The organism is Citrobacter sp. Cf072 (assembly GCF_030334485.1).
GTDB lineage: Bacteria > Pseudomonadota > Gammaproteobacteria > Enterobacterales > Enterobacteriaceae > Citrobacter > Citrobacter freundii.
Genome location: NZ_JAOWDX010000046.1, coordinates 116854 through 174524, shown reverse-complemented (window position 1 = coordinate 174524; position 57671 = coordinate 116854). Strand labels below are relative to the sequence as shown.

Annotated in this window: 54 protein-coding genes and 1 riboswitch (2 of these 55 only partly in view); of the genes, 35 read left to right on the top strand and 19 right to left on the bottom strand. The window is 52.6% G+C overall.

Annotated features, from left to right (window positions below; all coding sequences use genetic code 11):
- From araC to OGX66_RS17985, 4 genes are all read left to right on the top strand, one after another.
- Positions 1-794, top strand: the 3' portion of a protein-coding gene (gene araC, locus OGX66_RS18000; RefSeq protein ID WP_003018834.1) for an arabinose operon transcriptional regulator AraC. It extends 52 nt beyond the left edge of the window; the window shows 794 of its 846 coding nt (coding positions 53-846); its start codon lies off the left edge, out of view; its stop codon occupies positions 792-794.
- A gap of 167 nt (positions 795-961) precedes the next feature.
- Positions 962-1807 carry a hypothetical protein gene (locus tag OGX66_RS17995; protein ID WP_088902748.1) on the top strand — a complete coding sequence of 282 codons (846 nt, stop codon included), beginning with the start codon at positions 962-964 and terminating at the stop codon, positions 1805-1807.
- Between the two features lie 8 nt (positions 1808-1815).
- A complete protein-coding gene (locus tag OGX66_RS17990; RefSeq protein ID WP_075204112.1) occupies positions 1816-2238 on the top strand; it encodes a hypothetical protein in 423 nt (140 codons plus the stop codon).
- Positions 2239-2403: 165 nt separating this feature from the next.
- Positions 2404-3171, top strand: a complete 768-nt coding sequence (locus OGX66_RS17985) for a DedA family protein (protein WP_003837398.1) — start codon at positions 2404-2406, stop codon at positions 3169-3171.
- Between the two features lie 44 nt (positions 3172-3215).
- Here the strand turns inward: OGX66_RS17985 and thiQ are convergent, their stop codons facing one another.
- From thiQ to sgrR, 4 genes are all read right to left on the bottom strand, one after another.
- A complete protein-coding gene (gene thiQ, locus OGX66_RS17980) occupies positions 3216-3914 on the bottom strand; it encodes a thiamine ABC transporter ATP-binding protein ThiQ (protein WP_032937527.1) in 699 nt (232 codons plus the stop codon).
- Complete coding sequence (thiP, locus tag OGX66_RS17975) at positions 3898-5508, bottom strand: thiamine/thiamine pyrophosphate ABC transporter permease ThiP (RefSeq protein ID WP_048216839.1); 1611 nt, start codon at positions 5506-5508, stop codon at positions 3898-3900. The genes thiQ and thiP overlap by 17 nt, the downstream gene beginning before the upstream one ends.
- Positions 5484-6467, bottom strand: a complete 984-nt coding sequence (gene thiB / locus OGX66_RS17970) for a thiamine ABC transporter substrate binding subunit (protein WP_032937529.1) — start codon at positions 6465-6467, stop codon at positions 5484-5486. The genes thiP and thiB overlap by 25 nt, the downstream gene beginning before the upstream one ends.
- A gap of 30 nt (positions 6468-6497) precedes the next feature.
- Positions 6498-6621: riboswitch (TPP riboswitch) on the bottom strand.
- 33 nt (positions 6622-6654) lie between these two features.
- Positions 6655-8310, bottom strand: coding sequence for an HTH-type transcriptional regulator SgrR (sgrR, locus tag OGX66_RS17965; protein WP_057101879.1), 1656 nt, complete (start codon positions 8308-8310; stop codon positions 6655-6657).
- Between the two features lie 99 nt (positions 8311-8409).
- Here sgrR and sgrT point away from each other — a divergent pair, with 99 nt between their 5' ends.
- From sgrT to idnR, 5 genes are all read left to right on the top strand, one after another.
- Positions 8410-8538: a glucose uptake inhibitor SgrT gene (gene sgrT / locus OGX66_RS17960; protein WP_003018817.1), complete on the top strand. Its 129-nt coding sequence runs from the start codon at positions 8410-8412 to the stop codon at positions 8536-8538.
- Between the two features lie 119 nt (positions 8539-8657).
- Positions 8658-9836: a sugar efflux transporter gene (locus OGX66_RS17955; protein ID WP_003837408.1), complete on the top strand. Its 1179-nt coding sequence runs from the start codon at positions 8658-8660 to the stop codon at positions 9834-9836.
- Between the two features lie 278 nt (positions 9837-10114).
- Positions 10115-10879 carry a gluconate 5-dehydrogenase gene (gene idnO / locus OGX66_RS17950; protein WP_048219720.1) on the top strand — a complete coding sequence of 255 codons (765 nt, stop codon included), beginning with the start codon at positions 10115-10117 and terminating at the stop codon, positions 10877-10879.
- A gap of 58 nt (positions 10880-10937) precedes the next feature.
- On the top strand, positions 10938-12221 hold the full coding sequence (locus OGX66_RS17945; RefSeq protein ID WP_088902747.1) for an MFS transporter: 1284 nt from the start codon (positions 10938-10940) through the stop codon (positions 12219-12221).
- Between the two features lie 82 nt (positions 12222-12303).
- Positions 12304-13296, top strand: coding sequence for a DNA-binding transcriptional regulator IdnR (idnR, locus tag OGX66_RS17940; protein WP_044699207.1), 993 nt, complete (start codon positions 12304-12306; stop codon positions 13294-13296).
- Between the two features lie 45 nt (positions 13297-13341).
- Here idnR and leuD read toward each other — a convergent pair whose 3' ends face one another.
- The 5 genes from leuD to leuL all read right to left on the bottom strand — a co-directional run bounded on the left by leuD (position 13342) and on the right by leuL (position 18201).
- On the bottom strand, positions 13342-13947 hold the full coding sequence (gene leuD, locus OGX66_RS17935; RefSeq protein WP_003837416.1) for a 3-isopropylmalate dehydratase small subunit: 606 nt from the start codon (positions 13945-13947) through the stop codon (positions 13342-13344).
- A gap of 10 nt (positions 13948-13957) precedes the next feature.
- A complete protein-coding gene (gene leuC, locus OGX66_RS17930) occupies positions 13958-15358 on the bottom strand; it encodes a 3-isopropylmalate dehydratase large subunit (RefSeq protein ID WP_086538719.1) in 1401 nt (466 codons plus the stop codon).
- A gap of 2 nt (positions 15359-15360) precedes the next feature.
- Positions 15361-16452, bottom strand: coding sequence for a 3-isopropylmalate dehydrogenase (leuB, locus tag OGX66_RS17925; protein WP_003837420.1), 1092 nt, complete (start codon positions 16450-16452; stop codon positions 15361-15363).
- The gene (gene leuA / locus OGX66_RS17920; protein WP_003837421.1) at positions 16452-18023 is read right to left on the bottom strand and encodes a 2-isopropylmalate synthase; all 1572 of its coding nucleotides are present in this window, start codon (positions 18021-18023) and stop codon (positions 16452-16454) included. Before leuA ends, leuB begins: the two co-directional genes overlap by 1 nt.
- Before the next feature lie 91 nt (positions 18024-18114).
- Positions 18115-18201 (bottom strand): leu operon leader peptide, encoded by an 87-nt coding sequence (gene leuL, locus OGX66_RS17915; protein ID WP_048998978.1) that lies wholly within the window; start codon positions 18199-18201, stop codon positions 18115-18117.
- Positions 18202-18854: 653 nt separating this feature from the next.
- Between leuL and leuO the strand changes: the two genes are divergently transcribed.
- The 23 genes from leuO (at position 18855) to mutT (ending at position 45983) form a co-directional block, all read left to right on the top strand.
- Positions 18855-19802, top strand: a complete 948-nt coding sequence (leuO, locus tag OGX66_RS17910; protein WP_003837423.1) for a transcriptional regulator LeuO — start codon at positions 18855-18857, stop codon at positions 19800-19802.
- A gap of 318 nt (positions 19803-20120) precedes the next feature.
- Positions 20121-21845 (top strand): acetolactate synthase 3 large subunit, encoded by a 1725-nt coding sequence (ilvI, locus tag OGX66_RS17905; RefSeq protein WP_003845729.1) that lies wholly within the window; start codon positions 20121-20123, stop codon positions 21843-21845.
- A gap of 2 nt (positions 21846-21847) precedes the next feature.
- Positions 21848-22339: an acetolactate synthase small subunit gene (ilvN, locus tag OGX66_RS17900; RefSeq protein ID WP_003829566.1), complete on the top strand. Its 492-nt coding sequence runs from the start codon at positions 21848-21850 to the stop codon at positions 22337-22339.
- A 180-nt stretch (positions 22340-22519) separates the two neighbouring features.
- A complete protein-coding gene (cra, locus tag OGX66_RS17895; RefSeq protein WP_003018794.1) occupies positions 22520-23524 on the top strand; it encodes a catabolite repressor/activator in 1005 nt (334 codons plus the stop codon).
- A 613-nt stretch (positions 23525-24137) separates the two neighbouring features.
- Complete coding sequence (gene mraZ, locus OGX66_RS17890; protein WP_003018792.1) at positions 24138-24596, top strand: division/cell wall cluster transcriptional repressor MraZ; 459 nt, start codon at positions 24138-24140, stop codon at positions 24594-24596.
- A gap of 1 nt (position 24597) precedes the next feature.
- On the top strand, positions 24598-25539 hold the full coding sequence (rsmH, locus tag OGX66_RS17885; protein ID WP_003018789.1) for a 16S rRNA (cytosine(1402)-N(4))-methyltransferase RsmH: 942 nt from the start codon (positions 24598-24600) through the stop codon (positions 25537-25539).
- A complete protein-coding gene (ftsL, locus tag OGX66_RS17880; protein WP_000625651.1) occupies positions 25536-25901 on the top strand; it encodes a cell division protein FtsL in 366 nt (121 codons plus the stop codon). Before rsmH ends, ftsL begins: the two co-directional genes overlap by 4 nt.
- Positions 25902-25916: 15 nt before the next feature.
- On the top strand, positions 25917-27683 hold the full coding sequence (ftsI, locus tag OGX66_RS17875) for a peptidoglycan glycosyltransferase FtsI (protein WP_003018783.1): 1767 nt from the start codon (positions 25917-25919) through the stop codon (positions 27681-27683).
- The gene (murE, locus tag OGX66_RS17870) at positions 27670-29157 is read left to right on the top strand and encodes a UDP-N-acetylmuramoyl-L-alanyl-D-glutamate--2,6-diaminopimelate ligase (protein ID WP_044712931.1); all 1488 of its coding nucleotides are present in this window, start codon (positions 27670-27672) and stop codon (positions 29155-29157) included. Before ftsI ends, murE begins: the two co-directional genes overlap by 14 nt.
- Complete coding sequence (murF, locus tag OGX66_RS17865; RefSeq protein ID WP_088902744.1) at positions 29154-30512, top strand: UDP-N-acetylmuramoyl-tripeptide--D-alanyl-D-alanine ligase; 1359 nt, start codon at positions 29154-29156, stop codon at positions 30510-30512. Before murE ends, murF begins: the two co-directional genes overlap by 4 nt.
- Positions 30506-31588: a phospho-N-acetylmuramoyl-pentapeptide-transferase gene (gene mraY / locus OGX66_RS17860; protein WP_286512020.1), complete on the top strand. Its 1083-nt coding sequence runs from the start codon at positions 30506-30508 to the stop codon at positions 31586-31588. The genes murF and mraY overlap by 7 nt, the downstream gene beginning before the upstream one ends.
- Positions 31589-31590: 2 nt before the next feature.
- Positions 31591-32907 (top strand): UDP-N-acetylmuramoyl-L-alanine--D-glutamate ligase, encoded by a 1317-nt coding sequence (gene murD / locus OGX66_RS17855; RefSeq protein ID WP_270927761.1) that lies wholly within the window; start codon positions 31591-31593, stop codon positions 32905-32907.
- Positions 32907-34151 carry a cell division protein FtsW gene (gene ftsW / locus OGX66_RS17850; protein ID WP_003018770.1) on the top strand — a complete coding sequence of 415 codons (1245 nt, stop codon included), beginning with the start codon at positions 32907-32909 and terminating at the stop codon, positions 34149-34151. Before murD ends, ftsW begins: the two co-directional genes overlap by 1 nt.
- Complete coding sequence (gene murG, locus OGX66_RS17845) at positions 34148-35215, top strand: undecaprenyldiphospho-muramoylpentapeptide beta-N-acetylglucosaminyltransferase (RefSeq protein ID WP_196614827.1); 1068 nt, start codon at positions 34148-34150, stop codon at positions 35213-35215. Before ftsW ends, murG begins: the two co-directional genes overlap by 4 nt.
- A 51-nt stretch (positions 35216-35266) precedes the next feature.
- Positions 35267-36742 carry a UDP-N-acetylmuramate--L-alanine ligase gene (gene murC / locus OGX66_RS17840; protein ID WP_270927765.1) on the top strand — a complete coding sequence of 492 codons (1476 nt, stop codon included), beginning with the start codon at positions 35267-35269 and terminating at the stop codon, positions 36740-36742.
- Entirely contained in the window at positions 36735-37655 is a 921-nt protein-coding gene (locus tag OGX66_RS17835; protein WP_003837439.1) for a D-alanine--D-alanine ligase, read from the top strand. Before murC ends, OGX66_RS17835 begins: the two co-directional genes overlap by 8 nt.
- A gap of 1 nt (position 37656) precedes the next feature.
- Entirely contained in the window at positions 37657-38490 is an 834-nt protein-coding gene (gene ftsQ, locus OGX66_RS17830) for a cell division protein FtsQ (protein ID WP_003845741.1), read from the top strand.
- Positions 38487-39749 carry a cell division protein FtsA gene (gene ftsA, locus OGX66_RS17825; protein WP_003018755.1) on the top strand — a complete coding sequence of 421 codons (1263 nt, stop codon included), beginning with the start codon at positions 38487-38489 and terminating at the stop codon, positions 39747-39749. The genes ftsQ and ftsA overlap by 4 nt, the downstream gene beginning before the upstream one ends.
- A gap of 62 nt (positions 39750-39811) precedes the next feature.
- A complete protein-coding gene (ftsZ, locus tag OGX66_RS17820) occupies positions 39812-40963 on the top strand; it encodes a cell division protein FtsZ (RefSeq protein WP_003018753.1) in 1152 nt (383 codons plus the stop codon).
- Positions 40964-41063: 100 nt separating this feature from the next.
- Entirely contained in the window at positions 41064-41981 is a 918-nt protein-coding gene (gene lpxC, locus OGX66_RS17815) for a UDP-3-O-acyl-N-acetylglucosamine deacetylase (protein ID WP_003018750.1), read from the top strand.
- A 283-nt stretch (positions 41982-42264) separates the two neighbouring features.
- Positions 42265-42771, top strand: a complete 507-nt coding sequence (secM, locus tag OGX66_RS17810) for a secA translation cis-regulator SecM (RefSeq protein ID WP_003018748.1) — start codon at positions 42265-42267, stop codon at positions 42769-42771.
- 60 nt (positions 42772-42831) lie between these two features.
- The gene (secA, locus tag OGX66_RS17805; RefSeq protein WP_286512014.1) at positions 42832-45537 is read left to right on the top strand and encodes a preprotein translocase subunit SecA; all 2706 of its coding nucleotides are present in this window, start codon (positions 42832-42834) and stop codon (positions 45535-45537) included.
- A gap of 56 nt (positions 45538-45593) precedes the next feature.
- Positions 45594-45983, top strand: a complete 390-nt coding sequence (gene mutT / locus OGX66_RS17800; RefSeq protein ID WP_003837443.1) for an 8-oxo-dGTP diphosphatase MutT — start codon at positions 45594-45596, stop codon at positions 45981-45983.
- Between the two features lie 88 nt (positions 45984-46071).
- On the opposite strand, the gene yacG is transcribed toward mutT, so the two are convergent.
- Genes yacG through coaE form a run of 3 tightly spaced genes read right to left on the bottom strand, consistent with a single transcriptional unit; the run spans position 46072 to position 47639 of the window.
- A complete protein-coding gene (yacG, locus tag OGX66_RS17795; protein WP_003018740.1) occupies positions 46072-46266 on the bottom strand; it encodes a DNA gyrase inhibitor YacG in 195 nt (64 codons plus the stop codon).
- A 9-nt stretch (positions 46267-46275) separates the two neighbouring features.
- Positions 46276-47019, bottom strand: a complete 744-nt coding sequence (gene zapD / locus OGX66_RS17790) for a cell division protein ZapD (protein WP_003837445.1) — start codon at positions 47017-47019, stop codon at positions 46276-46278.
- Positions 47019-47639, bottom strand: a complete 621-nt coding sequence (gene coaE, locus OGX66_RS17785) for a dephospho-CoA kinase (RefSeq protein WP_016149556.1) — start codon at positions 47637-47639, stop codon at positions 47019-47021. Before coaE ends, zapD begins: the two co-directional genes overlap by 1 nt.
- 225 nt (positions 47640-47864) lie before the next feature.
- Between coaE and OGX66_RS17780 the strand changes: the two genes are divergently transcribed.
- On the top strand, positions 47865-48908 hold the full coding sequence (locus OGX66_RS17780; protein ID WP_003018732.1) for a GMP reductase: 1044 nt from the start codon (positions 47865-47867) through the stop codon (positions 48906-48908).
- A gap of 56 nt (positions 48909-48964) precedes the next feature.
- Here the strand turns inward: OGX66_RS17780 and hofC are convergent, their stop codons facing one another.
- The 4 genes from hofC to nadC form a co-directional block, all read right to left on the bottom strand.
- Positions 48965-50167, bottom strand: a complete 1203-nt coding sequence (hofC, locus tag OGX66_RS17775) for a protein transport protein HofC (protein WP_088902743.1) — start codon at positions 50165-50167, stop codon at positions 48965-48967.
- Complete coding sequence (gene gspE / locus OGX66_RS17770) at positions 50157-51539, bottom strand: type II secretion system protein GspE (protein ID WP_130715175.1); 1383 nt, start codon at positions 51537-51539, stop codon at positions 50157-50159. The genes hofC and gspE overlap by 11 nt, the downstream gene beginning before the upstream one ends.
- A gap of 9 nt (positions 51540-51548) precedes the next feature.
- Positions 51549-51986 (bottom strand): prepilin peptidase-dependent pilin, encoded by a 438-nt coding sequence (ppdD, locus tag OGX66_RS17765; protein WP_003018724.1) that lies wholly within the window; start codon positions 51984-51986, stop codon positions 51549-51551.
- 243 nt (positions 51987-52229) lie between these two features.
- Positions 52230-53123, bottom strand: a complete 894-nt coding sequence (gene nadC, locus OGX66_RS17760) for a carboxylating nicotinate-nucleotide diphosphorylase (protein ID WP_003837454.1) — start codon at positions 53121-53123, stop codon at positions 52230-52232.
- An 87-nt stretch (positions 53124-53210) separates the two neighbouring features.
- On the opposite strand from nadC, the gene ampD reads away from it, so the two are divergent.
- A complete protein-coding gene (gene ampD, locus OGX66_RS17755) occupies positions 53211-53774 on the top strand; it encodes a 1,6-anhydro-N-acetylmuramyl-L-alanine amidase AmpD (RefSeq protein ID WP_286512011.1) in 564 nt (187 codons plus the stop codon).
- Complete coding sequence (gene ampE / locus OGX66_RS17750) at positions 53771-54625, top strand: beta-lactamase regulator AmpE (RefSeq protein WP_286512009.1); 855 nt, start codon at positions 53771-53773, stop codon at positions 54623-54625. The genes ampD and ampE overlap by 4 nt, the downstream gene beginning before the upstream one ends.
- Before the next feature lie 92 nt (positions 54626-54717).
- On the opposite strand, the gene OGX66_RS17745 is transcribed toward ampE, so the two are convergent.
- The 3 genes from OGX66_RS17745 to aroP all read right to left on the bottom strand — a co-directional run.
- The gene (locus OGX66_RS17745; protein WP_088902741.1) at positions 54718-55668 is read right to left on the bottom strand and encodes a glycoside hydrolase family 43 protein; all 951 of its coding nucleotides are present in this window, start codon (positions 55666-55668) and stop codon (positions 54718-54720) included.
- Complete coding sequence (locus tag OGX66_RS17740) at positions 55668-57074, bottom strand: glycoside-pentoside-hexuronide (GPH):cation symporter (RefSeq protein ID WP_003845756.1); 1407 nt, start codon at positions 57072-57074, stop codon at positions 55668-55670. Before OGX66_RS17740 ends, OGX66_RS17745 begins: the two co-directional genes overlap by 1 nt.
- A 157-nt stretch (positions 57075-57231) precedes the next feature.
- A protein-coding gene (gene aroP / locus OGX66_RS17735; protein WP_085951556.1) for an aromatic amino acid transporter AroP crosses the window boundary here: on the bottom strand, positions 57232-57671 show its end. 934 nt of this gene lie beyond the right edge of the window; 440 of the gene's 1374 nt are visible here — the last part of the coding sequence; its start codon lies beyond the right edge, outside the window — the gene reads right to left on this strand; it ends in the stop codon at positions 57232-57234.

The window sequence follows — 57671 nt, the reverse complement described above, 5'->3', positions numbered from 1 at the left end:
ATTTGGTGGCCGGATTAACCCCCATTGAGGCGAACGGATACCTGGATTTTTTTATCGACAGGCCGCTGGGTATGAAGGGTTATATCCTCAATCTCACCATCCGTGGCGAAGGGGTTATCAATAATCAGGGCAAGCAGTTTGTCTGCCGGCCTGGCGATATTCTGTTGTTTCCACCAGGAGAAATTCACCACTACGGACGCCACCCTGACGCCAGCGAGTGGTATCACCAGTGGGTTTACTTTCGCCCGCGCGCCTACTGGCAGGAGTGGCTGACCTGGCCAGCCATTTTTGCCCAGACCGGTTTTTTTCGCCCGGATGAAGCGCATCAGCCGCATTTTAACGAGCTGTTTGGGCAGATAATTAACGCCGGGCAGGGAGAAGGTCGTTATTCTGAACTGCTGGCGATTAATTTACTGGAACAGTTGTTGCTCCGACGTATGGAAGCCATCAATGAATCGCTACACCCGCCCATGGACAACCGCGTCCGCGATGCCTGCCAGTACATCAGCGATCACCTGGCGGACAGCAATTTTGATATCGCCAGCGTCGCGCAGCACGTCTGCCTGTCGCCTTCCCGTTTGTCGCATCTGTTCCGTCAGCAGTTAGGTATCAGCGTATTAAGCTGGCGCGAGGACCAGCGCATCAGCCAGGCGAAGCTATTACTGAGTACCACACGTATGCCCATTGCCACCGTAGGTCGCAATGTTGGCTTTGACGACCAGCTCTATTTCTCTCGTGTTTTCAAAAAATGTACCGGCGCCAGTCCGAGCGAGTTTCGCGCTGGATGTGAATAAATTTATTATGTAGCGCTGGGAGTATTCAACTTCTTTCAGCGCCTTAAAATTTGGCATCTAAAATAAGTTGTAATTTTGTGATGAATAGATATCTATAAAAAATAAGAAATTAGCATTTGTTTGATAAAATTATTCTTGCTATAAACCACCTGTCAAGGAGGTTTTAAATGAGTAAGCGATTTGATATTACTGATGGGACTTTTGCAACCACTAAAAAAAATGGTTTAATTTATACAGAAGAGCTGGGATGGATTGATTTAGGTCATGCTCAGGGTGATGATGCCAGATTCTTAAAGAAAAAACTTGAGCAAGAACAGTGGGCAAAATATTATAATGAGTTCAATGATTGGTACTTCCCGGTAAACTATTATCAAGAAATGGGAAAAGGGAAAAATTTATTTGGGGTAAACTTTACTTTTCATACTGGTGTACATACTCAAGTTATGGTTCGTGCTTGTCTTTCTCCAGTGCTTAAGGCACGAGTGGCTTTGACTATTATGTATGGGACGGCAAAACGATTCGAAGCATGGCAGAACTCTATCCTTTTCAACTGGTACACGGATAGTGGATTTAGTGTGGAGGATTTGGTTTCTGATTTAGTCGGCTTTTATCGTGTTTTTGGTACGGGACCAGACCCATTGTGGCGAGCAAAACCTGTATCCTATGAAACGGCCATACAGATATGGGATGCTCATGATCCAATCGGTACTTTTAAAAATAGAGATTTTTTTCCGTATTTATTTTCGACAAAACCACCATTCAGATATGGTGAGCCTATCAAAAAAAATCTCCCAGAGTGGTTGAGTTATATAAAACCATTAGATAATTCATTTTCAGGTTTATTGTACAATCAGTTTAATAATAATCCTGTTGGCGACTTTTTTAAGGAAAAAAATAGATTGAATCATGAGCTTTATGGTACGTTTTCAATTTCTGATACACTGGGTTATGCTGACTCGCCTTTTGATAGACCATCTTTTTTTCTGCTTCATCCTCATTCTCCACTTAAGTGAGTAGAGAGATGAGAAAATATGCTCTATTTATTTCTTCATTATTTCTGCTATCCCCTTTGGCGTTCTATGGTTGGTTTGTTTTGACATCGGGAGAACATCATTACAAGCGAGATGATATTTTCTCATACTGGCTATATACGCCTGATACGCTAAAAAGCATACCATTAATATCAGAAGATATTGATTATAACTATGATTATGATTTAGATGAACAGCGAACACTAGTCATAATAACATGGCATCATGTTAAGGATGTTGCTGAAAAAAAAACAGTCTTACGTGATTTTCTACAACAACTCGGTTCTTCAATAAAATATGATTGCTTATGGATTTATCACGATCCTAATGATTTCTCCAGTAATTATCACCGTTATTGCGTCTACCAAAAATCAGATATCCTCGAACTGGAGTTCGTTGAGAGGGTGAAGTGACGCAAAGTGTGTTCCTGAGCATCCTAATTACGCTGGATGTGAATAAAAAGTGAATGATGTATCCTGAAAGTTGTCATAACTCGCAATCTATTCAGACAATTGATGGCTTGACGAAGTTGAGAGGGGTTATCAAAATCCCTGCTTCGTAAATTTGACGGACACATTATGCAAGCATTGCTGGAACACTTTATTCTCCAGTCCGCCCTGTACTCTCTGATCGCCGTACTTCTGGTGGCTTTTTTGGAGTCGCTGGCGCTGGTTGGCCTGATTCTACCCGGGACCGTGATGATGGCGGGGCTGGGGGCGCTGATTGGCAGCGGCGAACTGAACTTCTGGCATGCCTGGCTTGCGGGCATTATAGGTTGCTTATTGGGGGACTGGATCTCTTTTTGGCTGGGCTGGCGCTTTAAAAAGCCATTGCACCGTTGGTCGTTCATGAAAAAGAACAAGGCGTTGCTGGATAAAACCGAGCACGCCCTGCATCAGCACAGCATGTTTACTATTCTGGTGGGGCGTTTTGTCGGACCGACGCGTCCGCTGGTGCCGATGGTAGCAGGCATGCTGGATCTGCCTGTCGCTAAATTTATCGTCCCGAATATTATCGGCTGCGTGCTGTGGCCACCGTTCTACTTCCTGCCGGGGATCCTGGCGGGAGCGGCAATTGATATTCCTTCTGATATGCAGAGCGGGGATTTCAAATGGTTGCTGCTGGCGACGGCGGTGTTGCTCTGGGTTGGCGGCTGGTTTTGCTGGCGGCTATGGCGCAGTGGCAAAGCGGCTGTCGATCGCTTAACGGCGTATTTCCCCCGCAGCCGTTTGCTGTATCTGGCGCCGTTGACGCTCGGGATCGGTGTGGTTGCGTTGGTGGCGTTACTGCGCCATCCGCTGATGCCGGTGTATATCGATATTCTGCGCAAAGTGGTGGGTTACTGACGATTCCTTTGCCGGATGGCGGCTTCGCCTTATCCGGCAACTCATTATGCTTTAATGCCCAATAGCGCCGAGGCGCTAGCGTTGCCGCTTAACAGATCGTCCGTATCGCCCTGCCAGGCGATGCGCCCGTCGGCGACCACAATCGAGCGGGGCGCAATTCGCGCCGCATCTTCTACGCTGTGGGAAACCATCAGTAACGTCAGTTGCTTCTCGCGACAGACTTCGGCCACCAGCGTTAGCATCTCCTGGCGCAGCGCGGGATCAAGTGCAGAGAACGGTTCATCAAGCAGTAAAATAGGTTGTTCCCGCACCAGACAACGCGCCAGCGCCACGCGCTGCCGCTGTCCGCCGGAAAGCTCACCGGGGAGGCGTTCCAGCAGAGAGTCGATCCCCATTTGCTGGGCGATGTGGAGTATTTTCTCCCGCTGCGATGCGTTAAGCTTCAATCCAGGATTCAGGCCCAGGCCGATATTTTGCTGTACGCTCAGATGGCTGAACAGGTTGTTTTCCTGAAACAGCATAGAAACAGGACGGCGCGAGGGTGGTGTCGTGGTGTGATCTTCACCGTCAATCACCATGTTACCGCTGGCAGGCGTGAGAAAGCCGGCAATCAGATTCAGCAGCGTACTTTTCCCGGCGCCGCTGGGCCCGAGTATCGCTATCTGCTCACCGCGCGCGACCGACAGCGTAAAGCGCATGGGCAGATGGTGATAAAGCCATGTGATATCAATCAGTTTTAACATTTCGACCCGGCAATTTCTCAATAACGGTAAACAGCGTAAAGCACAGGATCAGCAGTAATAACGCCGTAACTGCGCCATCCTGACTGCGATAAGAGCCAATCTGCTGATATAAATAAAACGGCAGGGTGCGGAAATCCTCATTACCAAATAACGCCACTACGCCAAAATCGCCAATCGACAGCACGCAGGCAAACGCCATCGCCTGTGCCAGCGGGCGCTTCAGGGCGCGCAGTTCAACCACTTTCAGGCGCGACCATCCCTCAATGCCCAACGATTGGCACAACATACTATAGCGCGCAGTGACGTCACGCATTGGGTTTTCCAGCACCTTCAATGCATAAGGGATCGCCATCAGCGCATTGGTAAAAATGACAATGCCGTCGGCAGATTCGGGAAGCCCAATAGTGTTATTGAGCAGCAGAAAGAAGCCGGTTGCCAGCACGATACCCGGCATGGCGAGGATCATCATGCCGCTCAGTTCCAGCATCTGACCTGCCAGCACCTGCTGTCGTGCACGAAGTTCACGACTGCTCCATAACAGCATCATGGTGAGTATGACGCATAACGCTCCTGCTGCTAATGCGATGCGCAGCGAGGTTCCCAGCGCCTGCCACAGCACTGGCTGCATCAGTACATCCAGAACATGGCGGTTTAAGCCATCGACAATCACCGCCAGCAGCGGCGGCAGCAACAGCAACAGGGCCAGAATAATCAGGATTGCGTCAGTCAGTCGGCTGTGCAGGCGATCGTCAGGATCGCGCCAGCCTTGTACCAGGGTAGCACCGGGAGCAATCGCGCGGCTCAGACGTTGACTGAGAAGCACAAGCGCCAAACAACAAACCATCTGGATCAACGCCAGCATGGCTGCGCGGGCAGGATCGTAATCAAAATTCAGCGCCTGATAGATAGCCAGCTCGATGGTCGTGGCCTGTGGCCCGCCGCCCAGCGACAGAACGGTGGCGAAGCTGGCGAAGCACAGCATAAAGATGAGTGCTGCGACGGGCAAGATCTGACGACGCAGCCACGGCCATTCAACAAAACGGAAGAAATGCCAGCCACGCATACCCAACTGAGCGGCTAACTGCCGCTGTTCGCCGGGAATACTCTCCAGCGATTGTAACAGCAGGCGGCTGGCCATCGGCAGATTGAAAAAGACGTGAGCCAGCAGAATGCCCTGCAAACCGTAAGGCGAAAAGGTCCATTCCAGCCCGAAGACATGCCAGAGTGAGGCCAGCCAGCCCTGACGACCATAGACGCTAAGAATACCGAAGACCGCGACCAGCACCGGCAGGATTAATGTCATGGCGCACAGGCGCAGCAGCGCCAGACGTCCTGGAAAACGGCGGCGATAGAGCGCTCTGGCAAGGAAAATCGCCGGGACAACCGACAGCACAGCGGATAGAAAAGCCTGCCAGAAAGAAAAGCGCACCACGTGCCACAGGTAGTCATCTTGCCACAGCGAGAACCACTCTCCCTGTGGGGCGTTAAACCACAGTGCCAGAAACGCGGCCAGGGCAACGGCCACCATCAGCGTGGCGGCGGTAAGCCCTGGAACCAGCCAGCCGGGGATTAACGGCTGACGGCGCGTTGCCATTCGCTAATCCATGCCTGACGTTGAGCCGCAACCTGCTGTGGCGTAAATTCCAGCGCGGTGGTCGGTTTATTCAGTTGCTCGAATCCTGACGGCAGGGCGACTTGCGTCACGGGATACATCCAGTTGCCGGTCGGAATCGCATTCTGGAATGCCGGAGACACCATGAACTTCAGGAATTTCTCGGCCAGTTCCGGCTGCTTGCTGGCCGCGGTGCGGGCGGCGACTTCCACCTGCAAATAGTGGCCTTCACTAAAATTAGCGGCGGCGTAGTTGTCTTTTTTCTCGGCGATGATGTGATAGGCCGGAGAGGTGGTGTAGCTGAGCACCAGATCGCTTTCACCTTTCAGGAACAGGCCGTAGGCTTCGCTCCAGCCCTTGGTGACGGTGACGGTTTTGGCTGCCAGTTTCTGCCACGCCTCTGGCGCTTTATCACCATAGACTTTCTGCATCCATAGCAGCAGACCCAGACCTGGCGTGCTGGTGCGTGGATCCTGATAAATGACGCGCCATTTTTGGTCGCTCTCTACCAGTTCTTTCAGGCTTTTGGGCGGATTCTTCAGCTTGTTCTTATCATAAACGAAGGCGAAATAACCGTAGTCAAACGGCACGAAGGTATCGTTTTTCCAGCCGCCGGGTACGTTAACGGTGTCGTTGGCTACACCACTTTTGGCAAACAGTTTGGTTTGTGTGGCGGCTTCCAGAAGGTTGTTATCCAGACCCAGCACGACGTCGGCTTTGCTGTTTTTTCCTTCCATGCGCAGGCGGTTAAGCAGCGAGACGCCATCTTCCAGCGCGACCAGTTTCAGCTCGCAATTGCAGTCAGCTTCAAAGGCTTTTTTGATTGTTGGGCCCGGGCCCCAGTCAGCTGCGAACGAGTCGTAGGTATAGACGGTCAGTACAGGTTTGGCGAAGACAGGCGCTGCGCACAGCAGTAAAAGCGGAAGACATTTTTTAAACACTTTGCACCTCAAGAGTTGGGTGGCAAAGGACTTGAGATAAGCCTCAAATCCCTTCGCCGGCATTATCCGGATCAGGTTCGACGGGTATCTCTCAGCCCATACGCAGATCGAATGATTTTGTGTATGTTTTTATTTAGCACCCCGTTGAGAACGGCGTTAGTGTAATGATTTTGTTGCTTAGCAGCAATTAAGGATCCGGCGGAGCAAACCACGCCGATTTAAAATCAAACCAGCCGAGGGTATTCATGCGCAGCCCGCGCATACTGCGCTGTCCCTGAATGATCAGCCAGTGGTGGATTAATGGCACAATGGCCTTTGTGGCGAGCAGCTGTTGGCACCATGCTGCCAGGCTCATTTCGCCCGTTCGCCAGCGAGCCGCATCGTTTTCCCAGTCCCGCGAGATACAGTTTTGCAGCAACGGGACTTCGCACAAATGGGCGAACAGTGAGAAGTCGAGCGGTAGGGTAAAGTTGGCGCTGTTGAGCCAGATATCGCTGACGATTTCACCTGCATGCCATTGATCGTAGTCGATCTCCTGAATATTCAACTGCACCTGATGCTGCGCGAGCAATGTTTTCATGATCTGCGCGATAATTCGGTGTTCGATGTGATCGCGATAGTAAGTGATAGTCAGCGTTTCCAGCCCGGCGGGTTTTTCACCATGGCCGGGTTTTGCGTGATGCCAGCGGGGGAGTAAACCATACGCGGGAAACCACAGTCGCTGGTACTGTTCGTCGGCGTGGCAGATTAAATTCGTTGGCGAGAGAATGCGGCTTACCCATTCGCGGACCTCCTGGTTAGCGCCACGGTGGCTACGCGCATCAAACAGCAGGTAGTAGCAACCTTCTTCGAGGCGGCTTTCGATCGCCTTTTCATCCTCTGTGGGACCTTTTAGCGTCAACCCGCCGCCAGGCTCTTCTCCGATGTCAGGTAATACCCAAACGTTAACTTCATCGATCAGGGCCCTGTAGCCAAAGTAATCATCAAATGCATGAATTTTCAGTTGGTTATTGGTGTTTCGTATTACCGCATACGGACCGGTACCAATCGGGTGACTGGAGAAGTTGTTTAGCGTTTCCCATTCTCGCGGCAGGATCATGGCGGGGACCTGCCCCAATAGCCAGGGAAGCCAGCGGTCTGGCTGGGCCAGATGGATATCCAGCGTCCAGGCCGTGGGAGAGACGATCTGCGTGATGTGTGAGTACAGCGGCAGGCTGTTAATGCGCATCAGTGAGGCGATAACATCTGCCATTTCCAGCTCGCGGCCATGATGAAAATGGATCCCCGGACGCAGGAAGAATCGCCAGTGTAAAGGTGAAATTTGCTGCCAGTGATGGGCAATGTCCGCTTCCAGTTCCCCATTTTCCTCATTTACCCGAATTAAGGCGCTGAAGATTTGCCGGGCGATATGGGTTTCGGAGCGGCGTAATGCCGTGCCGGGGAGCAGGTTGTGCATGGGGCGGTAATAGAGAACGCGCATGATATGCCGACCCTGGCGAAAGCTGCGACCCAGATGGGAGACCAGCATTTGCCGTACGGCCGTTTTGTCACCGACCAGTTGCACCAGTTGATCGATGCGATCCTGTTCCAGTAGGTCTTCCGCGCGCTGCTGCTGGAGCGCCAGCCCGGTATAGAGGAATGTCAGGCGCGAGCGTTTACCTCGTCCAACTTCAGCTTCCCACGTTAACCAGCCGCGATCCTGCATGGTATTAAGCAGCGTACGCATATGGCGGCGCGAGCAGCTCAGCAGATCCGCCAGCTCGTTGAGCGTCGTGTCTTGCGCTTTGCCGTCACAGCATTGCCACAGACGGATGAACTGTTGTTGCAAACGACCAGAAGACATAAAAGGGGAACTCCTGCGGAAAACTCAGCAATTTTATAATCCCTATATTAAGCCAATAATAGATTCCGATGAAGCGATGAGACAACGAAGGGGTCATCTATGCGTCAGTTCTGGTTGAAGTACTTTACCACGACGGAAAAATCGTCCTGGTTGGCTTGCCTGAGCGCACCGCAGCGCTTAAAGATGCTCGAAGAGCTGATGCAGTGGGAGATGACATCTGACTCCTGAATTGGAAATTGCAGACATCATGTGTGACTGAGTATTGGTGCAGGATACAGCCTCGTTCACCCGCCAGCAGGTATTATCTGCTGGCTTTTTTCGTTTCAGCTGCGCTTAAAAGGAAAGATATGCTCTGGATTATGACCATGGGACGGCGCCTCAACGGCGTTTACGCGGCATTTATGCTGGTCGCTTTTATGATGGGCGTGGCGGGGGCATTGCAGGCACCCACCCTGAGTCTGTTCCTGAGCCGTGAAGTCGGGGCGCAGCCATTTTGGGTCGGGCTGTTTTACACCGTCAATGCGATTGTCGGGATCGTCGTCAGCCTTGGCCTCGCGAAACGATCCGACAGCCAGGGCGATCGGCGCAAGCTGATCATGTTTTGCTGCCTGATGGCGATTGGCAATGCGCTGCTGTTTGCCTTTAATCGCCACTATCTAACGCTGATCACCTGCGGTGTGCTGCTGGCCTCGCTGGCGAACACCGCCATGCCGCAGCTGTTTGCGCTGGCGCGAGAATATGCTGATAACTCCGCGCGTGAAGTGGTGATGTTTAGCTCGGTGATGCGTGCGCAGCTTTCGTTGGCCTGGGTGATAGGACCGCCACTGGCATTCATGCTGGCGCTGAATTACGGCTTTACGGCGATGTTTTCCATTGCCGCAGGGATTTTTGCCATTAGCCTGGTGCTGATTGCGCTGATACTGCCGTCTGTCGCGCGGGTGGAGCAGCCTGTAGACGTGCCGCTGGAACAGACCGGCGGTTGGCAGGACAAAAATGTGCGTATGTTGTTTATTGCCTCCACGCTGATGTGGACCTGCAACACCATGTACATCATTGATATGCCACTGTGGATAAGTCTTGAACTTGGCTTGCCGGACAAGCTGGCCGGGATCCTGATGGGGACGGCGGCTGGGCTGGAAATTCCGGCGATGATTCTGGCAGGCTATTACGTGAAGCGCTTTGGTAAACGGCGAATGATGATCGCGGCCGTAGCGGCAGGCGTGCTGTTTTATATTGGTTTGATCTTCTTTCACAGCCGTATGGCGCTGCTGGTGCTGCAACTGTTTAACGCGGTATTTATCGGTATTATCGCCGGGATAGGCATGCTGTGGTTTCAGGATCTGATGCCGGGACGTGCGGGGTCAGCGACCACATTATTTACCAACAGTATTTCAACGGGAGTCATTCTGGCAGGGGTGATTCAGGGGGCAGTTGCGCAAAGCTATGGTCACTATGCCGTCTATTGGGTGATTGCGGTGATTTCGGTGGTTACGCTGTGGATGACCGGGCGGGTGAAGGACGTTTAGTCCGGCGCAGTCCTGGCGTCGTAGTGCCCGGCCTGGCGATATTTTGCATTAGTTTTTGTCGTTTTTGTCGGCCGGATAAGGCGTTTACGCCGCCATCCGGCAACCTGTCCCTACGGCCTGAACGCGTTACGCTTATCAGGCCTATCCTTCTTTTTTTATCTTGCACGTAAATGTAACGTTGATCACATAACGATCATTTTCCTCTTCCTTGATCTTCTTTTTTCTACTGTTACGCGTATACAGTTACGCGTAACAGTTATCAAAAAAGGAGTTTTTTCATGAAAAACCTATTCGACCTGACCGGTAAACGCGCGCTGATTACCGGTTCCGCTCAGGGCATTGGTAACCTGCTGGCCAGCGGTCTGGCGGCGCACGGTGCTGAGATTGTTATTAACGACATTACCCAACTGCGTGCTCAGGTGGCGGCGGACAAACTGGTGGCCGAAGGCTATCGCGCTGTTGGCTATGGATTTGATGTTACCAACGGGGAAGAGGTGGCGTGCGCCATCGCGCAAATTGAAAAGGAAGTTGGGGCCATTGATATTTTAATTAACAACGCCGGAATCCAGCGTCGTTATCCCTTCACCGAATTCCCGGAGGCTGAATGGGACAAAGTGATTGATGTAAACCAGAAATCGGTCTTTCTGGTATCACAGCAGGTTTCCCGCTACATGGTGCAACGCCGCCGCGGGAAGATTATTAATATCTGCTCAATGCAAAGCGAATTAGGTCGTAAAACCATTACCCCCTACGCGGCGTCAAAAGGCGCGGTCAAAATGTTAACCCGTGGCATGTGCGTGGAACTGGCGGAATACAATATTCAGGTCAACGGTATTGCTCCCGGCTATTTCGCTACCGACATGACCACCGCGCTGGTCAACGATGAAGCATTCTCCGCCTGGCTGTTCCAGCGCACGCCCGCTGCTCGCTGGGGTAACCCGGAAGAGTTGATCGGCGCGGCGGTTTATCTCGCTGCGCCCGCCTCTGACTTTGTGAATGGGCATCTTCTGTTTGTCGATGGCGGCATGCTGGCCGCGGTTTGATCGCTAACGAGGCCGCGGGAAGCAACCTCATCCTTTAATGATAATCCAAGGAGTGAGTATGAATATGCTCGCAAAACTGCCAGCGCGTCGCTGGTGGTATTTAATGCCGATTATTTTTATTACCTACAGCTTAGCTTATCTCGACCGCGCCAATTACGGCTTTGCCGCTGCCGCTGGTATCGAACACGATTTAGGGATCACCCAGGGCACGGCCTCGCTGATTGGCGCGCTCTTTTTCCTGGGATATTTCTTTTTCCAGGTGCCTGGCGCGATGTATGCCGTTAAACATAGCGTCCGTAAAATGATTTTTTACAGCCTGATCCTCTGGGGGCTTTGTGCCGCGGCGACCGGCTTTGTCAGCAATATCCCAACGCTGATGGCGATCCGCTTTATTCTCGGCATCGTCGAAGCGGCGGTGATGCCCGCGATGCTGATTTATATCAGCAACTGGTTTACCAAAACTGAACGCTCGCGCGCCAACACCTTTTTAATTCTCGGTAACCCGGTCACAGTGCTGTGGATGTCGATTGTCTCTGGCTACCTGATTGAAGCCTGGGGCTGGCGCGAAATGTTTATCATTGAGGGTATTCCTGCGGTGATCTGGGCTTTCTGCTGGGTGATTCTGGTGCGCGACAAACCGGCGGATGCGGGTTGGTTGAGCGAGCAGGAGAAGCAGGCGTTACAGCAGGCGATGGACCGCGAGCAGCGGGACATCAAACCGATGCGCAACTACGGTGAAGCGATGCGTTCACGCAGCGTCATTATGCTTTGCGCGGTGCATGCGCTGTGGAGCATCGGGGTGTATGGCTTCATGATGTGGATGCCGTCGATTCTGAAAAACGCGGCGCAGATGGATATTGTGGCGGTGGGCTGGCTGGCGGCAGTGCCGTATCTGGCGGCGATCTGCCTGATGCTGACGGTTTCCTGGCTATCCGATAAATACCAGAACCGTAAGCTGTTTATCTGGCCGCTGCTGCTGATTGCCGCCATCGCGTTCTTTGCCTCGTGGCTGTTGGGCAACCAGTCCTTCTGGCTCTCTTACGCGCTGCTGGTCGTGGCCGCCGCCTGTATGTATGCGCCTTACGGACCGTTCTTTGCGCTGATCCCCGAACTGCTGCCGCGCAACGTCTCCGGCGTGTCGATGGGAATGATCAACAGTTTTGGCGCGTTAGGGGCATTCCTCGGCGCGTGGCTGGTGGGTTACCTCAACGGCGTGACCGGCGGGCCGGGCGTCTCCTACACCTTCATGGCGATTGCTCTGCTGTCATCGGTGGTGCTGATGTACTGCGTTCGTGCGCAAAATGAAACCACGTCGCCGTCGGCTGAGATGGTAACGCGTTAAGGTTGAACGAGGAGTGCAGTCGCTAACCGGCTGTGATAAGGTTCTCTGCGAGCATAATGGGATGTTGGTCGTAGAGAACCTCATGAAAAACAATCGGATGACATTACAGGATATCGCTAATCTGGCCGGTCTGAATAAGATGACGGTCAGCCGTTATCTGCGTGACCCGAATCAGGTGTCGCAACGCAGCCGTGAATTGATTTCGAAAATCATGGAAGAGAACAACTACATTCCTAACCGCGCTCCGGAAATTCTGCTCAACGCACGTAGCAAAACTATTGGTGTGCTGATCCCCTCGTTTCGTAATCAGATCTTTGCCGACGTGCTGGCGGGAATTGAATCCGTCACCTCGGCTTGCCAGTACCAGACGCTGATCGCCAACTACGAATATGACGCCGAGCGTGAAGAACGCGAGGTTCTGAATCTGCTCTCTTACAATATCGACGGCCTGATCCTCACGGGAAAGCTGCATACCGAGCGGATGATCCAGTACGTGCGCGCCAGCGGCGTACCTGTGGCGGAACTGATGGATATTAGCGGCCAGTATCTGGATATACAGGTCGGTTTCGATAACGAAAAAGCGGCCTTCGAGATGACCCAGGCGTTTATCGACAGTGGAAAACGTCACATTGCGTTCTTTGGATCAATGGACGACCCTCGCGATTTGAGTCGTTACCGCGGTACCGAGAATGCGCTGGCTGCGCAGGGGCTGGAGGCGTATCACCTGGCGCCAAAAACGATTTCGTCGGTAGCGCTGGGGCGCAAAATGTTCCAGCAGGCGATGGCGGAAAAGCCGGATATTGACGCTATTTTCTGTACCAACGATGACCTGGCGGTTGGCGTGCTGCTGGAGTGTCAGGCACAGCAGTACGATGTGCCGGGAAAAATGGCGATTGCCGGTTTCCACGGGCTGGAAATTGGCCGTGCGCGGCTGCAAAAAATCGCCAGCGTGATTACACCACGCTTTGAGATTGGCAAAACGGCGGCGGATATTTTGATTAAACGTCTTGGCGGGAAGGATGCGCCGGGCAGCGTTAATCTTGGCTACCAAATCTATTACGGCGATACGCTGTAGGCGAAGAGTAGAGGCTGGCCACCGTGCGGTGACCAGCGGGAGAGATTACTGCATAAATGCTGGCTGCTTGTCTTCGTACTCGGTGATGGCTGCTTCATGCTGCAGCGTAAGCCCGATGCTGTCCAGACCGTTCAGCATGCAGTGGCGGCGGAAGTCGTCGATTTTAAAGCTGTAGGACTTATCGCCCGCTTTCACCACCTGCGCTTCCAGATCCACTTCAAATTTAATGCCCGGATTGGCTTTCACCAGGGTAAACATTTCATCTACCTGCGCGTCGCTCAGAGTCACCGGCAGCAGTTGGTTATTGAAACTGTTGCCGTAGAAGATGTCGGCGAAGCTTGGGGCAATCACCACTTTAAAACCGTAATCGGTCAACGCCCACGGCGCATGTTCGCGTGACGAACCGCAGCCGAAGTTTTCGCGCGCCAGCAGAATTGATGCCCCTTTATATTCCGGGAAGTTCAAAACGAACTCAGGATTTGGCTGTTGCCCTTTTTCGTCCAGAAAACGCCAGTCGTTAAACAGATGAGCGCCAAAACCGGTACGCGTAACCTTCTGCAAAAACTGTTTGGGAATGATTGCGTCGGTATCAACGTTGGCGGCATCCAGTGGGACAACCAGGCCGGTATGCTGGGTAAATTTCTCTGCCATGGTAGTTTCCTTATTTGATGCTGCGAATGTCGGCAAAATGACCGGTAACGGCGGCAGCGGCGGCCATGGCCGGGCTGACTAAATGCGTGCGACCACCGCGGCCCTGACGGCCTTCAAAATTACGGTTGCTGGTGGATGCGCAGCGCTCGCCCGGATTCAGGCGGTCATTGTTCATGGCCAGACACATGGAACAGCCTGGTAAACGCCATTCGAATCCTGCTTCGATAAAGATCTTGTCCAGACCTTCTGCTTCCGCCTGCGCTTTCACCGGACCAGAGCCCGGCACCACCAGTGCCTGTACGCCTGGCGCAACTTTACGTCCTTTGGCGATTTCCGCCGCGGCGCGTAAATCTTCAATACGCGAGTTGGTGCAGGAACCGATGAACACCTTATCGATAGCGACTTCTGTTAACGGAATACCCGGTTTTAATCCCATGTAAGCCAACGCTTTCTCAGCCGATGCGCGTTCTACCGGATCGGCAAATGACGCCGGGTCGGGAATATTATCGTTCACCGAGATGACCTGACCCGGGTTTGTTCCCCAGGTGACCTGCGGCGCAATCTCTTCCGCTTGCAGGGTGATGATGCTGTCGAAAGTGGCGCCTTCATCCGTTTGCAGGGTTTTCCAGTAGGCGACCGCGTCGTCAAAGTCTTTGCCTTTCGGTGCATGCAGACGGCCTTCGACATAGTTGAAGGTGGTCTGGTCTGGCGCGACCAAGCCCGCTTTCGCGCCCAGTTCGATCGCCATGTTGCACAGGGTCATGCGGCCTTCCATGCTCAGCGCGCGGATGGCTTCGCCACAAAACTCAACTACGTGTCCGGTACCGCCTGCACTACCGGTTTTACCGATAATCGCCAGCACAATATCTTTGGCGGTAATGCCAGGGGCTGCTTTACCGTTGACTTCAATCTTCATGGTTTTGGCGCGCCCCTGTTTCAGGGTCTGCGTCGCCAGAACGTGTTCAACTTCAGAGGTGCCAATGCCAAACGCCAGCGCGCCGAACGCGCCGTGTGTAGCGGTGTGGGAATCGCCGCAGACGATGGTCATACCCGGCAACGTCACGCCTTGTTCTGGCCCCATCACGTGAACGATACCCTGATATGGGTGGTTCAGGTCATACAGCTCGACGCCAAATTCGTTACAGTTCTTAATCAGCTCCTGCATCTGGATGCGTGCCATCTCACCCGACGCGTTGATATCTTTGGTCTGGGTAGAGACGTTGTGATCCATGGTGGCAAAGGTTTTACCCGGCTGGCGTACCTGACGGCCATGCGCGCGCAGGCCATCAAACGCTTGCGGAGAGGTCACTTCATGCACCAGATGTCTGTCGATGTACAACAGCGGGGTTTCGTTTTGCGCTTCAAAGACGACGTGCGCATCAAACAATTTTTCGTATAACGTTTTGGCCATGATTACACCCCTTCTGCGACGTAACGGGCAATGATGTCGCCCATTTCATCGGTACTGACTGCGGCAGCGCCACGGGCTAAGTCACCGGTGCGGATGCCTTCTTCTAATGCGCGGTTGATGGCGCTCTCAATTGCGGTTGCCGCATCATTGGCATCCAGGCTGTAGCGCAGCAGCAGCGCCAGCGACAGGATTTGGGCGATAGGGTTGGCAATGTTTTTCCCGGCGATGTCAGGAGCGGAGCCGCCAGCAGGCTCGTACAAACCGAAGCCCTGATCATTCAGGCTGGCGGACGGTAACATGCCCATTGAACCGGTGATCATGGCGCACTCGTCAGACAGAATGTCGCCAAACAGGTTAGAGCACAGCAACACGTCGAACTGGGAAGGATCTTTGATCAATTGCATCGTCGCGTTGTCGATGTACATATGCGCCAGTTCAACGTCTGGGTATTCATTAGCAATTTCATTGACGATTTCGCGCCACAGAATAGACGTTTGCAGTACGTTAGCTTTATCAATCGACGTGACTTTACGGCGACGTTTACGGGCGGATTCAAACGCGATACGCGCAATACGTTCGATCTCGAAACGGTGATAAACCTCGGTATCAAAGGCTTTTTCATGTTGTCCGCTGCCTTCGCGGCCTTTTGGTTGACCGAAGTAAATTCCGCCAGTCAGTTCGCGTACGCACAGGATGTCGAAACCGTTCGCGGCAATATCTGCGCGCAGAGGGCAAAACGCTTCCAGACCCTGATAGAGCTTAGCTGGGCGCAGATTGCTGAATAATTTGAAGTGCTTACGCAATGGCAGCAGCGCGCCACGCTCTGGCTGCTGGTTTGGCGGCAGATTTTCCCATTTCGGGCCGCCAACGGAGCCAAACAGAATGGCGTCAGCTTGTTCACAGCCTTCAACCGTTGCAGGCGGCAGCGGCTGACCGTGGTTATCGATAGCGGCACCACCCACGTCGTAGTGGCTGGTGGTAATGCGCATGTTAAAGCGGTTGCGGATTGCGTCCAGTACCTTCAGGGCTTGCGCCATCACTTCCGGGCCAATACCGTCACCCGGCAAAACAGCAATATGATAATTCTTCGACATCACACGGTTTCCTTGTTGTTCTCGTTGTTCTGAGCTTTGCGTTGCAATTCTTTTTCGACTTCTTCGGCGCGCCAGATGTTGTTCAGCACATGAACCATTGCTTTAGCGGAAGATTCGACGATATCTGTCGCCAGACCGACGCCGTGGAAACGACGACCATTATAGTTGGCAACGATATCCACCTGACCCAGCGCATCTTTACCGTGCCCTTTGGCGGTCAGGCTGTATTTCACCAGTTCGACGTTGTACTCAGTTACACGGTTGATTGCCTGATAAATGGCATCGACCGGACCGTTACCGTTCGCCGCTTCGGCTTTGACTTCTTCACCGCAGGCCAGCTTGACGGAGGCGGTGGCGATATCGTTTGAGCCGGACTGCACGCTGAAGTAATCCAGACGGAAATGCTCCGGTTCTTCCTGCTGTTTATTGATGAAGGCCAGCGCTTCCAGGTCGTAATCAAATACCTGACCTTTTTTGTCCGCCAGTTTCAGGAATGCGTCGTACAGGTTGTCCAGGCTGTATTCATTTTCTTTATATCCCATCTCGTCCATACGGTGTTTCACCGCGGCACGTCCGGAACGGGACGTCAGGTTCAGCTGTACCTGGTTCAGGCCGATGGATTCAGGCGTCATGATTTCGTAGTTTTCACGATTTTTCAGTACACCGTCCTGATGGATGCCGGAAGAGTGGGCAAAGGCGCCGCTACCGACAATGGCTTTGTTAGCCGGAATAGGCATGTTGCAGATTTGGCTGACTAATTGACTGGTGCGCCAGATCTCCTGGTGATTGATGCGGGTCTGTACATTCAGGATATCTTTACGCACTTTGATCGCCATGATCACTTCTTCCAGTGAGCAGTTACCGGCGCGTTCGCCGATACCGTTCATCGCGCCCTCCACCTGACGCGCTCCGGCGTGAACGGCTGCCAGTGCGTTGCCTACGCCCAAACCTAAATCATCATGGGTGTGTACGGAGATGATGGCTTTATCGATATTTGGTACGCGTTCATACAGGCCAGAAATGATTGCCCCAAATTCGAAAGGCATGGTGTAACCGACGGTATCGGGGATGTTAATGGTTTTGGCTCCCGCGTTAATGGCAGCTTCAACCACGCGAGCCAAATCGGCGATAGGGGTACGGCCTGCATCTTCGCAGGAGAACTCCACGTCATCGGTATAATTACGCGCACGCTTAACCATGTAGACCGCGCGCTCAATGACCTCATCCAGCGTACTGCGTAATTTCGTCGCGATGTGCATCGGCGAGGTGGCGATAAACGTATGAATACGGAAAGCCTCAGCGACTTTCAGAGATTCTGCGGCAACGTCGATATCTTTTTCTACGCAGCGAGCTAAGGCACAAACGCGGCTGTTTTTAACCTGACGAGCGATAGTCTGAACTGACTCAAAGTCGCCCGGTGAAGAAACGGGGAAACCCACTTCCATCACGTCAACGCCCATACGCTCAAGGGCCAGCGCAATCTGCAGTTTTTCTTTCACACTCAGGCTTGCCTGTAACGCCTGTTCACCATCGCGTAAGGTGGTATCGAAAATAATGACTTGCTGGCTCATGGTTTAGGTCCTTGGTTTCTTAGAGCGCCTTGCTTCGAGCATAAAAAAACCCGCGCAACGGCGCGGGTTTTTTGTCTTAACTGGAGCTGACTTAATGCTGAATGTCGTCCACCAGTCTACCGCGCAACGAAGATGCGTTTAGTAGTAGTAGACCGTTGAAACGAGCAATGTAAGTCATCAATTAAGCTCCAGGCGAATGCGATATGCTTTTAGTGGTACTGGATATGAAGACTGATGTCAACCCTCACTCCAGCAAATGCCTCGTTAGAGGGGGGAAGTTTCTGCAAAACTTAAGCGAATTGTGCTGAATTTTTCGGGGTACATAAAATTAATCAGTTGATGGTTGTACATAATTTTCATGGTTTGACATATTTGAGCATAGTTATTTGCATTTATTGTAACGGCGAACTGAAGGAATAGTCGCTCTTGGAATTTCATATCTTAATGATTTATCTGTTTTTATAGTAATTATGAATGGCTATGGGTGGTGTGACACCACAAAATTGATAAATTAATGTTAACTTTTAATGTATTAATAATATAAACATTTAATTAAAACTTAAATGCACATTCACGATACGTATGATTGTATATTCGCCATGCTTATGGTTATATTGTTTTTGAAATTTAAACATATGAATCACCGTGCAGTGACACTGCCACACTGCGATCGCATTGGTCTTTTGTTCATTTAGGTTTGTGCCTTTATGTTTTCCTAATTTTAATGTTTTTTCTTTTTCTCATCTTATATGTATGGTAAATCATATTAACGGAGATTATTTCTTCACTCCGTCTGGGAAAAGGGAGTTTAGAGTGACAGTGGAGTTAAATATGCCAGAAGTAAAAATAACAGATAAAACAAATATTATAGATATTGGGAAACCACAGCTTCGCATGGTTGATCTTAATTTATTAACCGTCTTTGATGCGGTGATGCAAGAACAAAACATTACCCGTGCCGCGCATACTTTGGGGATGTCGCAACCTGCTGTCAGTAATGCGGTCGCGCGCCTGAAAATTATGTTTAATGATGAGCTTTTTGTTCGTTATGGACGCGGTATCCAGCCGACAGCAAGAGCCTTCCAGCTATTTGGTTCTGTTCGCCAGGCATTGCAATTAGTGCAGAATGAACTGCCTGGATCGGGTTTTGAGCCAGCCAGCAGCGAGCGCGTATTCAATCTTTGCGTATGCAGCCCATTGGATAATATTCTGACCTCGTTGATTTATAATAGGGTTGAGCAAGTTGCACCAAACATTCATGTCGTATTTAAATCTTCACTCAATCAAAATACAGAGCACCAATTACGTTACCAGGAAACTGAATTTGTTATTAGCTATGAAGAGTTCCGACGTCCTGAATTTACCAGTATTCCGTTATTCAATGACGAAATGGTGTTAGTGGCAAGTAAAAAGCATCCGCGCATTAGTGGTCCTTTACTGGAAAGCAATGTCTATAATGAACAGCATGCGGTGGTGTCACTTGATCGCTTCGCATCATTCAGCCAACCGTGGTATGACACACCGGATAAACAGTCCTCCGTGGCTTATCAGGGCATGGCATTAATTAGCGTTCTTAATATTGTGTCGCAAACGCATTTGGTCTCTATTGCGCCACGTTGGTTAGCAGAAGAATTTGCCGATTCTTTAGAACTACAGATCTTGCCTTTACCGTTAAAATTGAACAGCCGCACATGCTATCTTTCATGGCATGAAGCCGCAGGCCGGGATAAAGGACATCAATGGATGGAAGAGTTGTTAGTCTCCGTTTGTAAGCAGTAGCATTTAGCAGAGTAAACCGGACGGCGCATCCTGTTTATTCTGCTTTTAACTTTATAACTGAAATTTTATGCTGAACTCTATTTTTTACGTCTGTCCAAAAGTGTCAAAAAATAGAGTAATTGCTGTAAGTTCCCATTTTTAAGCGATTATTTATCATACTGATTGCTTATGCTGGTTTAATTCTCCGTTTATTCGCGTCTTTCCTCCTTTTTATTCTTATTTATTCCAGTGCCACCCCTTCGGAGTCAATTGCCATGCGTCATCGTCAGCGGTTAATGTGTTGTTAAACCGCAATTCATTATAAGAGTGAGGCAAGCCATGGAGATGTTGTCTGGAGCCGAGATGGTCGTCCGATCGCTCATCGATCAGGGTGTGAAGCAGGTATTCGGTTATCCCGGGGGGGCCGTCCTCGATATTTATGATGCCCTGCATACGGTCGGCGGTATTGATCATGTGCTGGTCCGCCATGAACAAGCGGCGGTACATATGGCTGATGGCCTTGCGCGTGCCACGGGAGAAGTGGGGGTCGTATTGGTCACCTCCGGGCCGGGGGCGACCAACGCGATTACCGGGATCGCAACGGCTTACATGGATTCCATTCCGCTGGTGATCCTCTCCGGACAGGTCGCAACGTCGCTGATTGGCTACGATGCCTTCCAGGAGTGCGACATGGTAGGTATATCCCGCCCGGTGGTGAAACATAGCTTCCTGGTCAAACAAACGGAAGATATCCCGCAGGTGCTGAAAAAAGCCTTCTGGCTGGCAGCAAGCGGTCGTCCGGGGCCAGTGGTGGTGGATTTGCCGAAGGATATTCTGAATCCGGCGAAGAAACTGCCTTATAGCTGGCCGGACTCGGTGAGTATGCGCTCGTATAATCCGACGACGACGGGACATAAAGGACAGATAAAACGGGCGTTGCAGACGCTGGTCGCGGCGAAGAAACCGGTTGTCTATGTGGGCGGTGGCGCGGTCAATGCCGCTTGCCATGAGCAGTTAGCTCAGATTGCTGAAGCGCTGAATCTGCCGGTTGTCTCCTCGCTCATGGGGTTGGGCGCGTTTCCGGCCACGCATCGTCAGGCGCTGGGCATGTTGGGCATGCACGGTACTTACGAAGCCAATATGACCATGCATCATTCCGATGTGATCTTTGCTGTCGGCGTTCGCTTTGACGATCGAACGACGAATAACCTGGCAAAATATTGTCCGAATGCGACCGTGCTGCATATCGATATCGATCCGACCTCTATTTCCAAAACCGTTACTGCGGATATTCCGATTGTGGGGGATGCCCGCTTGGTGCTGGATCAGATGCTCGAACTACTGGAGCAGGAGAAATCTCAGCAGCCGCTGGATGATAATCGTGACTGGTGGCAACAGATTGAGCACTGGCGCGCCCGTCAGTGTCTGAAATACGACACGCAAAGCGAAAGTATTAAGCCGCAGGCGGTGATTGAAACCATCTGGCGTCTGACGAAAGGGGAGGCGTATGTGACTTCTGACGTTGGCCAGCACCAGATGTTTGCCGCACTTTACTATCCGTTTGATAAACCGCGTCGCTGGATTAACTCAGGCGGCCTCGGCACTATGGGATTCGGTTTACCTGCGGCGTTAGGGGTGAAAATGGCTTTGCCGGATGAAACGGTAGTGTGCGTCACCGGGGATGGCAGCATTCAGATGAATATCCAGGAACTGTCGACGGCGCTGCAATATGAACTGCCGGTGCTGGTACTCAACCTTAACAACCGTTATCTCGGCATGGTCAAACAGTGGCAGGACATGATCTACTCCGGGCGTCACTCACAGTCTTACATGCAGTCGCTGCCCGATTTCGTGCGCCTTGCTGAGGCTTATGGGCATATCGGTATCCAGATTAATCGGCCTGAAGAACTTGAGAGCAAGCTGGGCGAAGCGCTGGAACATGTGCGTAACCATCGTCTGGTGTTTGTCGATGTCACCGTCGACGGTAGTGAACATGTCTACCCGATGCAGATTCGTGGGGGTGGGATGGATGAAATGTGGTTAAGCAAAACGGAGAGGACCTGATTATGCGCCGGATATTATCAGTATTGCTTGAAAACGAGTCAGGTGCATTATCGCGTGTGATTGGCCTCTTCGCCCAGCGTGGTTACAACATTGAAAGCCTGACCGTCGCGCCGACCGACGATCCGACCTTATCGCGGATGACGATTCAGACGGTAGGGGATGAGAAAGTCCTTGAGCAGATCGAAAAGCAGCTCCACAAACTGGTGGATGTTCTGCGCGTTAGCGAGCTGGGGCAGGGCGCTCACGTTGAACGAGAAATCATGCTGGTGAAAATCCAGGCCAGCGGTTATGGCCGGGAAGAAGTGAAACGCAACACGGAGATTTTCCGCGGGCAAATCATAGATGTCACGCCGTCTATCTACACCGTACAACTGGCGGGCACCAGCGATAAGCTGGATGCGTTTCTGGCAACGCTGCGTGAAGTCGCTAAAATTGTGGAAGTTGCTCGCTCCGGCGTGGTGGGCCTTTCCCGTGGCGATAAAATCATGCGTTAATCATGATCGGGTTCTTAATTCGCAAGCCCAACGACTCAGGTTGGGCTTTTTTTTGCGAAATCAGCGGTAACCAGAGACAAAAGCGGTTGCCGGAGTCATTATTCTGCGCTTAGATGTTAATAAATTTAACCCATGCCATCACAAAGGTTATGGTTTGTACATTTTACGCAAGGGGCAATTGTGAAACTGGATGAAATCGCTCGGTTGGCCGGCGTTTCGCGAACGACTGCAAGCTACGTTATTAATGGCAAAGCAAAGCAATATCGCGTAAGCGACAAAACGGTTGAAAAAGTCATGGCGGTGGTGCGCGAGCATAATTACCACCCGAATGCCGTGGCGGCCGGGCTGCGTGCTGGACGCACACGTTCTATCGGGCTGGTGATCCCGGATCTTGAGAACACGAGCTATACCCGGATCGCAAACTATCTGGAGCGCCAGGCGCGTCAACGTGGGTATCAGCTGTTGATTGCCTGCTCTGAAGATCAGCCAGATAACGAAATGCGCTGTATTGAGCATCTTTTACAGCGCCAGGTCGATGCCATTATTGTGTCGACTTCCTTGCCGCCTGAACATCCGTTCTACCAACGCTGGGCAAACAGTTCATTCCCGATTGTGGCGCTGGATCGTGCACTGGATCGCGAACATTTTACCAGCGTTGTGGGTGCAGATCAGGATGATGCGGAAATGCTGGCGGAAGAGTTACGCAAATTCCCTGCTGAAACCGTCCTCTATCTGGGCGCGCTTCCTGAATTATCCGTCAGTTTCCTGCGCGAACAGGGTTTTCGTACCGCGTGGAAGGACGATCCGCGTGAAGTCCATTTCCTGTACGCCAACAGCTATGAGCGGGAAGCTGCAGCGCAGCTGTTTGATAAATGGCTGGAAACGCACCCAATGCCTCAGGCGTTGTTTACCACGTCGTTTGCCCTGTTGCAGGGGGTGATGGATGTGACCCTGCGTCGTGATGGGCAGTTGCCGTCTGATTTAGCGATTGCGACTTTTGGCGATCACGAACTGCTCGACTTCCTGCAGTGCCCTGTACTGGCAGTGGCACAGCGCCATCGTGATGTCGCGGAACGCGTGCTGGAGATTGTACTGGCAAGCCTGGACGAACCGCGTAAACCAAAGCCAGGTTTAACGCGTATACGGCGTAATCTGTACCGTCGCGGTATTCTCAGCCGTAACTAAGTTTCCTCAATTGATGACGTCGGCGGGATAAGCCTCTGACGTCTTCAGTTTTTCTATTCTCAGAAATAACCGCATTATATTTAAGAATATTCTTTAGAATTATCTGAAATGTATTCTTGAAATACCCCGAATTAAAAATGCAACTATCCATTTTTGGGTTATTGATACGTAACGGCGCGTTACGGTTGTATTATTTTGTTACATGCATGTGTGGATTTGCCGAATTAACAAACACTTTGCTCTCGTATTGCGGCCATCTGGTGCTTACCTTGGTCCTGCGCGGCGTACAGACCGATTAACTGGTACTGTTAACTCGCTGCATATTGTCCTAAAATGCCGCTCGCGTCGCAAACTGACACTTTATATTTTCTTCTGATGATATTCAGTTGTTTTAAACAATGATGAGTTGTTGGATTTTTTTCTTACAAATATTCATGACGTTAATTTGCTTCGTTTGCTGTACGGATTTTGTTCAACGCTGATATTAGCCGTAAACAATGGGTTTTTTGCTCCGCTAAGCGCCGCGACTTGCTTGACAAGGTTTTCCTCCGCTCCGTAAACTCCTTTAAGTGGGAATTTGTGGGATAAAGTGGTAATCGGGGGTGAGACTGGCATGTTCCGGGGAGCAACGTTAGTTAATCTCGACAGTAAAGGGCGCTTATCCGTGCCTACCCGTTATCGGGATCAACTGCTTGAGAGCGCTACCGGTCAAATGGTTTGCACCATTGACATCCATCACCCGTGCCTGCTGCTGTACCCCCTGCCTGAATGGGAAATAATCGAGCAGAAGCTATCGCGTCTGTCGAGCATGAATCCAGTTGAGCGTCGCGTACAGCGCTTATTGTTGGGTCATGCCAGCGAATGTCAGATGGATAACGCTGGTCGATTACTGATAGCGCCTATTCTGCGGCAACACGCAGGGCTAACGAAAGAAGTGATGCTGGTTGGGCAGTTCAATAAGTTTGAGCTGTGGGATGAAACGACCTGGTATCAACAGGTCAAGGAAGATATCGACGCTGAGCAGTCTGTTACTGGCGCGTTGTCGGAACGATTGCAGGATTTGTCTCTATAAAATGACGGAAAATTATAAACATACAACGGTGTTGCTGGATGAAGCCGTAAACGGCCTGAATATTCGTCCAGACGGCATCTACATTGACGGGACATTTGGTCGCGGTGGTCACTCACGTCTGATCCTCTCCCAGCTTGGCGAAGAGGGGCGTTTACTGGCAATCGATCGCGATCCGCAGGCTATTGCCGTTGCTAAAACGATTACCGATCCTCGCTTCTCCATCGTACATGGACCTTTCTCTGCGCTGGCTGACTATGTCGCCGAGCGTGGACTGACCGGTAAGATCGACGGGATTCTTCTCGATCTGGGCGTTTCTTCACCGCAGCTCGATGACGCAGAGCGCGGTTTTTCGTTTATGCGTGACGGTCCGTTAGATATGCGTATGGACCCAACACGCGGTCAGTCAGCGGCCGAATGGCTGCAAACCGCCGATGAAGCAGACATTGCCTGGGTGATTAAAACCTTTGGCGAAGAGCGCTTCGGCAAACGCATTGCCCGAGCCATCGTGGAGCGTAACCGCATCGAACCGATGACCCGCACCAAAGAACTGGCGGAAGTTATTGCGGCGGCAATGCCGGTGAAGGACAAATTCAAACATCCCGCGACCCGTACCTTCCAGGCGGTGCGCATTTGGGTGAACAGTGAACTGGAGGAGATAGAGCAGGCGCTAAAAAGCTCGCTCAGCGTGCTGGCTCCAGGTGGTCGCCTTTCGATCATCAGTTTCCATTCGCTTGAAGACCGCATTGTGAAACGCTTTATGCGTGAACAAAGCCGTGGTCCTCAGGTACCGGCTGGAATACCGATGACCGAAGCGCAGATCAAAAAACTGGGCGGCCGTGAGTTAAGAGCACTAGGCAAGATGATGCCGGGTGAAGAAGAGGTCGCTGAGAATCCTCGTGCCCGTAGTTCAGTTCTGCGTATTGCAGAGAGGACGAACGCATGATCAGCAGAGTGACAGAAGCCCTCAGCAAAGTTAAAGGATCGATAGGAAGCAACGAGCGCCATGCCTTGCCTGGCGTGATCGGTGACGATCTTTTGCGGTTTGGGAAGCTGCCACTCTGCCTGTTCATTTGCATTATTTTGACGGCGGTTACCGTCGTGACAACAGCGCACCATACGCGGTTACTGACTGCGCAGCGTGAGCAGCTGGTCCTGGAGCGAGATGCGCTGGATATCGAATGGCGTAACTTGATCCTTGAGGAGAACGCGCTCGGCGACCATAGCCGTGTTGAACGGATCGCAACGGAAAAGCTGCAAATGCAGCATGTCGATCCCTCACAAGAAAATATCGTAGTACAAAAATAAGGATAAACGCGACGCATGAAAGCAGCGGCAAAAACGCACAAACCAAAACGCCAGGAAGAACAAGCCAACTTTATCAGTTGGCGTTTTGCGTTACTGTGCGGCTGTATTTTGCTGGCACTGGGTTTTCTGCTGGGTCGCGTTGCCTGGCTGCAAATCATCGCGCCGGACATGCTGGTGCGTCAGGGTGATATGCGCTCTCTACGCGTCCAGGAAGTGTCTACATCGCGCGGAATGATTACCGACCGCTCTGGTCGTCCGCTGGCGGTGAGCGTTCCGGTTAAAGCTATATGGGCCGACCCGAAAGAAGTACATGATGCCGGCGGAGTGAGCGTTGGCGAACGCTGGAGAGCGCTGTCAACCGCGCTGAATCTCCCGCTCGATCAACTGGCTTCCCGCATTAACGCCAACCCGAAAGGGCGCTTTATCTATCTGGCGCGTCAGGTAAACCCTGACATGGCTGATTACATCAAAAAACTGAAGCTGCCAGGTATCCATCTGCGCGAAGAATCCCGCCGTTACTACCCTTCCGGGGAAGTGACTGCTCACCTCATCGGTTTTACGAACGTCGACAGCCAGGGCATTGAAGGCGTTGAGAAGAGCTTCGACAAGTGGCTCACCGGACAACCGGGCGAGCGTATTGTACGTAAAGACCGGTATGGTCGCGTCATTGAAGATATCTCCTCTACCGACAGCCAGGCGGCGCATAACCTCGCGTTGAGCATTGATGAGCGTTTACAGGCACTGGTCTACCGTGAACTGAATAACGCCGTGGCGTTCAACAAGGCGGAGTCAGGCAGTGCGGTACTGGTGGATGTGAACACCGGTGAAGTGCTGGCAATGGCCAACAGTCCGTCCTACAACCCGAACAATCTCACCGGTACGCCAAAAGACGCGATGCGTAACCGCACCATTACCGACGTGTTTGAACCGGGTTCTACCGTTAAACCGATGGTGGTGATGACCGCGCTGCAGCGCGGTGTGGTACGCGAAAATACGGTCCTCAACACTATCCCTTACCGAATTAATGGCCACGAAATCAAAGACGTGGCACGTTATAGCGAATTAACCCTCACCGGGGTTTTGCAGAAGTCGAGTAACGTCGGTGTTTCCAAGCTGGCGTTAGCGATGCCGTCCTCAGCGTTAGTAGATACTTACTCACGTTTTGGGCTGGGAAAAGCGACCAATTTGGGGTTGGTCGGAGAACGCAGTGGCTTATATCCTCAAAAACAACGGTGGTCTGACATAGAGAGGGCCACCTTCTCTTTCGGCTACGGGCTAATGGTAACGCCGTTACAGTTAGCGCGAGTCTATGCAACGATCGGCAGTTACGGCGTTTATCGTCCACTGTCGATTACTAAAGTTGACCCTCCAGTTCCGGGCGAGCGTATCTTCCCGGAAGCGACCGTGCGTACCGTGGTGCACATGATGGAAAGCGTGGCGTTGCCCGGCGGCGGCGGCGTGAAAGCGGCGATTAAAGGTTATCGTATCGCCATTAAAACCGGTACAGCGAAAAAAGTAGGGCCGGATGGCCGCTACATCAACAAATACATTGCTTATACCGCAGGTGTTGCGCCTGCGAGTCAGCCGCGCTTCGCGCTGGTTGTTGTTATCAACGATCCGCAGGCGGGTAAATACTACGGTGGCGCCGTTTCCGCGCCGGTCTTTGGTGCCATCATGGGCGGCGTACTGCGTACCATGAACATCGAGCCGGATGCGCTGACAACGGGCGATAAAAATGAATTTGTGAATAATCAAGGCGAGGCAACAGGTGGCAGATCGTAATTTGCGCGACCTTCTTGCTCCATGGGTGCCGGGTGCACCGGAGCGAGCACTGCGGGAGATGACGCTTGACAGCCGTGTGGCTGCATCGGGCGATCTCTTTGTCGCAGTATTAGGTCATCAGGCGGACGGGCGTCGGTATATCCCGCAGGCGATAGCGCAAGGTGTGGCTGCCATTATTGCAGAAGCGAAAGATGAAGCTACTGATGGTGAAATCCGTGAAATGCACGGCGTTCCGGTCATCTATCTTAGTCAGCTTAACGAACGTTTATCTGCACTGGCAGGCCGTTTTTACCACGAGCCTTCTGAGAAAATGCGTCTGGTCGGTGTGACCGGGACTAACGGTAAAACCACCACCACCCAACTGCTGGCACAGTGGAGCCAACTGCTTGGCGAAACCAGCGCGGTGATGGGAACAGTAGGCAATGGCCTGCTGGGCAAAGTGATCCCGACGGAAAATACCACCGGTTCAGCCGTTGATGTCCAGCATGTGCTGGCGGGGCTGGTTGCGCAGGGCGCAACGGTTGGCGCGATGGAAGTCTCTTCACACGGTCTGGTTCAGCATCGCGTGGCGGCGCTGAAGTTTGCCGCATCAGTATTTACTAACTTAAGCCGTGACCATCTCGACTACCACGGCGACATGGAACATTACGAAGCCGCGAAATGGCTGCTGTATTCCACGCACCATTGCGGTCAGGCCATCGTCAATGCGGATGATGAAGTCGGTCGTCGCTGGCTGGCGAAACTCCCGGATGCGGTTGCCGTTTCGATGGAAGACCACATCAACCCGAACTGTCACGGTCGTTGGTTAAAAGCGATTGACGTGAAGTATCACGACAGCGGGGCAACGATTCGTTTTACCTCCTCATGGGGCGACGGTGAAATTGAAAGCCGGTTGATGGGGGCGTTTAACGTCAGCAATCTGCTGCTGGCGCTGGCAACGCTGCTGGCACTGGGCTATCCGTTAGCTGATTTACTGAAAACGGCGACACAATTGCAGCCGGTTTGCGGGCGTATGGAAGTGTTCAGTGCGCCGGGTAAAACCACCGTGGTTGTTGATTACGCCCATACGCCAGATGCGCTGGAAAAAGCGCTACAGGCGGCACGTTTGCACTGTACTGGCAAACTGTGGTGCGTCTTTGGCTGCGGCGGCGATCGCGATAAAGGCAAACGTCCGTTGATGGGCGCAATTGCCGAGCAGTTTGCAGATGTTGTCGTGGTGACTGATGACAACCCGCGTACCGAAGAGCCGCGCGCCATTATTAACGACATTCTGGCGGGGATGCTGGATGCCGGGCAGGCGAAGGTGATGGAAGGTCGCGCAGAAGCGGTGACAAACGCCATTATGCAGGCGAAAGAAAATGATGTGGTGCTGGTGGCCGGTAAAGGTCATGAAGACTACCAGATCGTTGGTTCACAGCGCCTCGATTATTCTGACCGCGTCACGGCAGCGCGTCTGCTGGGGGTTATCGCATGATTAGCGTAACGCTCAGCCAACTGGCGGAGATCCTCCGTGGCGAATTGAAAGGGGCCGATCTGACCCTTGATGCTGTAACAACCGATACGCGTAAAGTGACGCCGGGCTGCCTGTTTGTGGCACTGAAAGGCGAACGCTTTGATGCCCATGATTTTGCAGACAAAGCGCAAGAGAGCGGGGCCGGTGCGCTGTTGGTCAGCCGTCCGTTGGACACCAACCTGCCGCAGCTGATTGTTAACGATACGCGTCTGGCGTTTGGTGAACTGGCTGCGTGGGTTCGCGCCCAGGTTCCGGCGCGCGTTGTCGCGCTGACCGGCTCATCCGGTAAAACGTCCGTCAAAGAGATGACGGCTGCCATTCTGAGCCAGTGTGGTAACACCCTATATACCGCGGGCAACCTGAATAACGACATCGGTGTACCGATGACGCTGCTGCGCTTAAACAACGATTACGACTATGCCGTGATTGAGCTCGGTGCCAACCATCAGGGCGAAATCGCCTGGACCGTCGGCCTGACGCGTCCGGAAGCGGCGCTGGTGAACAACCTGGCCGCCGCGCACCTGGAAGGCTTCGGCTCTCTGGCGGGCGTTGCGAAGGCAAAAGGTGAGATTTTTACCGGTCTGTCAGCGAACGGTATCGCCATTATGAATGCCGACAACAACGACTGGCTGAACTGGCAAAGCATCATCGGCGATCGCAAAGTCTGGCGTTTCTCCCCGAATGCAGCCAATAGCGACTTTTCGGCGACCAACGTTAATGTGACCTTGCATGGCACGGAATTTTCTCTGCAAACGCCGACCGGAAGCATTGATGTCCTGCTGCCGTTACCGGGTCGCCATAATATCGCTAACGCCCTTGCGGCGGCGGCGCTCTCTATGGCAGTAGGCGCGACGCACGAGGCGATCAAAGCGGGGTTGAAGGATCTGCAAGCGGTACCGGGGCGTCTGTTCCCGATTCAACTCGCGGAAAATCAGCTGCTGCTGGACGACTCCTATAACGCGAACGTCGGTTCGATGACCGCAGCGGTGCAGGTGCTGTCTGAAATGCCGGGCTATCGCGTACTGGTCGTTGGCGATATGGCAGAGCTTGGTGCAGAAAGCGAAGCATGCCATGTACAGGTGGGTGTTGCTGCGAAAGCCGCAGGCATCGACCGTGTACTGAGTACGGGAAAACTGAGTCAGGCAATTAGCGACGCCAGTGGCGTTGGCGAACATTTTGCGGATAAAAGTGCGCTGGCCGCGCATCTTAAAGCATTGATTGCAGAACATCAGGTCATGACGATTTTAGTGAAGGGTTCACGTAGTGCCGCCATGGAAGAGGTAGTACGCGCATTACAGGAGAATGGGACATGTTAGTTTGGCTGGCCGAACATTTGGTCAAATATTATTCCGGCTTTAACGTCTTTTCCTATCTGACGTTTCGCGCCATCATCAGCCTGCTGACCGCGCTGTTCATCTCTTTGTGGATGGGCCCGCGCATGATTGCCCGCTTACAAAAAATGTCCTTTGGACAGGTCGTACGTAACGATGGTCCGGAATCGCACTTCAGTAAACGCGGTACGCCAACCATGGGTGGGATCATGATCCTCACCGCGATAGTTATCTCCGTACTGCTGTGGGCATATCCGTCGAACCCGTACGTATGGTGCGTGCTGGTGGTATTGATTGGCTACGGCATTATCGGTTTTGTCGATGACTACCGCAAAGTGGTGCGCAAAGATACCAAGGGCCTGATTGCCCGCTGGAAGTACTTCTGGATGTCGGTGATTGCGCTGGGTGTAGCCTTTGCGCTGTACCTCGCCGGTAAAGACACCCCGGCTACCGAGCTGGTGGTGCCGTTCTTTAAAGACGTGATGCCGCAACTGGGTCTGTTCTATGTTCTGCTGGCGTACTTCGTGATTGTGGGGACCGGCAACGCGGTCAATCTTACCGATGGCCTGGATGGTCTGGCGATTATGCCGACCGTGTTCGTAGCAGCGGGTTTTGCGCTGGTGGCATGGGCTACCGGTAACATGAACTTTGCCAACTATCTGCACATTCCCTATTTACGCCATGCAGGCGAACTGGTGATCGTCTGTACGGCGATTGTCGGCGCGGGATTAGGTTTCCTGTGGTTTAACACCTATCCGGCGCAGGTCTTTATGGGTGACGTCGGTTCGCTGGCGCTGGGTGGCGCGCTGGGCATTATTGCCGTGCTGCTGCGTCAAGAGTTCCTGCTGGTAATTATGGGCGGCGTATTTGTTGTGGAAACACTGTCGGTCATTCTGCAGGTTGGCTCCTTTAAGCTGCGCGGACAGCGCATCTTCCGTATGGCGCCGATTCACCATCACTATGAACTGAAAGGCTGGCCGGAACCGCGCGTCATTGTGCGCTTCTGGATTATTTCGCTGATGCTGGTGCTGATTGGCCTGGCAACGCTGAAGGTACGTTAATCATGGCTGATTACCAGGGTAAAAAAGTCGTCATTATCGGTCTGGGGTTGACCGGACTGTCCTGCGTGGATTTCTTCCTGGCGCGTGGCGTGACGCCGCGCGTAATGGATACCCGTGCGACGCCGCCTGGTCTGGATAAATTACCGGAAGCGGTTGAGCGTCATGTTGGTAGCCTGAATGATGACTGGCTGCTGGCTGCCGATCTCATCGTCGCCAGCCCTGGTATTGCCCTGGCGCACCCTTCGTTGAGCGCTGCTGCTGATGCCGGGATTGAAATTGTTGGCGACATTGAGCTGTTCTGCCGCGAAGCACAGGCGCCGATCGTCGCGATCACCGGGTCCAACGGGAAAAGTACCGTCACTACGCTGGTCGGCGAGATGGCGAAAGCTGCCGGCGTGAACGTGGGGGTTGGCGGTAATATCGGTCTGCCGGCGCTGATGCTGCTGGATGACGAACGTGAGCTGTATGTTCTGGAGCTGTCCAGCTTCCAACTGGAGACAACCTCCAGCTTACGGGCTGTCGCGGCCACCATTTTGAACGTCACCGAAGATCATATGGACAGGTATCCGTTTGGCTTGCAGCAGTACCGTGCGGCCAAACTGCGTGTCTATGAGAATGCGAAAGTGTGTGTGGTCAATGCTGATGATGCGCTGACCATGCCGATTCGCGGGGCGGATGAGCGCTGCGTGAGCTTTGGCATCAATATGGGTGACTATCATCTCAATCGTCAGCAGGGTGAAACCTGGTTGCGGGTGAAGGGTGAAAAAGTCCTGAACGTGAAAGAGATGACGCTTACCGGCCAGCATAACTATACCAACGCCCTGGCGGCGCTGGCGCTGGCGGATGCTGCGGGTCTGCCGCGGGCGTCCAGCCTGAAAGCGCTGACTACCTTTACCGGTCTGGCGCATCGTTTCCAGTTGGTACTGAATCATAACGGTGTGCGTTGGATCAACGATTCAAAAGCCACCAACGTCGGCAGCACCGAAGCGGCACTGAATGGTCTGCACGTTGAGGGTACGCTGCACCTGCTGCTCGGCGGTGACGGGAAGTCCGCCGACTTTATGCCGCTGCAACGTTACCTGACTGGCGACAACATTCGTCTGTACTGCTTTGGTCGCGATGGCGCACAGCTTGCCGCTCTGCGTCCTGAGGTTGCGGAACACACTGAAACCATGGAGCAGGCAATGCGTCTGCTCGCATCGCGTGTGAAGTCGGGTGATATGGTGCTGCTGTCGCCAGCCTGTGCCAGCCTTGACCAGTTCAAGAACTTTGAGCAACGTGGTGACGTCTTTACCCGTTTGGCGAAGGAGTTGGGTTGATGCGCTTCTCTCTCCCTCGTCTGAAAATGCCGCGCGTACCGGGACTGGGTGTCCTGGCGTGGATCTTCGCGGCACTTAAAGGCTGGGTGATGGCTTCGCGTGATAAAGACGCGGACAGCCTGATCATGTATGACCGCATGCTGCTGTGGCTGACTTTTGGTCTGGCAGCGATCGGTTTTGTGATGGTGACATCGGCATCGATGCCCGTAGGGCAACGCCTGGCAGGCGATCCCTTCCTGTTCGCTAAACGTGACGCGCTGTATATTTTCCTCGCGTTCTGTCTGGCGATGGTGACGTTACGTCTGCCGATGGAGTTCTGGCAAAAGTACAGCACGACGATGCTGATCGCCTCGATCATCATGTTGTTGATCGTTCTGGTGGTGGGGAGCTCCGTTAACGGGGCATCGCGCTGGATCGCGCTGGGTCCACTGCGTATTCAGCCTGCGGAATTCACCAAGCTGTCGCTGTTCTGTTATCTCGCCAACTACCTGGTGCGTAAAGTCGATGAAGTGCGTAACAACCTGCGCGGCTTCTTAAAACCGATGGGTGTGATTCTGGTGCTGGCAATCTTGCTGCTGGCGCAGCCTGACCTTGGTACGGTAGTGGTGCTGTTTGTCACGACGCTGGCGATGCTGTTTCTCGCTGGGGCGAAACTGTGGCAGTTCATTGCCATTATCGGTATGGGGATTTCGGCGGTAGTGCTGCTGATCCTTGCCGAACCGTATCGTATTCGCCGCGTAACCTCCTTCTGGAACCCATGGGAAGATCCGTTTGGCAGCGGCTACCAGTTAACGCAATCGCTGATGGCTTTTGGTCGCGGTGAGATTTGGGGGCAGGGGTTAGGTAATTCGGTGCAAAAACTGGAGTATTTACCGGAAGCGCACACCGACTTCATCTTCGCCATCATTGGGGAAGAGCTGGGTTATATCGGTGTGGTATTGGCACTTTTAATGGTATTCTTCGTCGCTTTTCGCGCGATGTCGATTGGCCGCAAAGCGCTGGAAATTGACCACCGTTTTTCAGGCTTTTTAGCCTGCTCCATCGGGATTTGGTTTAGCTTCCAGGCGCTGGTAAACGTCGGTGCGGCAGCTGGTATGCTGCCAACCAAAGGTCTGACGTTACCGCTGATCAGTTATGGTGGTTCCAGTTTGTTGATTATGTCGACGGCCATCATGTTTTTGTTACGTATTGATTATGAAACGCGTCTGGAAAAAGCCCAGGCGTTTACACGAGGTGCACGATGAGTGGTCAACCGAAGCGGTTAATGGTGATGGCAGGCGGTACCGGCGGGCATGTGTTCCCGGGGCTGGCGGTCGCGCATCATTTAATGGCTCAGGGCTGGCAAGTTCGTTGGCTGGGCACCGCCGATCGTATGGAAGCGGACTTAGTGCCGAAGCATGGCATTGAAATTGACTTTATTCGCATCTCCGGTTTGCGTGGCAAAGGTGTCAACGCTCTGCTTGCCGCCCCCGTGCGTATTTTTAATGCCTGGCGTCAGGCGCGCGCCATCATGAAGCAGTTTAAGCCTGATGTGGTGCTGGGTATGGGCGGCTACGTGTCAGGCCCTGGCGGTCTGGCAGCCTGGTCATTAGGCATTCCGGTTGTACTGCATGAGCAGAATGGCATTGCGGGATTAACCAACAAGTGGCTGGCGAAAATTGCCACTACGGTGATGCAGGCTTTTCCTGGCGCTTTCCCGAATGCGGAAGTGGTGGGTAACCCGGTACGCACCGACGTTCTGGCGCTGCCGTCGCCCGAAGTACGTCTGGCAGGGCGTGGAGGCCCGGTTCGCGTGCTGGTCGTCGGGGGGTCTCAGGGTGCACGCGTATTGAACCAGACGATGCCGCAGGTTGCCGCAGAGCTTGGTGACGCGGTGACTATTTGGCATCAGAGCGGCAAAGGTGCGCAGCAAACCGTTGAACAGGCATATGCTGACGCGGGACAACCACAGCACAAGGTCACTGAGTTTATTGATGATATGGCAGCCGCCTACGCGTGGGCGGATGTCGTAGTTTGTCGCTCAGGTGCGCTGACGGTAAGTGAAATTGCTGCCGCAGGTTTGCCTGCGCTGTTTGTGCCTTTCCAGCACAAAGACCGACAGCAGTACTGGAATGCGCTGCCGCTGGAGAAAGCGGGCGCCGCCAAAATTCTTGAGCAGCCGCAGTTTACTGTGGATGCCGTCGCTAACACCCTTTCCGGGTGGTCGCGAGAAACCTTATTAACCATGGCAGAACGTGCGCGCGCCGCATCCATACCGGATGCCACAGAGCGTGTTGCTAATGAAGTGAGCCGGGCTGCCCGGGCGTAATTGTGGTGATGCCTTTTGCATCGCATGAACTAAGAAGTTAATGGCTAAAGAATGAATACACAACAACTGGCAAAACTGCGTTCCATAGTGCCCGAAATGCGTCGCGTTCGGCACATTCACTTTGTCGGCATCGGTGGTGCTGGTATGGGCGGTATTGCCGAAGTTTTGGCCAACGAAGGTTATCAGATCAGCGGTTCTGACCTGGCGCCGAATCCGGTGACTCAGCAGTTGACGAATCTGGGCGCCACGATTTTCTTCAACCATCGCCCGGAAAACGTGCGTGATGCGAGCGTGGTGGTGGTATCCAGCGCCATTTCTGCGGATAACCCGGAAATTGTTGCGGCGCATGAAGCACGTATTCCGGTGATCCGTCGTGCTGAAATGTTGGCTGAATTAATGCGTTTTCGTCACGGTATCGCCATTGCCGGGACGCACGGTAAAACCACGACCACAGCGATGGTCTCCAGTATCTACGCGGAAGCGGGGCTGGATCCGACGTTTGTCAACGGCGGTCTGGTGAAGGCTGCAGGCGTCCATGCGCGTCTGGGTCATAGCCGTTATTTAATTGCGGAGGCAGATGAGAGCGATGCGTCGTTCCTACATTTGCAGCCGATGGTGGCGATTGTTACCAATATCGAAGCCGATCATATGGATACCTACCATGGCGACTTCGAAAATTTAAAGCAGACGTTTATTAATTTCCTGCATAACTTACCGTTTTATGGTCGTGCGGTGATGTGCGTTGACGATCCGGTGATCCGCGAGTTGTTGCCGCGCGTCGGTCGTCAAACCACAACCTATGGTTTCAGCGATGATGCTGATGTGTGCGTTGAAGATTACCAGCAGATTGGTCCACAAGGGCACTTCACGCTGCTGCGTCAGGGGATGGCCGATTTACGTGTGACATTGAACGCACCGGGCCGTCACAATGCGCTGAACGCGGCGGCGGCGGTGGCAGTTGCAACAGAAGAAGGCATTGAAGACGACGCAATTCTGCGCGCGCTGGAAAGTTTCCAGGGCACCGGACGCCGTTTTGACTTCCTCGGCGAATTTCCGCTTGAGCCGGTAAACGGTAAAGCCGGGACGGCGATGCTGGTTGATGATTATGGCCATCACCCAACGGAAGTGGATGCCACGATTAAAGCTGCACGCGCGGGCTGGCCGGACAAAAATCTGGTAATGCTGTTCCAGCCGCACCGCTTTACGCGTACACGCGATCTGTATGACGACTTTGCCAACGTGCTGACTCAGGTCGATGCGCTGTTGATGCTGGATGTATACGCCGCGGGTGAAGCCGCGATTCCGGGGGCTGACAGCCGCTCGCTGTGCCGTACGATCCGTGGTCGCGGTAAGATCGACCCGATTCTGGTATCCGATCCGGCTCAGGTGGCAGATATGCTGGCGCCGGTATTAACCGGCAACGATCTGATTTTGGTGCAGGGTGCTGGAAATATCGGCAAAATCGCGCGTTCCTTAGCTGAAATCAAACTGAAGCCGCAAAACCCGGAGGAAGAACAACATGGCTGATAAAATCGCGGTCCTGTTAGGAGGAACCTCCGCAGAGCGTGAAGTTTCGCTGAATTCCGGCGCGGCCGTACTGGCAGGGTTACGTGAAGGTGGCGTCGATGCCCATCCGGTTGACCCTAAAGAGATTGATGTCACTCTTCTGAAATCTATGGGTTTTCAGAAGGTGTTTATTGCGCTGCACGGTCGTGGCGGGGAAGATGGCACGTTGCAGGGCATGCTGGAGCAAATTGGCCTGCCATATACCGGCAGCGGCGTCATGGCGTCCGCAATTTCGATGGACAAACTGCGCAGCAAGCTGCTGTGGCAGGGCGCAGGTTTACCCGTCGCGCCCTGGGTTGCACTGACCCGCTCTGAGTTCGAAAAAGGTCTTAGCAATGAATCGGTTACAAAAATTTCTGCGTTAGGTTTGCCGCTGATTGTGAAGCCAAGCCGTGAAGGCTCCAGCGTAGGTATGTCAAAAGTTGAAGAAGAAAATGCTTTGCAGGGTGCATTAGCATTGGCTTTTCAGCATGATGAAGAAGTACTGATCGAAAAATGGCTCAGTGGCCCGGAATTTACAGTTGCGATACTTGGTGAAGAAATTTTACCGTCAATACGTATCCAACCCGCGGGAACCTTCTATGATTATGAGGCGAAGTATCTCTCTGATGAGACACAATATTTCTGCCCTGCAGGTCTGGAAGCCGAACAAGAGGCCCGTTTGCAGGAATTAGTCCTGAAAGCATGGACCGCATTGGGCTGTAAAGGTTGGGGTCGCATTGACGTCATGCTGGACAGCGATGGCCAGTTTTATCTGCTGGAAGCGAATACCTCTCCGGGTATGACCAGCCACAGCCTGGTGCCGATGGCGGCACGTCAGGCTGGCCTGAGCTTCTCGCAGTTGGTGGTAAGAATTCTGGAGTTGGCGGACTGATATGTCGCAGGCTGCGCTGAACACGCGAAACGGTGATGAAGAAGAAGTAAACTCCTCACGCCGCAATAATGGAACGCGTCTTGCAGGAATACTGTTCCTGCTGACAGTGCTGTGCACCGTGTTTGTCAGCGGCTGGGTAGTGTTGGGGTGGATGGAAGATGCGCAGCGGTTGCCATTGTCAAAGCTGGTGTTAACCGGCGAACGGCATTACACGCGCAATGACGATATTCGTCAGTCCATTCTGGCTCTGGGCGCTCCGGGAACCTTTATGACTCAGGATGTGAACATCATTCAGAGTCAAATTGAACGTCTCCCCTGGATTAAACAGGCGAGCGTCAGAAAGCAATGGCCCGATGAATTGAAGATTCATCTGGTTGAATATGTGCCCATTGCGCGTTGGAATGACCAGCATATGGTGGATGCCGAAGGCAATACGTTCAGCGTCCCAACCGGTCGGGCCAATAAGCAGGTATTACCTATGTTGTATGGACCGGAAGGCAGCGCAAGTGAAGTGTTGCAAGGGTTCCGTGAAATGGGGCAGGTGCTGGCTAAGGATAGATTCACCCTGAAGGAAGCGGCGATGACCGCTCGTCGTTCCTGGCAGTTGACGCTGAATAACGATATTAAGCTCAATCTGGGCAGGGGCGATACGATAAAACGTTTGGCTCGCTTTGTGGAACTCTACCCGGTTTTACAGCAGCAGGCGCAAACCGATGGCAAACGGATTAGCTACGTTGATTTGCGTTATGACTCAGGAGCGGCAGTAGGCTGGGTTCCCTTGCCTCCTGAGGAATCTAATCAGCAACAGAATCAGGCACAGGCAGAACAACAATGATCAAGGCGACGGACAGAAAACTGGTAGTTGGACTGGAGATTGGCACCGCGAAGGTAGCCGCTTTAGTAGGGGAAGTTCTGCCCGACGGTATGGTCAATATCATTGGCGTGGGCAGTTGCCCATCGCGAGGTATGGATAAAGGCGGGGTGAATGACCTTGAGTCAGTGGTGAAGTGCGTACAGCGCGCCATTGACCAGGCTGAACTGATGGCAGATTGCCAGATTTCCTCGGTGTATCTGGCACTTTCCGGTAAACATATTAGCTGTCAAAATGAAATTGGTATGGTGCCCATTTCCGAAGAGGAAGTGACGCAGGAAGATGTGGAAAACGTGGTACATACGGCAAAATCCGTACGCGTTCGCGATGAACATCGTGTTCTGCACGTTATTCCGCAGGAATACGCCATTGACTACCAGGAAGGCATTAAAAATCCGGTAGGTCTTTCCGGCGTACGTATGCAGGCAAAAGTCCACCTTATTACCTGCCACAACGACATGGCGAAGAATATTGTCAAAGCTGTTGAACGTTGTGGTCTGAAAGTTGACCAACTGATTTTTGCCGGGTTGGCAGCCAGTTATTCCGTGTTGACGGAAGATGAACGTGAGCTGGGTGTCTGCGTGGTGGATATTGGTGGTGGTACAATGGACATCGCCGTTTATACTGGCGGGGCGTTGCGCCACACTAAAGTTATCCCTTATGCAGGGAATGTAGTGACCAGTGATATCGCGTATGCCTTTGGTACGCCGCCGAGCGATGCTGAAGCCATTAAAGTGCGCCATGGCTGTGCGCTGGGGTCCATCGTGGGTAAAGACGAAAGCGTTGAAGTGCCAAGCGTAGGTGGTCGTCCACCGCGTAGCCTGCAACGTCAGACCCTGGCAGAAGTCATTGAGCCGCGTTATACCGAGCTGCTCAACCTGGTCAACGAAGAAATTTTGCAATTACAAGAACAGCTTCGCCAGCAGGGTGTGAAACATCATCTGGCGGCGGGGATTGTGTTAACCGGTGGTGCTGCGCAAATTGAAGGTCTTGCGGCCTGCGCACAGCGCGTGTTCCATACGCAAGTACGTATTGGCGCGCCGCTGAATATCACTGGTCTGACGGATTATGCTCAGGAGCCGTATTATTCAACGGCAGTGGGGCTGCTTCACTACGGAAAAGAATCCCATTTGAGTGGTGAGGCTGAAGTAGAAAAACGCGTAACGGCATCAGTTGGCTCGTGGATCAAACGACTCAATAGCTGGCTGCGAAAAGAGTTTTAATTTTTAAAGAGACCAACGCACATTAACGGTCTCAGGCGACAGGCACAACGGAGAGAGAAACTATGTTTGAACCTATGGAACTTACCAATGACGCGGTGATTAAAGTCATCGGCGTCGGCGGCGGTGGCGGTAATGCCGTTGAACACATGGTGCGCGAGCGCATCGAAGGTGTTGAATTCTTCGCAGTGAATACCGACGCTCAGGCGTTGCGTAAAACGGCGGTTGGACAGACCATTCAGATTGGTAGCGGCATCACCAAAGGTCTGGGCGCGGGTGCGAACCCGGAAGTCGGCCGTAATGCGGCAGACGAAGATCGTGAAGCTCTGCGTGCAGCGCTTGACGGGGCAGACATGGTGTTTATCGCAGCAGGCATGGGCGGCGGTACCGGTACCGGTGCAGCGCCAGTGGTTGCTGAAGTAGCAAAAGATTTAGGTATTCTGACCGTTGCTGTCGTGACTAAGCCTTTCAACTTTGAAGGCAAGAAGCGTATGGCATTCGCGGAGCAGGGTATCACCGAGCTGTCCAAACATGTGGACTCTCTAATTACTATTCCGAATGACAAACTGCTGAAAGTACTGGGTCGCGGTATTTCCCTGCTGGATGCGTTTGGCGCAGCGAACGACGTGCTGAAAGGCGCGGTTCAGGGTATCGCTGAACTGATTACTCGTCCGGGCCTGATGAACGTCGACTTTGCAGACGTGCGCACCGTGATGTCCGAAATGGGCTACGCGATGATGGGTTCTGGCGTGGCGAGCGGTGAAGACCGTGCAGAAGAAGCGGCTGAAATGGCTATCTCTTCTCCGCTGCTGGAAGACATCGATCTGTCCGGCGCACGCGGTGTGCTGGTCAACATTACTGCGGGCTTCGACCTGCGTCTGGATGAGTTCGAAACCGTGGGTAACACCATCCGTGCCTTTGCATCGGATAACGCGACCGTGGTAATCGGTACCTCTCTGGACCCGGATATGAACGACGAACTGCGTGTGACCGTTGTTGCGACTGGAATTGGTATGGACAAGCGTCCTGAAATCACTCTGGTAACCAACAAGCAGGTACAGCAGCCGGTAATGGATCGTTACCAGCAACACGGCATGGCGCCGTTGACGCAAGAACAGAAGCCGGTAGCGAAAGTGGTTAACGACAATACGCCGCAAACCACTAAAGAGCCGGATTATCTGGATATCCCTGCATTCCTGCGTAAGCAAGCTGATTAAGAATTAGCTGGAATTTGGGAATCTGCGCTCTTTGTGCTAAACTGGCCCGCCGAATGTATAGTACACTTCGGTTGGATAGTTAATTTGGCGAGATTATACGATGATCAAACAAAGGACACTTAAACGTATCGTTCAGGCGACTGGCGTCGGTTTACATACCGGCAAAAAAGTCACGCTGACGCTACGCCCTGCGCCGGCCAACACCGGGGTCATCTATCGTCGCACCGACTTGAATCCTCCGGTAGATTTCCCGGCCGATGCCAAATCTGTGCGTGATACCATGCTCTGTACGTGTCTGGTCAATGAGCATGATGTGCGGATTTCAACCGTAGAGCACCTGAATGCTGCTCTGGCGGGCTTAGGTATCGATAACATTGTTATTGAAGTTAACGCCCCGGAAATCCCGATCATGGATGGTAGTGCTGCTCCATTCGTATATCTGCTGCTCGATGCGGGTATTGAAGAACTGAACAGCGCTAAGAAATTTGTTCGCATCAAAGAGACCGTTCGTGTCGAAGATGGTGATAAGTGGGCTGAATTCAAACCGTTTAATGGTTTCTCGTTGGATTTTACCATCGACTTTAACCATCCAGCGATTGATGCCAGCACGCAGCGCTACGCGATGAACTTCTCTGCAGATGCGTTCATGCGTCAGATCAGCCGTGCGCGTACTTTCGGCTTCATGCGTGATATCGAATATCTGCAGTCCCGTGGCCTGGCCTTGGGCGGCAGCTTCGATTGTGCCATCGTTGTTGACGATTATCGCGTATTGAACGAAGACGGTCTGCGTTTTGAAGACGAATTCGTTCGTCACAAAATGCTCGACGCGATTGGTGACTTGTTCATGTGTGGTCACAACATTATTGGTGCATTCACCGCGTATAAATCCGGTCATGCATTGAATAACAAACTGTTGCAGGCGGTCCTGGCAAAACAGGAAGCCTGGGAATATGTGACCTTCCAGGACGATGCAGAACTGCCTCTGGCGTTCAAAGCACCTTCGACCGTACTGGCATAACGACATACGCTGTCGTATAAATTCGACTGGTAAATCTGGCACTCTCTCCGGCCAGGTGAGCCAGTCGTTTTTTTATGTACTCATTAACGCAGCCTTTTCCAACGCAAATATTTCCCTGCCACTAGGTTAAAATAGTGTGCGATCGCTGCTTTCTTGAGCATATTTACCCATGGCCGGTTGTCATTACTGCTGTGGAGCGTACGCTTTAATGATAAGATTCGTGCGCAAAAAAAATGTTTTGCATTCGTAACCCCAAACGCAGGGTATATCAGGTGGCAAAAACGTGAGTGGAATACTGACGCGTTGGCGACAGTTAGGCAGACGGTACTTCTGGCCGCATCTCCTGTTGGGGATGGTCGCGGCGAGTTTTGGCCTGCCCGCGCTCGGTAATGCTGCTGAACCCAATACCCCCGCGAAGGCGACCGCCAGCAATCACGATCAATCCGCTAAAGTTAACTTTAGCCAGCTTGCTTTGCTGGAAGCGACTAATCGCCGCCCAAATTTTACCGTCGATTACTGGCATCAACATGCCATTCGTACGGTTATCCGCCATCTTTCTTTTGCCATGGCGCCTCAGGCGTTGCCTGTTGCCGAAGAGCCGTTGCCAATCCAGGCACACCATCTTGCGTTACTGAATACGCTCAGCGCGATGCTGACGCAAGAAGGCACTCCGCCCGCGACAGTAAGTCGCGTGACATACGCCCACTTTACTTCTCAGGCCGCATTTAGCGTTCCGGTCTGGATCAGCCAGCTGCAGGGTATCCGCGCTGGTCCTCAACGCCTCAGCTAAAAAAGAACCTTCCAACTTATAATTTTTGACTCCGCATCGCGGGGCGTTTGAGATTTTATTATGCTAATCAAATTATTAACCAAAGTATTCGGTAGCCGTAACGAGCGTACGCTGCGTCGTATGCGTAAAGTGGTCAATGTCATCAACGCAATGGAACCGGAGATGGAAAAACTCTCCGATGATGAACTGAAAGCGAAGACCGCTGAATTCCGCGCCCGTCTGGAAAAAGGTGCCAGCGTTGAGAGCCTGATCCCGGAAGCGTTCGCAGTGGTGCGTGAAGCGAGTAAACGCGTGTTCGGTATGCGCCACTTCGACGTTCAGCTGCTGGGCGGTATGGTGCTTAACGATCGCTGCATCGCGGAAATGCGTACTGGTGAAGGTAAAACCCTGACCGCGACGCTGCCAGCCTACCTGAACGCATTAAGCGGGAAGGGCGTACACGTGGTTACCGTGAACGACTACCTGGCTCAGCGTGATGCCGAAAATAACCGCCCGCTGTTTGAATTCCTCGGCATGACCGTTGGTATCAACATGTCTGGCCTGCCAGCGCCAGCCAAGCGTGAAGCCTACAACGCCGATATTACTTACGGTACCAACAACGAATACGGCTTTGACTACCTGCGCGACAACATGGCGTTTAGTCCGGAAGAGCGTGTTCAACGTAAACTGCACTATGCGCTGGTCGATGAAGTTGACTCCATCCTGATCGATGAAGCGCGTACGCCGCTGATCATTTCCGGCCCGGCTGAAGACAGCTCGGAAATGTATAAAAAAGTGAACAAAATCATCCCACACCTGATCCGTCAGGAGAAGGAAGATTCCGACACGTTCCAGGGGGAAGGCCACTTCTCTGTTGATGAGAAAGCGCGCCTGGTTAACCTGACCGAACGTGGTCTGGTACTGATTGAAGAGTTGTTGGTTAACGAAGGCATTATGGATGAGGGCGAGTCTCTGTACTCTCCAGGCAACATTATGCTGATGCACCACGTGACTGCCGCACTGCGTGCGCACGTGCTGTTTACCCGCGATGTTGACTACATCGTGAAAGACGGCGAAGTTATCATCGTTGATGAACACACCGGCCGTACCATGCAGGGGCGTCGCTGGTCTGATGGTCTGCACCAGGCTGTTGAAGCTAAAGAAGGCGTAGAGATCCAGAACGAGAACCAGACGCTGGCATCTATTACCTTCCAGAACTACTTCCGTTTGTACGAAAAACTGGCCGGTATGACCGGTACAGCAGATACCGAAGCCTTTGAATTTAGCTCCATCTACAAGCTGGATACTGTAGTTGTACCAACTAACCGTCCGATGATCCGTAAGGATTTACCGGATCTGGTGTACATGACCGAAGCGGAAAAAATTCAGGCGATCATTGAAGATATTAAAGAGCGTACCGCAAATGGCCAGCCGGTGCTGGTGGGTACTATCTCCATTGAAAAATCTGAAGTGGTCTCTAACGAGCTGACCAAGGCAGGCATCAAACATAACGTCCTCAACGCCAAGTTCCATGCCAGCGAAGCGGATATCGTCGCACAGGCGGGTTACCCGTCTGCCGTGACAATCGCTACTAACATGGCGGGTCGTGGTACCGATATCGTGCTGGGTGGTAGCTGGCAGGCGGAAGTTGCCGAGCTGGAAAACCCAACTCCGGAACAAATCGCGCAGATCAAAGCCGAGTGGCAGGTTCGCCATGACGCGGTATTAGCTGCTGGTGGTTTGCATATTATCGGTACTGAGCGTCACGAATCTCGTCGTATCGATAACCAGCTGCGTGGTCGTTCTGGTCGTCAGGGGGATGCGGGTTCTTCTCGTTTCTATTTGTCGATGGAAGATGCGCTGATGCGTATTTTTGCCTCTGACCGCGTGTCCGGCATGATGCGTAAACTGGGTATGAAGCCTGGTGAAGCCATTGAACACCCATGGGTGACCAAAGCAATTGCTAACGCGCAGCGTAAAGTGGAAAGCCGCAACTTCGATATTCGTAAGCAGTTGCTGGAATATGATGATGTTGCCAACGACCAGCGTCGTGCTATCTACACCCAGCGTAACGAACTGCTGGACGTAACTGACGTTAGCGAAACCATTAACAGCATTCGCGAAGACGTATTCAAAGCGACGATTGATGCCTATATTCCGCCGCAGTCTCTGGAAGAAATGTGGGATATTCCGGGTCTGCAGGAACGTCTGAAAAACGACTTCGATCTGGATATGCCGATTTCAGAGTGGCTGGATAAAGAACCTGAGCTGCACGAAGAAACGCTGCGCGAACGTATTCTGGCAAACGCAGTAGAAGTTTATCAGCGCAAAGAAGAAGTTGTGGGCGCGGAGATGATGCGTCACTTCGAAAAAGGCGTGATGCTGCAAACGCTCGACTCTTTGTGGAAAGAGCACCTGGCTGCGATGGATTACCTGCGTCAGGGTATCCACCTGCGTGGTTACGCGCAAAAAGATCCGAAGCAGGAATACAAGCGTGAATCCTTCTCTATGTTTGCATCAATGCTGGAATCACTGAAGTACGAAGTGATCAGCACTCTGAGCAAAGTTCAGGTGCGTATGCCTGAAGAAGTAGAAGCGATGGAGCAGCAGCGTCGCGAAGAAGCTGAGCGTTTAGCGCAGATGCAGCAGTTGAGCCATAAAGGTGATGATTCTGCTGCGGCAGAAGAGCTGGCGGCACAAACCGGCGATCGTAAAGTGGGTCGTAACGATCCGTGTCCTTGCGGTTCCGGCAAGAAATACAAACAGTGTCATGGCCGTCTGAGCTAAGAAAATAACTTATTGAAAAGGCGCAGACTTCTGCGCCTTTTTTATGGACGATGAAAATGAAAATATTGCAGATCGCCGTCGGGATTATTCGTAATCAGCACAATGAAATTTTTATCACCCAGCGTGCGGCTGATGCCCACATGGCCAATAAGCTGGAGTTCCCCGGCGGGAAAATTGAAGCGGGCGAAACGCCGGAGCAGGCGCTGATTCGCGAGCTACAGGAAGAAGTAGGGATCACGCCGACTCAAAGTTCATTGTTCGAAAAGTTGGAGTATCAGTTTCCGGACAGGCATATCACTCTGTGGTTCTGGCTGGTTGAAAGCTGGGAAGGCGAGCCGTGGGGAAAAGAGGGGCAACCGGCGCAGTGGATAGCGCAATATGCTCTGAATGCGGAAGATTTCCCGCCGGCGAATGCACCGGTCATTGAAAAGCTGATTACTGGATAATGGTGTTCGTAGGCCGGATAAGGCAACACCGCCATCCGGCAAATTATGGCGGGGGTGCTACGCTTGCCCGCCCTACGTATTAGCAGAATTACTTCTGCTCCTCACTCCAGTCGTCGCTTTCCGACAGATCGCCTGAGCTTGGGATGCGTTTCTCTTCTGCAGCCCACTCTCCCAGATCGATTAACTGGCAGCGCTTGCTGCAGAATGGGCGAAACGGACTGACTTCAGCCCATACTACAGGCTTGCCGCAGGTTGGGCAGTTGACGATGGTTTGTTCAGACATGTTGACTCCTTAACAGCACGCCAGTTCAAAATCGAGGCGCTCAGGCACCTGACCATTTTCGCTATCCAGCGGCATAAAGCGGATGGCAAAACGGCTCTTATGACCAGAAATTTGCGGATAAAGCTGCGAATCAAGCGGCAGCTGCAAGCGCAGCAGATCTGCATCTTCGCCGTTGTCCTGATAAAAACCATTCAGGCTGGTTTGCTTACGAAACGGCGCTGAGTTGCGAATTAAATCCAGCACCAGCGACAGCGCTTGATTGAGCGGATTCAGGCTGGCAAGCCAGGTTTCAACCTGCGCGTCACGATACGATTGCGCAAGGTGTAGCCAGATATGCAGAGTCGGCAGATCGAAACTGCAGCACCCGCCAGGAATACTTAAACGCTGACGTACGAGACCAATCAGACGATCTTCGCGCAGCGTCTGTCCAATACGCGGGGCAGAAATCAGAATGCTGCCTGCACTTTTTAACTGCTGGCGCAAAGAGTCGATTCTGCTTTGATCGACGCCGGGAACTTCGACCCAGGCCTGGAGTTTACGCTGCTGTCGCTCCAGTTCTTTGAGGAGTTCGGTACGGACTTCGCCGCGTTCAAATACATCCAGTAAATCTCCGATATTGCGGAAAAAATGCAGAGCGCCGGCATGGTCAGCAATGGGTAAATTAACGGAGAGCTGTTGGATTAAAAATTCAATGCGCAGCCATGTACGCATCTTCTCATTGAGAGGGTGTTCAAAAAGGACCTGGGTGTGCATTACGGTTTTTCCTGTGAGACAAACTGCGACGCGCATTGCAAATAGAGCGCGTGCAGGCGGGCGACATCCGAGGCGATGGCTTCCGGTGCGCCATTATTATCAATAACATCGTCTGCCACGGCCAGCCGCGCTTCACGCGTTGCCTGGGCAGCAAGAATTTGTTCAACATGCTCACGTGTGACGTCATCACGCTGCATGGTGCGTCTGAGCTGGGTTTCGGGCGTGACATCCACCACGAGTACGCGGTCGGCTTTTTTATACAGCGAATTTTCCACCAGCAAAGGGACAACCCATAACAGGTAAGGTGAGGTCGCTTGCTGAAACTGGCGCTGCGTTTCCTGCTGAATAAGCGGATGGAGCAGGGCATTCAGCCAGCTTTTCTCCTCTGGGGCGGAAAAAATGCGTTCGCGTAAAATGCGCCGCTGCAACGATCCGTCTGCGGCGATAACCTCGGAACCAAAATGTTCTTCGATCGCCTTAAGAGCAAGTGTGCCGGGTTCAACCACCTGGCGCGCAATAATATCTGCATCAATGATGTTTATTCCGAGGTCAGCGAACGCATTTGCAACGGTGCTTTTACCACTGCCAATGCCGCCGGTTAAGGCTACCGTATACCTCATAGATGCCGATCCTGGAGTTTAAGTTTGATTATCAAACAGTTAAAAGTTAAGCGTGCGAAGGCGAGGCTGCTGCAGGATTAACCTACTATTCGCCAGGTAAATTTATGGGATTGTAGCGTAAAAAAAGAGAATTTCGCAGTCTTGCGCGGCATTGATTAGTGCGTATGATAGCGTCACTGGAGTTGTGAGTTTCGATTTTTCGCCATTAACCCCAGGAATCCGCACATGCGTATCGAAGAAGATCTGAAGTTAGGTTTCAAAGACGTTCTTATCCGCCCTAAGCGTTCTACTCTCAAAAGCCGTTCCGATGTTGAGCTGGAACGTCAATTTACCTTTAAGCATTCAGGTCAGACCTGGTCAGGCGTACCTATTATTGCCGCGAACATGGACACTGTCGGGACGTTTGCCATGGCAACGGCGCTGGCATCCTTCGACATCCTGACCGCTGTGCACAAACACTATTCTGTTGAAGACTGGGCCGCCTTCATTGCAGAGACTTCTGCCGATGTACTCAAACACGTAATGGTTTCAACCGGCACGTCTGACGCAGACTTCGAAAAAACCAAACAGATTCTGGCGCTCAACCCAGCGCTGAATTTTATCTGCATTGATGTGGCAAATGGCTACTCAGAGCATTTTGTTCAGTTTGTGTCGAAAGCGCGTGAAGCATGGCCGACAAAAACAATTTGTGCGGGCAATGTGGTCACCGGTGAAATGTGTGAAGAGCTGGTGCTCTCCGGTGCTGATATTGTCAAAGTAGGTATTGGCCCGGGTTCTGTATGCACCACGCGTGTAAAAACCGGCGTTGGCTATCCACAGCTTTCTGCGGTTATTGAATGTGCGGATGCAGCCCACGGTCTGGGCGGCATGATTGTCAGCGACGGCGGCTGCACAATGCCGGGTGACGTTGCAAAAGCGTTTGGCGGCGGCGCAGACTTCGTTATGCTCGGCGGTATGTTGGCCGGTCACGAAGAAAGCGGCGGCAAAATTGTTGAAGAAAACGGTGAGAAATTCATGCTGTTCTACGGTATGAGCTCAGAATCTGCTATGACCCGCCATGTTGGTGGTGTTGCTCAGTATCGTGCCGCTGAAGGTAAAACCGTTAAGCTGCCTCTGCGCGGCCCGGTTGATAATACCGCTCGCGATATTCTCGGCGGTTTGCGTTCTGCTTGCACCTATGTAGGCGCATCCCGTCTGAAAGAGCTGACCAAACGTACAACGTTTATTCGTGTACAGGAACAAGAGAACCGCGTATTCAATAGCCTGTAAAACAGGTCGTTCTGTGAAATGCCGGATGGCGTTACGTCGCCATCTGGCATTTGAATTTAACCCACTCCGCTCATCGCATCTCCCAAATGGAAAATCGGTAAATACATCGCGACAACCAGCGTACCGATGATAAGCCCCGTAATGACCAGCAACGCAGGCTCAAGTAATGCAGCCAAATTCTCAGCTTGAGCCAGGGTTTTCTCGCCATGGTGATGCGCGAGATTGCGCAGCATTGCATCCAGCGAGCCGGAAGCTTCACCTGTTCGGACCAGCTGTATGCACAATGGGCTGAATTCACCGCTATTTTTAAGCGCTAACCAGACCGGCTTTCCGGCGCTAATGTTGTGCTGAACCAGCGCTAAACGTTGCGACCAGAAAGGGTTAGCCAGCGTTTCGGTAACGCTCTCAAGACCCTGCAAAAAGGGAATGCCCGCATTTTGCGTTAACGCCAGAACGGTGAAGATCTGCGTGAGCTTTTGCCCTCTCACCATCGGCCCTATGACCGGGAGGCTGAGCAGCAATTTCTGGCGCAGAACGAGCCAGTACGGTTTCTGATTTATCAAATGATGTGCCACAACCGCTACCAGGCCAAGTGCTACCGCCAGCCATCCCCATTGGCTGCTATAGTGTGCGATGGTAATAATCCACTGAGTGAGGGCCGGTAGCGGGGTGTTGAATGTCTGGTAGATGGCGGCAAACTCAGGGAGTACAAACTGCAACATCGCAAATACGACCAACACCGCCATTGTGATGATGATAATCGGATAGCGCAGGGCTTTTTTAACTTTATCAGCAAGTTGCTGTTGTTTCTTTTGCTGGTAGGCGAGTTCAAAACAGCAGTCATCCAGCTTACCCGTAAGCTCTCCGGTGCGGATCATTGCCTGGTAAAGGGGCGGAAAAACGTGTTGCCATTGTGATAGCGAGGTGGAGAGGGTAATGCCCTGTTCCATATCGTAAGCCAGCGTACGCAGTAGCGCCTGCCATTGACTGCTGGGATGCTGTTCAGCAAGCAGAGCTAGCCCTGTTGAGAGCGTTAACCCTGCTTTTAGCAATGTCGCCAACTGGTGTATGGTTTCGGCACTTCTTGTACGGCTCCAGTGCGAGGTTTTGACACGCATACGTTTAATGCGTAGCGGCGTAATCTGTTGTTTCTCAAGAGCCAGCATTAATGACGGTCGGGTATCGGCCCATAGCATTCCTTCCTGCGATGTACCTTTGTTGTTAATGCCTTGCCAGCGCCAAAGCTGTTTAGTGGACATGAGGCATGCCCAGTACACGAATCAGCTCTTCAAATGTCGTTAATCCTTGCTCGACGGCCTGACAGCCATTCTCGAAAAGCGTTCTCCCTGATAGCTGAGCATCAGGTTCCACTCCGTCTACGGGGGCGCCACTGGCAATACTCTGACGTAATGCCGGAGTAACAGGGAGTACTTCAAACAATGCCGTACGGCCATAAAATCCGTGATAACAATGTTTGCAGCCAGGGGCCTGCCAATTCGGTAGTGGTGTAGGCCAGACAGCTTTCGGGAGTGTGATAGGCGTACTCTGACGTTGTCGGCAATGGGGGCACAACTTTCTGACCAATCGCTGTGCAATGACGAGCGTCAGCGCGGAGGCGATCATCCAGCGTGCGACCCCCATTTGTTGCAGACGCACCAGCGTTTCACTGGTGGAATTGGTATGCAGCGTAGAAAGAACCAGATGACCGGTTTGTGCGGCTTTAAGGGCTATTTCTGCTGTTTCTCCATCGCGGATTTCACCCACCATGATAATGTCGGGATCCTGACGCAACAGAGCACGTAAGACTCCCTGAAAAGTCAAACCGGCGCGTGGGTGAATTTGCGTCTGGTTGATGCCTGCGATCGGGATCTCTACCGGATCTTCCACGCTACAGAGATTAACATCTGGCGTGTTTCGGGTTTGCAGCGCACTGTACAGTGAGACCGTTTTACCGCTTCCGGTAGGCCCGGTAACCAGAATCAGCCCCTGAGGCTGCTGCAAGGCTTGCGAAAATGCGGCCAGCTGCGCGTCTTGCATTCCCAGTGCGGCGATCTCCAGTGACTGCTCGACTTGATGAAGTAGCCGCAACACGACTTTTTCGCCGTAGCGACAGGGCAGGGTGGCGATGCGAAACGAGATAGGTTCTCCTGAAATCTCAACGGTAAATTGCCCGTCTTGTGGAAGCCGATGCTCGGCAATATCCAGACTGCCTAATACTTTTAACCTCGCGGTGATGGCAATGCCCATCTCGGTCGTGATTTCCGGTAACGCGTGGAGTACTCCATCCACACGTAATCTGATCCGATAGTGATTTTCCGCTGGCTCAAAATGAATATCAGAAGCCCGTTTCTCCAGAGCGGAATGAAACGTCTGATTCAGCAAGTCTGCTGCGCTGGCGCTGCTTTTTGTGACTACTGCCGGGAGCATTTTCTGCGGTGTATGCGTGTGGCCTTCCATTTGCTGACGTGTCCAGCAGACAATGTCGATGCGCCGGGTGGTGGCAAAATGCAGTGCATCCAGCAGTTCGTGTGATGGGGCGTCTACGACGGCGATATGTACCACTTCATTGTCTGCATCCAGTAATATTCCCTGATAACGTTGGCATAGCGCTGTAAGCTGGGTGGTATTCATCTCTGTTCCTTAGTGGGTATCGAAGCGGAAAACATCTTCACAGGCCTGCTGCAATGCGCTGTCGTTCTGGATGATGCAGTTACGGTTCCAGCCGGTAATGCCGTTGGCATTGTCCCAAGCCGGCGTCATGGTGATGCTTAACCCGTTCAGGCTTTCCTGCCCACTAAGGCTGACAACGCCTTTTTCAATGCTCATGGCTGAGACGTAACGGGTAGTTGTTGGAGTGGGAATACCATTCGTTCCGGCATCGCAGGTATCTGTTCCTCCATGCTCCAGTGCACAGAGCTCAACCGCTGTGCGATAGGGGACAAAGGTTTGCAGCATGTCTGTCAGCGCGGCTTTGCGCAGATAGTTTTGATATGCCGGAATACCGATGGCGCTAAGAATGGCAATAATGCCAATCACCACCATGAGTTCGATAAGCGTAAAGCCTCGTTGCTTGTTCATTGTTCACTCCTTGAGTTTGCTGGCGCTACTTTGGCAAAACGACGGGAGGACGGCGAGAGACAAAAAACAGAATGGGAAGGCGGATTCCGAGGACTTTTACGAAATTACAGAATCAGACAATGTATTTGCTAAGAGGCTCGCAGAAACTGCCGGATGGCGGCGTAAATGCCGTATCCGGCTTACAGAATAAACCTGTGTAGGAGGCCCGATACGCGAAGCATCATCGGGCAATACAATCAGCAATTAGCGAAAACGCATGGAGAGATCGAGAGCGCGAACATGTTTGGTCAGCGCGCCAACAGAGATGAAATCCACGCCGGTTTCGGCAAATTCGCGCAGCGTTTCATGGGTGACATTGCCCGAGACTTCCAGACGCGCCTGGCCATTGGTGCGTTTTACCGCTTCGCGCATTTGGTCGGTTTCGAAGTTATCGAGCATGATGATGTCGGCCCCGGCTTTCAGCGCGTCGTCCAGCTCATCCAGGCTTTCTACTTCGACTTCAACCGGCACATCCGGGTGCAACCAGAATGCTTTTTCTACGGCCTGACGTACCGAGCCGGAAGCAATAATGTGGTTTTCTTTAATCAGGAAAGCGTCGGACAGCCCCAAACGATGATTCGCGCCGCCGCCGCACAATACGGCGTATTTTAGCGCGGTACGCAGTCCTGGCAGGGTTTTACGCGTATCCAGCAGTTGGGTCTTGGTCCCAGCTAACAGGTCGACGTATTTACGCACCTCGCTTGCTACACCTGAAAGCGTCTGCACAAAATTAAGCGCGGTACGTTCACCGGTCAGTAACACGCGGGAAGGGCCGTCCAGTTCAAACAGTGGCTGATTAGCCTTAATGCTGTCGCCATCTTCGACATGCCAGGTGATGTTTACATCATCGCCAGCCAGTTGAATAAAGACCTCTTCCACCCAACGTTTCCCACAAAAAACGCCATCTTCGCGGGTAATTACGGTAGCGTGGGAGCGCATGTCTTCGGGTAAAAGCTGTGCGGTGATATCGTTATTGGCATCAACTTCTCCGCCTAAATCTTCACGCAGCGCCTGAGCGACAGCGGCAGGGATATCGAGATTTATGCGTTCCAACAGCGCGTCACGTCGGTAGTCAGGGTTATAGCGGCGAGGCGGCATGATAAAACTCCAAATTGCTAACGAATCATAAGGTGGAAACATGCTACCCTGAACCTGATATGAGCACCACCAATAAGGAGATTCTGCATGTTGTTAGACGAGGGCTGGCTGGCAGAGGCGCGACGCGTTCCCTCTCCGCATTACGATTGCCGCCCGGATGACGAAAACCCTTCTCTGCTGGTGGTGCATAATATCAGCCTGCCGCCCGGCGAGTTTGGCGGCCCGTGGATAGACGCGCTGTTCACTGGCACGATTGATCCCAACGCCCATCCTTATTTTGCCGGAATCGCCCATTTGCGCGTTTCGGCCCATTGTTTAATTCGCCGTGATGGTGAAATCGTGCAGTATGTCCCCTTTGATAAACGCGCCTGGCATGCCGGCGTCTCGAGCTATCAGGGCCGTGAACGCTGTAATGATTTCTCAATTGGTATTGAGCTGGAAAGGACGGATACGCTGGCCTATACCGACGCGCAGTACCAGCAACTGGCAGCCGTGACCAATGCCCTGATTACGCGTTATCCGGCTATTGCTAACAATATGACAGGACATTGCAATATTGCGCCCGAGCGTAAGACCGATCCCGGGCCCTCATTTGACTGGGCAAGGTTTCGCGCCCTGGTCACCCCCTCGTCGCACAAGGAGATGACATGACGCTGTTTACAACATTACTGGTGTTGATTGTTGAACGCCTGTTTAAGCTGGGTGAGCACTGGCAGCTTGATCACCGAGTTGAAGCTTTTTTCCGCCGGATTAAGCATTTCTCGATGATGCGTACGGTAGGCATGACTCTTATTGCGATGGGAGTGACGTTTCTGCTACTGCGCGCACTTCATGGGCTGCTGTTTAACGTTCCGTTGCTGGTGGCGTGGATCTTAATTGGCTTGCTGTGCATCGGCGCAGGCAAGGCGCGCCTTCACTATCACGCTTACCTGAACGCGGCCGCTCGCGATGACGCTCACGCTCGTGAGGCGATGGCCAGCGAGCTGACGCTTATCCATGGTGTTCCGCCGGACTGTGACGAGCGTGAGTTCCTGCTTGAACTGCAGAACGCGCTGTTATGGAACAACTTTCGCTTTTACCTGGCGCCGTTATTCTGGCTGATTGTCGGTGGCCCGTGGGGACCTGTGACGCTGGTTGGTTATGCCTTTTTACGTGCCTGGCAGTCCTGGCTGGCGCGTTACCAGACACCGCACCAGCGTCTGCAATCGGGTATTGATGCGATCCTGCATGTGCTGGACTGGATCCCGGTGCGTCTGGCGGGCGTGGTCTATGCGCTGTTAGGACACGGCGAGAAGGCGTTGCCAGCCTGGTTTGCGTCGCTTGCTGATCTGCATACTTCGCAATATCAGGTGCTTACGCGTCTGGCGCAGTTCTCGCTGGCGCGCGAACCTCATACCGATAAAGTCGAAACGCCAAAAGCGGCTGTTTCGATGGCGAAGAAGACCTCATTTGTGGTGGTGGTGATTATTGCGTTGCTGACCATTTATGGGGCATTAGTATAGCGTTGTGCCGGATGGCGCTAACGCTTATCCGGCCTACAATGGAAAAACGTGTAGGCCCGGTAAGCGTTAGCGCAACCGGGCAGTGCAACGGTTTAGTTCGTATCAGCAGGCGGGATGCCAAAATCTGGCATGCCGTTTTCGTTCCAACGCACGAGCTTCAGACGAGTGTGGCGGTTTGGGTCGTACAGCGGATCGCCCTCGATTTCAGTGTAATTTCTCGCGTGATACACCAGCACATCTTCACCTTCTGGCGTTTGCGTAAAGCTGTTGTGTCCTGGCCCAAACTGGCGGTTTTCATAGCTGGTGGTAAAGACCGGGCGCGGTGATTTGTGCCAGTTCTGCTGGTTGAGCGGATCTGCGTCTAAGTCAATCCACAATAATCCCATACAGTAGTTCTCATCGGTAGCGCTGGCGGAATAGCTGATAAACAACTTGTCGCCGTGAACCATGACGGCAGGACCTTCGTTGACCCAAAAACCCCGGCATTCCCAGTCATATTCAGGATGGCTTAGCATGACCGGCTCGCCTTTAATCGTCCATGGATTTTCCAGTTCTGCGAGATAGATATTGGAGTTTCCGGCGATATCGGGCGATTTCTGCGCCCATAGATACCACTGTTTTCCCTGATGGTTAAAGGTGGTGGCATCGAGCGCAAAGGTATCAAACTGCGTTTTAATCTGACCTTTCTCCGTCCACTTTCCGGTCAGCGGATCGGTGTCGGCACATTCGAGCGCAAACATGCGATGCTGGAACATCCCCAGCTTGTCGAGCGACTGTGTGTGGGTGGCGGCAAAATAGATGTACCACTTGCCTGCCAGATGATGGATTTCGGGCGCCCAGATGAGTTGGCTCATGGGGCCGCTTTCTGGCTTGCGCCAGATGATAACCGGGGCGGCAGTGCGCAACCCTTCCAGCGAGTCGGCCCGGCGTATCTCCAGCCGGTCATATTCAGGTACTGAAGCAATGAAATAGTAGTGGCTACCGTCACGTAAGATAAACGGATCGGCACGCTGTTCAATAAAGGGATTTGGCCACTGATTCATTAGGCTTTCCTTACGGTTTCAGTCGTTTTTATATCGTGGTATTCATTCAGTTCACGGTAGTTGGCGCGGCGCTTTTCTAAATCTGTCTGGATTTGCTGCATAAACTCGCGGTCAACTTTCAGCAGACGAACCACGCCTGCAGTAATCAGGTAGCCTGCGCCAGGTATGATGGTAAACAGCAGCATAATACCGTTAATGGCGGAGTCGCTTTGCGTTTTCGCCCCAGCGTCGTAGCCGTACCAGGAGAGCAGGAAGCCAACCATCGCTCCGGCAATCGCCAGGCCCAGTTTCAGGAAGAACAGGTTGCCGGAGAAGCTGATCCCGGTGATGCGTTTACCGGTTTTCCACTCGCCGTAGTCATCGACATCCGCCATCAGCGACCAGTGCAGCGGAGATGGGATCTGATGCAGGATGTTGAGCAGGAAGTAGAGCACCATAATCATCATGGTGGCTTTCGGATCGAAGAAGTAAAACGCGGCGGAGAAAATCGCCAGGATGATATTGGTCCAGAAGAACACTTTCAGTTTGCACCAGCGATCGGTTAACACCTTCGCCAACATGCTGCCGATCATCATGCCTACAACGCCAAGGCTGATAAACAACGTCGCAAATTGTGTACTCTGCTGCATAACCCAGGTCACGTAGTACATGGTGGCAGCCATGCGAATAAAACCCGGACAGACGTTGCACAAGGTTAATAGCAGGATTTTTACCCATTGATCGTTCTTCCATACGTCTTTCAGATCGGCTTTTAAATCGTCATTGGTCTGGACAGCAGGGCGTACACGTTCACGGACGGTTGCAAAGCAGAAAAGGAACATACACATGCCGATGAAGGCCAGTACCGCCATCGCCATTTGATACCCTTTGGCTTTATCTTCCCCGCCGAACCAGTCGGCCATGGGGAGCAGGGTAAGGGAGAGCAGCAGAGTTGCAATTCCTACCAATACAAAGCGATATGACTGGCAGGCGACGCGTTCTTGCGGATCGTTGGTGATGACGCTGCCGAGAGAGCAATAGGGGATATTGATCGCCGTATAGGTAATTGAGAGCAGGAAATAGGTAACAAAGGCATAGATAACTTTGCTGTTATATGTCCACTCAGGGGTGGTAAACATCAGTACGCTGAATAATGCGTACGGGAAAGCCATCCACAAAAGCCATGGACGAAATCGACCATATTTGCTGCGGGTGCGATCGGCCATTGCGCCCATTATAGGGTCGGTAACGGCATCGATAACGCGTACTGAGAGCAGTAATACGCCGACCAGTGCAGGTGCGAGTCCAAAAATGTCTGTGTAAAAATAGTTAACAAACAACATGATGGCGCCAAAGATGATGTTGCATCCGGCGTCGCCCATTCCATAGCCAATCTTTTCTTTCACCGTGAGCTTACTGGTTTCCATCAACTGCACTCCATGAATGAGATATGGAGAGAATTATTGTCTGGCACCGGTGTTTTTGCGTTGCAGGATAACGCCGCTGATATGGACTAAACAGTCGTGAGTGGGAAAGTGTGAGGCAGGTAACAACCCCCACCTGGCGTAGGTGGGGGAGGAAAAATTAATGTGCTTTAACCGTGCCGGCCGTTTTCTGTTTGAACAGGTAACCAATGCCAAGAATAGCAATCCATACCGGGATTAAGTACACCGAGATCGCCATGCCCGGCGTCATCAGCATAATCACCAGTACTGCAGCCATGAAAATCAGGCACACCCAGTTACCCAGCGGATAGAGCAGCGCCGGGAAGCGGGTGGTAACACCCTGCTGCTGTTTGGCTTTGCGGAACTTCATGTGCGCAAGGCTAATCATTGCCCAGTTGATCACCAGTGCGGAAACTACCAGCGCCATCAACAGGCCAAAGGCAGATTCTGGCGCCAGGTAGTTGATCAGCACGCACAGAGCCGTCACCAGTGCGGAAACCAGAATGGTGTTCACCGGCACGCCGCGCTTGTCGACGTTCATCAGCGCTTTCGGCGCATTGCCCTGCTGTGCCAGACCGA

Bases quoted from the DNA above. Each gene is read 5' to 3' on its own strand.
- mraZ (WP_003018792.1), top strand. From the start codon at position 24,138: ATGTTCCGGGGAGCAACGTTAGTTAATCTCGACAGTAAAGGGCGCTTA.
- ftsZ (WP_003018753.1), top strand. From the start codon at position 39,812: ATGTTTGAACCTATGGAACTTACCAATGACGCGGTGATTAAAGTCATC.
- OGX66_RS17740 (WP_003845756.1), bottom strand. From the start codon at position 57,074: ATGGAAACCAGTAAGCTCACGGTGAAAGAAAAGATTGGCTATGGAATG.
- ilvI (WP_003845729.1), top strand. From the start codon at position 20,121: ATGGAGATGTTGTCTGGAGCCGAGATGGTCGTCCGATCGCTCATCGAT.
- thiP (WP_048216839.1), bottom strand. From the start codon at position 5,508: ATGGCAACGCGCCGTCAGCCGTTAATCCCCGGCTGGCTGGTTCCAGGG.
- mraY (WP_286512020.1), top strand. From the start codon at position 30,506: ATGTTAGTTTGGCTGGCCGAACATTTGGTCAAATATTATTCCGGCTTT.
- ilvN (WP_003829566.1), top strand. From the start codon at position 21,848: ATGCGCCGGATATTATCAGTATTGCTTGAAAACGAGTCAGGTGCATTA.
- OGX66_RS17955 (WP_003837408.1), top strand. From the start codon at position 8,658: ATGCTCTGGATTATGACCATGGGACGGCGCCTCAACGGCGTTTACGCG.
- OGX66_RS17985 (WP_003837398.1), top strand. From the start codon at position 2,404: ATGCAAGCATTGCTGGAACACTTTATTCTCCAGTCCGCCCTGTACTCT.
- ftsI (WP_003018783.1), top strand. From the start codon at position 25,917: ATGAAAGCAGCGGCAAAAACGCACAAACCAAAACGCCAGGAAGAACAA.
- thiQ (WP_032937527.1), bottom strand. From the start codon at position 3,914: ATGTTAAAACTGATTGATATCACATGGCTTTATCACCATCTGCCCATG.
- ftsQ (WP_003845741.1), top strand. From the start codon at position 37,657: ATGTCGCAGGCTGCGCTGAACACGCGAAACGGTGATGAAGAAGAAGTA.
- ampD (WP_286512011.1), top strand. From the start codon at position 53,211: ATGTTGTTAGACGAGGGCTGGCTGGCAGAGGCGCGACGCGTTCCCTCT.
- sgrR (WP_057101879.1), bottom strand. From the start codon at position 8,310: ATGTCTTCTGGTCGTTTGCAACAACAGTTCATCCGTCTGTGGCAATGC.
- OGX66_RS17990 (WP_075204112.1), top strand. From the start codon at position 1,816: ATGAGAAAATATGCTCTATTTATTTCTTCATTATTTCTGCTATCCCCT.
- gspE (WP_130715175.1), bottom strand. From the start codon at position 51,539: ATGAATACCACCCAGCTTACAGCGCTATGCCAACGTTATCAGGGAATA.
- OGX66_RS17780 (WP_003018732.1), top strand. From the start codon at position 47,865: ATGCGTATCGAAGAAGATCTGAAGTTAGGTTTCAAAGACGTTCTTATC.
- nadC (WP_003837454.1), bottom strand. From the start codon at position 53,123: ATGCCGCCTCGCCGCTATAACCCTGACTACCGACGTGACGCGCTGTTG.
- ftsL (WP_000625651.1), top strand. From the start codon at position 25,536: ATGATCAGCAGAGTGACAGAAGCCCTCAGCAAAGTTAAAGGATCGATA.
- zapD (WP_003837445.1), bottom strand. From the start codon at position 47,019: ATGCACACCCAGGTCCTTTTTGAACACCCTCTCAATGAGAAGATGCGT.
- idnO (WP_048219720.1), top strand. From the start codon at position 10,115: ATGAAAAACCTATTCGACCTGACCGGTAAACGCGCGCTGATTACCGGT.
- leuA (WP_003837421.1), bottom strand. From the start codon at position 18,023: ATGAGCCAGCAAGTCATTATTTTCGATACCACCTTACGCGATGGTGAA.
- leuB (WP_003837420.1), bottom strand. From the start codon at position 16,452: ATGTCGAAGAATTATCATATTGCTGTTTTGCCGGGTGACGGTATTGGC.
- murC (WP_270927765.1), top strand. From the start codon at position 35,267: ATGAATACACAACAACTGGCAAAACTGCGTTCCATAGTGCCCGAAATG.
- murG (WP_196614827.1), top strand. From the start codon at position 34,148: ATGAGTGGTCAACCGAAGCGGTTAATGGTGATGGCAGGCGGTACCGGC.
- murF (WP_088902744.1), top strand. From the start codon at position 29,154: ATGATTAGCGTAACGCTCAGCCAACTGGCGGAGATCCTCCGTGGCGAA.
- mutT (WP_003837443.1), top strand. From the start codon at position 45,594: ATGAAAATATTGCAGATCGCCGTCGGGATTATTCGTAATCAGCACAAT.
- leuL (WP_048998978.1), bottom strand. From the start codon at position 18,201: ATGACTTACATTGCTCGTTTCAACGGTCTACTACTACTAAACGCATCT.
- coaE (WP_016149556.1), bottom strand. From the start codon at position 47,639: ATGAGGTATACGGTAGCCTTAACCGGCGGCATTGGCAGTGGTAAAAGC.
- rsmH (WP_003018789.1), top strand. From the start codon at position 24,598: ATGACGGAAAATTATAAACATACAACGGTGTTGCTGGATGAAGCCGTA.
- ampE (WP_286512009.1), top strand. From the start codon at position 53,771: ATGACGCTGTTTACAACATTACTGGTGTTGATTGTTGAACGCCTGTTT.
- secA (WP_286512014.1), top strand. From the start codon at position 42,832: ATGCTAATCAAATTATTAACCAAAGTATTCGGTAGCCGTAACGAGCGT.
- sgrT (WP_003018817.1), top strand. From the start codon at position 8,410: ATGCGTCAGTTCTGGTTGAAGTACTTTACCACGACGGAAAAATCGTCC.
- murD (WP_270927761.1), top strand. From the start codon at position 31,591: ATGGCTGATTACCAGGGTAAAAAAGTCGTCATTATCGGTCTGGGGTTG.
- OGX66_RS17995 (WP_088902748.1), top strand. From the start codon at position 962: ATGAGTAAGCGATTTGATATTACTGATGGGACTTTTGCAACCACTAAA.
- hofC (WP_088902743.1), bottom strand. From the start codon at position 50,167: ATGTCCACTAAACAGCTTTGGCGCTGGCAAGGCATTAACAACAAAGGT.
- OGX66_RS17745 (WP_088902741.1), bottom strand. From the start codon at position 55,668: ATGAATCAGTGGCCAAATCCCTTTATTGAACAGCGTGCCGATCCGTTT.
- leuD (WP_003837416.1), bottom strand. From the start codon at position 13,947: ATGGCAGAGAAATTTACCCAGCATACCGGCCTGGTTGTCCCACTGGAT.
- leuO (WP_003837423.1), top strand. From the start codon at position 18,855: ATGCCAGAAGTAAAAATAACAGATAAAACAAATATTATAGATATTGGG.
- yacG (WP_003018740.1), bottom strand. From the start codon at position 46,266: ATGTCTGAACAAACCATCGTCAACTGCCCAACCTGCGGCAAGCCTGTA.
- OGX66_RS17945 (WP_088902747.1), top strand. From the start codon at position 10,938: ATGAATATGCTCGCAAAACTGCCAGCGCGTCGCTGGTGGTATTTAATG.
- idnR (WP_044699207.1), top strand. From the start codon at position 12,304: ATGAAAAACAATCGGATGACATTACAGGATATCGCTAATCTGGCCGGT.
- ppdD (WP_003018724.1), bottom strand. From the start codon at position 51,986: ATGAACAAGCAACGAGGCTTTACGCTTATCGAACTCATGGTGGTGATT.
- ftsA (WP_003018755.1), top strand. From the start codon at position 38,487: ATGATCAAGGCGACGGACAGAAAACTGGTAGTTGGACTGGAGATTGGC.
- OGX66_RS17835 (WP_003837439.1), top strand. From the start codon at position 36,735: ATGGCTGATAAAATCGCGGTCCTGTTAGGAGGAACCTCCGCAGAGCGT.
- lpxC (WP_003018750.1), top strand. From the start codon at position 41,064: ATGATCAAACAAAGGACACTTAAACGTATCGTTCAGGCGACTGGCGTC.
- ftsW (WP_003018770.1), top strand. From the start codon at position 32,907: ATGCGCTTCTCTCTCCCTCGTCTGAAAATGCCGCGCGTACCGGGACTG.
- leuC (WP_086538719.1), bottom strand. From the start codon at position 15,358: ATGGCCAAAACGTTATACGAAAAATTGTTTGATGCGCACGTCGTCTTT.